The 57671-nt window shown below is 44.1% G+C and carries 44 protein-coding genes and 1 pseudogene (1 of these 45 running past the window's edge); 18 read left to right on the top strand and 27 right to left on the bottom strand.

The window, feature by feature from the left end; translation table 11 throughout:
- From CA600_RS14230 to CA600_RS14215, 4 genes are all read right to left on the bottom strand, one after another.
- A protein-coding gene (locus CA600_RS14230) for a beta-galactosidase (RefSeq protein WP_094870772.1) crosses the window boundary here: on the bottom strand, positions 1–1002 show its 5' portion. It extends 990 nt beyond the left edge of the window; only the first 1002 of its 1992 coding nucleotides appear in the window; its start codon is at positions 1000–1002; the stop codon falls past the left edge of the window.
- Positions 1003–1121: 119 nt separating this feature from the next.
- Positions 1122–2423, bottom strand: a complete 1302-nt coding sequence (locus tag CA600_RS14225) for an ABC transporter substrate-binding protein (protein ID WP_094870771.1) — start codon at positions 2421–2423, stop codon at positions 1122–1124.
- A 61-nt stretch (positions 2424–2484) separates the two neighbouring features.
- Positions 2485–3318: a carbohydrate ABC transporter permease gene (locus tag CA600_RS14220; RefSeq protein ID WP_094870770.1), complete on the bottom strand. Its 834-nt coding sequence runs from the start codon at positions 3316–3318 to the stop codon at positions 2485–2487.
- Positions 3318–4199 carry a carbohydrate ABC transporter permease gene (locus tag CA600_RS14215; RefSeq protein WP_094870769.1) on the bottom strand — a complete coding sequence of 294 codons (882 nt, stop codon included), beginning with the start codon at positions 4197–4199 and terminating at the stop codon, positions 3318–3320. Before CA600_RS14215 ends, CA600_RS14220 begins: the two co-directional genes overlap by 1 nt.
- 136 nt (positions 4200–4335) lie before the next feature.
- On the opposite strand from CA600_RS14215, the gene CA600_RS14210 reads away from it, so the two are divergent.
- Together CA600_RS14210 and CA600_RS14205 are read left to right on the top strand one after the other, a co-directional pair.
- A complete protein-coding gene (locus tag CA600_RS14210) occupies positions 4336–6156 on the top strand; it encodes a cache domain-containing sensor histidine kinase (protein ID WP_094870768.1) in 1821 nt (606 codons plus the stop codon).
- Complete coding sequence (locus tag CA600_RS14205) at positions 6153–7814, top strand: helix-turn-helix domain-containing protein (RefSeq protein ID WP_094870767.1); 1662 nt, start codon at positions 6153–6155, stop codon at positions 7812–7814. The genes CA600_RS14210 and CA600_RS14205 overlap by 4 nt, the downstream gene beginning before the upstream one ends.
- Before the next feature lie 97 nt (positions 7815–7911).
- On the opposite strand, the gene CA600_RS14200 is transcribed toward CA600_RS14205, so the two are convergent.
- Together CA600_RS14200 and yicI are read right to left on the bottom strand one after the other, a co-directional pair.
- Positions 7912–9078, bottom strand: coding sequence for an SGNH/GDSL hydrolase family protein (locus CA600_RS14200; RefSeq protein ID WP_094870766.1), 1167 nt, complete (start codon positions 9076–9078; stop codon positions 7912–7914).
- Positions 9079–9203: 125 nt separating this feature from the next.
- Entirely contained in the window at positions 9204–11525 is a 2322-nt protein-coding gene (yicI, locus tag CA600_RS14195; protein ID WP_094870765.1) for an alpha-xylosidase, read from the bottom strand.
- 127 nt (positions 11526–11652) lie between these two features.
- On the opposite strand from yicI, the gene CA600_RS14190 reads away from it, so the two are divergent.
- Complete coding sequence (locus CA600_RS14190) at positions 11653–12543, top strand: AraC family transcriptional regulator (protein ID WP_094870764.1); 891 nt, start codon at positions 11653–11655, stop codon at positions 12541–12543.
- Positions 12544–12647: 104 nt separating this feature from the next.
- Positions 12648–13406, top strand: coding sequence for a hypothetical protein (locus CA600_RS14185; protein WP_094870763.1), 759 nt, complete (start codon positions 12648–12650; stop codon positions 13404–13406).
- A gap of 101 nt (positions 13407–13507) precedes the next feature.
- Here the strand turns inward: CA600_RS14185 and CA600_RS14180 are convergent, their stop codons facing one another.
- The 9 genes and pseudogenes from CA600_RS14180 to CA600_RS14140 form a co-directional block, all read right to left on the bottom strand.
- Positions 13508–15577 carry a class I SAM-dependent methyltransferase gene (locus CA600_RS14180; protein WP_094870762.1) on the bottom strand — a complete coding sequence of 690 codons (2070 nt, stop codon included), beginning with the start codon at positions 15575–15577 and terminating at the stop codon, positions 13508–13510.
- Between the two features lie 126 nt (positions 15578–15703).
- Positions 15704–16579: a radical SAM/SPASM domain-containing protein gene (locus tag CA600_RS14175; RefSeq protein ID WP_094870761.1), complete on the bottom strand. Its 876-nt coding sequence runs from the start codon at positions 16577–16579 to the stop codon at positions 15704–15706.
- Between the two features lie 19 nt (positions 16580–16598).
- A complete protein-coding gene (locus CA600_RS14170) occupies positions 16599–17585 on the bottom strand; it encodes a Gfo/Idh/MocA family protein (protein WP_094870760.1) in 987 nt (328 codons plus the stop codon).
- Positions 17586–17846: 261 nt separating this feature from the next.
- On the bottom strand, positions 17847–19235 hold the full coding sequence (thrC, locus tag CA600_RS14165; protein ID WP_094870759.1) for a threonine synthase: 1389 nt from the start codon (positions 19233–19235) through the stop codon (positions 17847–17849).
- A gap of 103 nt (positions 19236–19338) precedes the next feature.
- Positions 19339–19842, bottom strand: coding sequence for a CYTH domain-containing protein (locus CA600_RS14160; protein ID WP_094870758.1), 504 nt, complete (start codon positions 19840–19842; stop codon positions 19339–19341).
- Positions 19843–20072: 230 nt separating this feature from the next.
- Entirely contained in the window at positions 20073–21059 is a 987-nt protein-coding gene (locus CA600_RS14155) for a phosphotransferase (RefSeq protein ID WP_094870757.1), read from the bottom strand.
- Between the two features lie 104 nt (positions 21060–21163).
- Positions 21164–21545 (bottom strand): annotated as a pseudogene (locus CA600_RS14150) (GNAT family N-acetyltransferase).
- A gap of 32 nt (positions 21546–21577) precedes the next feature.
- On the bottom strand, positions 21578–22552 hold the full coding sequence (locus CA600_RS14145) for a phosphotransferase enzyme family protein (RefSeq protein ID WP_094870756.1): 975 nt from the start codon (positions 22550–22552) through the stop codon (positions 21578–21580).
- 185 nt (positions 22553–22737) lie between these two features.
- On the bottom strand, positions 22738–24789 hold the full coding sequence (locus CA600_RS14140) for a beta-galactosidase (protein WP_094870755.1): 2052 nt from the start codon (positions 24787–24789) through the stop codon (positions 22738–22740).
- A gap of 170 nt (positions 24790–24959) precedes the next feature.
- Between CA600_RS14140 and CA600_RS14135 the strand changes: the two genes are divergently transcribed.
- On the top strand, positions 24960–25793 hold the full coding sequence (locus CA600_RS14135) for a helix-turn-helix transcriptional regulator (RefSeq protein ID WP_094870754.1): 834 nt from the start codon (positions 24960–24962) through the stop codon (positions 25791–25793).
- A gap of 153 nt (positions 25794–25946) precedes the next feature.
- Here CA600_RS14135 and CA600_RS14130 read toward each other — a convergent pair whose 3' ends face one another.
- The gene (locus CA600_RS14130) at positions 25947–28100 is read right to left on the bottom strand and encodes an alpha-galactosidase (RefSeq protein ID WP_094870753.1); all 2154 of its coding nucleotides are present in this window, start codon (positions 28098–28100) and stop codon (positions 25947–25949) included.
- 25 nt (positions 28101–28125) lie between these two features.
- Complete coding sequence (locus CA600_RS14125; RefSeq protein WP_094870752.1) at positions 28126–30678, bottom strand: beta-mannosidase; 2553 nt, start codon at positions 30676–30678, stop codon at positions 28126–28128.
- A 249-nt stretch (positions 30679–30927) separates the two neighbouring features.
- On the opposite strand from CA600_RS14125, the gene CA600_RS14120 reads away from it, so the two are divergent.
- The 6 genes from CA600_RS14120 to CA600_RS14095 all read left to right on the top strand — a co-directional run bounded on the left by CA600_RS14120 (position 30928) and on the right by CA600_RS14095 (position 38252).
- Complete coding sequence (locus CA600_RS14120) at positions 30928–32280, top strand: ABC transporter substrate-binding protein (protein WP_094870751.1); 1353 nt, start codon at positions 30928–30930, stop codon at positions 32278–32280.
- Between the two features lie 107 nt (positions 32281–32387).
- Positions 32388–33281 carry a carbohydrate ABC transporter permease gene (locus CA600_RS14115; protein ID WP_094870750.1) on the top strand — a complete coding sequence of 298 codons (894 nt, stop codon included), beginning with the start codon at positions 32388–32390 and terminating at the stop codon, positions 33279–33281.
- Between the two features lie 2 nt (positions 33282–33283).
- Positions 33284–34117, top strand: a complete 834-nt coding sequence (locus CA600_RS14110; protein ID WP_094870749.1) for a carbohydrate ABC transporter permease — start codon at positions 33284–33286, stop codon at positions 34115–34117.
- Between the two features lie 30 nt (positions 34118–34147).
- Positions 34148–36001, top strand: a complete 1854-nt coding sequence (locus CA600_RS14105; RefSeq protein WP_094870748.1) for a sensor histidine kinase — start codon at positions 34148–34150, stop codon at positions 35999–36001.
- Complete coding sequence (locus CA600_RS14100; RefSeq protein ID WP_094870747.1) at positions 36002–37501, top strand: response regulator; 1500 nt, start codon at positions 36002–36004, stop codon at positions 37499–37501.
- Positions 37473–38252 carry a spermidine synthase gene (locus CA600_RS14095; RefSeq protein WP_094870746.1) on the top strand — a complete coding sequence of 260 codons (780 nt, stop codon included), beginning with the start codon at positions 37473–37475 and terminating at the stop codon, positions 38250–38252. The genes CA600_RS14100 and CA600_RS14095 overlap by 29 nt, the downstream gene beginning before the upstream one ends.
- A gap of 82 nt (positions 38253–38334) precedes the next feature.
- Here CA600_RS14095 and CA600_RS14090 read toward each other — a convergent pair whose 3' ends face one another.
- From CA600_RS14090 to CA600_RS14070, 5 genes are all read right to left on the bottom strand, one after another.
- Positions 38335–39222 (bottom strand): sugar phosphate isomerase/epimerase family protein, encoded by an 888-nt coding sequence (locus CA600_RS14090; RefSeq protein WP_094870745.1) that lies wholly within the window; start codon positions 39220–39222, stop codon positions 38335–38337.
- Positions 39223–39260: 38 nt separating this feature from the next.
- Entirely contained in the window at positions 39261–40289 is a 1029-nt protein-coding gene (locus tag CA600_RS14085) for a LacI family DNA-binding transcriptional regulator (RefSeq protein ID WP_218832579.1), read from the bottom strand.
- A 68-nt stretch (positions 40290–40357) separates the two neighbouring features.
- Positions 40358–41932 carry a DUF3502 domain-containing protein gene (locus CA600_RS14080; RefSeq protein ID WP_094870743.1) on the bottom strand — a complete coding sequence of 525 codons (1575 nt, stop codon included), beginning with the start codon at positions 41930–41932 and terminating at the stop codon, positions 40358–40360.
- A 75-nt stretch (positions 41933–42007) separates the two neighbouring features.
- A complete protein-coding gene (locus CA600_RS14075) occupies positions 42008–42904 on the bottom strand; it encodes a carbohydrate ABC transporter permease (RefSeq protein ID WP_218832580.1) in 897 nt (298 codons plus the stop codon).
- 28 nt (positions 42905–42932) lie between these two features.
- Positions 42933–43868, bottom strand: coding sequence for an ABC transporter permease (locus CA600_RS14070; protein ID WP_256989849.1), 936 nt, complete (start codon positions 43866–43868; stop codon positions 42933–42935).
- 536 nt (positions 43869–44404) lie between these two features.
- Here CA600_RS14070 and bglX point away from each other — a divergent pair.
- Both bglX and CA600_RS14060 read left to right on the top strand, forming a co-directional pair.
- Positions 44405–46564 (top strand): beta-glucosidase BglX, encoded by a 2160-nt coding sequence (bglX, locus tag CA600_RS14065; protein WP_094870741.1) that lies wholly within the window; start codon positions 44405–44407, stop codon positions 46562–46564.
- A gap of 113 nt (positions 46565–46677) precedes the next feature.
- Positions 46678–47646: a metallophosphoesterase family protein gene (locus tag CA600_RS14060; RefSeq protein WP_094870740.1), complete on the top strand. Its 969-nt coding sequence runs from the start codon at positions 46678–46680 to the stop codon at positions 47644–47646.
- A gap of 259 nt (positions 47647–47905) precedes the next feature.
- On the opposite strand, the gene CA600_RS14055 is transcribed toward CA600_RS14060, so the two are convergent.
- Positions 47906–48505, bottom strand: a complete 600-nt coding sequence (locus CA600_RS14055; RefSeq protein WP_212567896.1) for a maltose acetyltransferase domain-containing protein — start codon at positions 48503–48505, stop codon at positions 47906–47908.
- 214 nt (positions 48506–48719) lie between these two features.
- Between CA600_RS14055 and CA600_RS14050 the strand changes: the two genes are divergently transcribed.
- On the top strand, positions 48720–49472 hold the full coding sequence (locus CA600_RS14050; RefSeq protein WP_094870739.1) for a 3'-5' exonuclease: 753 nt from the start codon (positions 48720–48722) through the stop codon (positions 49470–49472).
- Between the two features lie 127 nt (positions 49473–49599).
- Positions 49600–50376, top strand: coding sequence for a MerR family transcriptional regulator (locus CA600_RS14045; protein ID WP_094870738.1), 777 nt, complete (start codon positions 49600–49602; stop codon positions 50374–50376).
- 69 nt (positions 50377–50445) lie between these two features.
- On the opposite strand, the gene aroD is transcribed toward CA600_RS14045, so the two are convergent.
- Both aroD and rbsK read right to left on the bottom strand, forming a co-directional pair.
- Positions 50446–51210 (bottom strand): type I 3-dehydroquinate dehydratase, encoded by a 765-nt coding sequence (aroD, locus tag CA600_RS14040; RefSeq protein ID WP_094870737.1) that lies wholly within the window; start codon positions 51208–51210, stop codon positions 50446–50448.
- Positions 51211–51254: 44 nt separating this feature from the next.
- On the bottom strand, positions 51255–52169 hold the full coding sequence (rbsK, locus tag CA600_RS14035) for a ribokinase (RefSeq protein WP_256989851.1): 915 nt from the start codon (positions 52167–52169) through the stop codon (positions 51255–51257).
- Positions 52170–52446: 277 nt separating this feature from the next.
- Here rbsK and glgP point away from each other — a divergent pair, with 277 nt between their 5' ends.
- Positions 52447–54063: an alpha-glucan family phosphorylase gene (gene glgP, locus CA600_RS14030; RefSeq protein WP_094870735.1), complete on the top strand. Its 1617-nt coding sequence runs from the start codon at positions 52447–52449 to the stop codon at positions 54061–54063.
- A gap of 250 nt (positions 54064–54313) precedes the next feature.
- Entirely contained in the window at positions 54314–55771 is a 1458-nt protein-coding gene (gene katA, locus CA600_RS14025) for a catalase KatA (protein ID WP_094870734.1), read from the top strand.
- 155 nt (positions 55772–55926) lie between these two features.
- Here katA and CA600_RS14020 read toward each other — a convergent pair whose 3' ends face one another.
- On the bottom strand, positions 55927–56121 hold the full coding sequence (locus CA600_RS14020) for a sporulation protein Cse60 (protein ID WP_042184993.1): 195 nt from the start codon (positions 56119–56121) through the stop codon (positions 55927–55929).
- 394 nt (positions 56122–56515) lie between these two features.
- On the opposite strand from CA600_RS14020, the gene CA600_RS14015 reads away from it, so the two are divergent.
- Positions 56516–56971 carry a GreA/GreB family elongation factor gene (locus CA600_RS14015; RefSeq protein WP_060625163.1) on the top strand — a complete coding sequence of 152 codons (456 nt, stop codon included), beginning with the start codon at positions 56516–56518 and terminating at the stop codon, positions 56969–56971.
- 101 nt (positions 56972–57072) lie between these two features.
- Here CA600_RS14015 and CA600_RS14010 read toward each other — a convergent pair whose 3' ends face one another.
- Positions 57073–57537, bottom strand: coding sequence for a YdeI/OmpD-associated family protein (locus tag CA600_RS14010; RefSeq protein ID WP_179281619.1), 465 nt, complete (start codon positions 57535–57537; stop codon positions 57073–57075).
- Positions 57538–57671: the final 134 nt, after the last annotated feature.

Here is a 57671-nt window from a genome sequence, read left to right as displayed (position 1 = left end):
GGCTATCGTCTGCCACGCATAAGCACGAAGCATCCCAGGATACGGCGTTCTCCACATCGGCATCCAACAACCTGGTGAGCCGCTTAGCTGCTCCATGATCCAGAAGTTTTGACGTTTAATCCCTCGGGTTACGTCTAACGAAAGTGCTCCGCTACATGGTGTTGTCGCTTGCTTGGTTGGTGAAGTATTCGGATAATAGTCAAATGCAGCGATATCCAGATCAGCACCGACTGCGTACATATCCAGACGCTGCGGATAGCTGTGAAAGTTATGAGTGATAAAATGCTGCGGACAAACAGACCTCAAAATATCAATCTGCGTCTTCTGGAATGCTACCACCGAATCCCACTGAAACCGCTGATAATCTAGCAGAAACGATGGATTCTGATGTGGCGATCCGCCCAGTGGAACCGTAAGCTCATTCCAATCGCTGTATTCTCCACTCCACACAACCGTTCCCCACTCTACATTCACCCGATCAAGGCTGACATATTTGGCTTTTACCCAAGTGCGAAACGCTATATTGCAAGCGTCACAATGACAATCTAACATACCGAATTCATTGTCAGTCTGCCAGCCTATAACGGCCGGGTGTTCACTATAGTGCTCAGCAAGACGCTGGGTAATACGGCTTCCGTATTCACGTAAAGATGCACTGTTATAACAGCGATGTCCGCGTACCCCTGGGTGGAATATATCTCCGTTCGCAAACACTGGCAGCACGTCCGGAAATTTCGTAGTTAACCATCTAGGAGGTGTAGCAGTCGGCGTACCGATCACAACTTGCAGTTCATATTTGTGAAAAAGATCCAGCGCGCGATCCAGCCACCCGAACTGGTAATTCCCCTCCGTAGGCTCTAATCGGCTCCATGCAAACTCGGCGACTCGAACTACCTTAACACCTGTTTCCTTCATTAAACTGATATCCGGTTCCCACATGGATTCTTCCCAATGTTCCGGGTAATAGTCCACACCCATCTGAATAGGATCAAATCGTTTCATCGGCGCCCTCTCCCCTAGCTAAGATAAAAGGCGCTCCCCGTCTCATATTGATGAGGTATACGGAGAACGCCTTTGTGAACTACTTGTCCATTTTAATCTTTTTTATGAACGAGCTTTCCTTATTTCTTAAGCTTATCCCAAGCTGCTTGCATGCCAGTCATCCAGCCGTTCACATCCACTTTGCCAGCAATCATCTGTTGAATAACACTAGCAAATTCTTGGGTTACACCATCAGGGAATTTAGAGGATTGCAAACCATACACCTTGTCTTCTTTTACATAATTCCATACGTCAGATCCAAGCTTACCGATATCTTCAGGAGTAGCTTCGATTGTGGATAAAGCAGGAATGAATTTCCATTTTTTAACGATATACTCTTTACCCATATCAGAAGTTACCAACCAGTTCAAGAAGGTTTTAGCTTCTTCTTTAGATCCGGAATCTTTGTTTACAACAAGGTTAGCAGGAATACCTACAGTCATTTTATCGTTTTTCTCAGCATCTTCATTGATTGGCATTGGGAACATCCCGATGTTCATATCAGGTGTGATGTTATCTACAAGTGTCTGTGCCCAGTTCCCTTCTTGCATCATTGCGATTTCACCTTTAGCAAACATAGCCAAGTGAGTGTTAGCATCTGTGGTCAAAGGATTTTTTTGTCCGTATTTCAAAGTCAGGTTGAGCAAGTTGCTCCAATCTTCAAACACTTTGTTACCTACGATTGTACCCGTACCCTCATTCAAGCTCTTAATGAAGCCATTTACATCGTCTTGTTGTGCAAATGCTACGCTAATGCCTTGGTTACCAAGGAGCCACCATTCTTGATATGCATTACCAAAAGGAGTTACGTCAATGGCTTGTAGTTTCTTAGCCGCTTCTTCTAGTTGTGACAATGTTTTTGGAGTTTCAGTGATGCCTGCTTTTTCAAACAGGTCTTTGTTATATACAAATCCAATACCTTCAAGGTTCATTGGCATACCGTATACTTTACCGTCTTTAGTCATTGGCTCTGCAGCCATAGGAATCAGATCTTTCACCCAAGGTTGGTCGGACAGATCCTCCATCTTATCTCCCCAAAGCTCCATTTCAGCATATCCACCATTGGAGAAAATGTCAGGTGCGTCGCCGGAAGCAAACTTCGTCTTCAGTGCTGCTGCGTAATCCGCACCACCACCAACGGTTTGGATATCCAGCTTGATGTTAGGGTATTCTTTTTCAAATTCAACCTTGAGCTCATTCAGACCTTCAACGATTTCAGTTTTGAACTGAAAGATTTTAACCGTTTTTACTTCGCCTTTATCCGTGCCAGCGCTTCCATTTTGTGAGTTACTAGAAGCGTTATTGCCTCCACCACATGCTGTTAATGCTAAACTCATAGCCATTACTGCCGAAAGTGCAACTGCCGAGCGTTTCTTATTCATTATGTTTTCCCCCTTAAGATTGTGGATCAAGTCTACAATATTTGGAACGGAGGGCTCGGTGTTAACCTTTCACCGAGCCAGCCGCTATTCCCTCAACAATGTAACGCTGCATAAACAGATAGAAGATGATAATTGGAGCAATCCCGATTACGAGAGCCGGAAGCGCCATATCCCATTGCTTGGTGTATTGACCAAAGAAGGAGAAGGTCGCCAGCGGAATGGTACGAAGTTCTGGTGCCTGAAGAATCAAGGAAGGCAGCAGATAATCATTCCATATTCCAAGTGCATTCAGCACGATCGTTGTCATTACCATTGGCTTCAGCAAGGGAAGTACTATGCGGAAGAATACGGTAATTGGATTACATCCGTCAACTGTTGCCGCCTCTTCGATTTCAAGCGGAACGGACTTGATAAAACCGTGGAACAGGAAGATTGCCATTGGAACACTGATCCCTAGATTCGTAATGATCAATCCTAGGAAGGAGTTGTTTACTCCAATTACATTTACGACTTTCAAGATTGGAATCATGATCGTTTGAAACGGAACAACCATTGCAGCTACGAACAACAGCAGCAAAAATTGATTGAATTTCGTATTCGCCCGAACCATACGATAAGAAGCCATCGCACTAAACAGAGAGATCAGAATAACACTGATAACCGTTATGATAACCGAATTTCGGAAAGCTTCACCAAACCGTGCCAATTTCCAAGCATTTGTATAGTTCGACCACATAAATGTCTGTGGCCAGCTTGCGGCATCACTCAGAATTTCACCGAAGGATTTCACTGAGTTCGCAAGTAAGAAATAAAATGGAGAGAGGAAGAGAAGGGCAAGAAGAATCATCAACACCTCTACGCCGATATTCCATCTGCCTTTTGACTTAGCGTTCATTAAGCTTCTACCTCCTTGCTCTTCGTAATACGGACCTGAATCAGAGTGATAATCGCTACGATAACAAAGAACAGCAGCGCTTTAGCAGTACCCAGACCGTAACGATTGTTCAGGAAGGCTTCATTGTAAATATTCATGGCAACCGACTCTGTAGATTTGAACGGTCCACCTTTCGTCAAGGAAAGGTTAAGGTCGAACATTTTGAAGGACCAAGAAATCGCTAGGAACAATCCGATAGTTACAGCAGGCATGATCAATGGAACTACAATGCTTCGCAGGACCTGCCAACGGGAGGCACCATCAATATCAGCCGCTTCCAATACTTCTTTCGATACGTTACTTAGAGAAGCGATGTAGATAACCATCAGATAACCAGATGACTGCCAAACAAAAACCATCACAATCGCCCAGAAGCCGGTTGTTGCATCACCCAGCCAAGGAAGATTAAAGAACGACCAGCCGGTGAGTTCTCCCATCGTTGCGAACCCTTTGATGAAGATAAATTGCCAGATGAACCCAAGCAACAATCCCCCAATAACGTTCGGCATAAAGAAAATAGTCCGAAGCATGTTCCGTGTCTTTAAAGGTTTCGTTAACAGATAAGCTAGAAAGAATCCTACCACGTTAGTCAAAACAACACCTAACACAGTAAATCTTACTGTAAACCAAAAGGAAGACCAGAAGTCGGGGTCATTCGTAAATATAGTGGAGAAGTTTTGAAATCCGACCCAACTTACATGACCAGATACACCGTTCCAGTCTGTGAAAGAGTAATACATCCCCATGATGAATGGGATAATCGTTATTAAGGTAAAAAACAAGACTGCAGGACCAACGAAAAATGCTTGTTGACCTAACTGGGACAACTTAGTGCCGCGCATTTATTGTCCCCCCCTTTCTTTTGCTCACTTACTTGTTTATGCTTTATACACATATTATCTGTTTTTTTGAGGCTACCTCACACCTACGGAAGTGATCTTTCAGGTGTAAAATATTGATCGGATGTGACAAATTTCGATGAAATGGAACACGATTCGCACAAAAATGATCGTTTTCATCCTACTCCCAACTTTAATCTGCATTATGGCCACAATGTTTATAAGTTACCACTTTAGTACTCAATCCTTAAGAACAAGAGCAGTAGATGAGAATACGAATCTTCTCTTTCAAGGCACTAAAAATATCCAAAGTCTGATTCAGGAGCTGAATCGACTCTCCCTTATCGTTTATTCAGATTCAGAATTCTACAGGTCACTGGAAGCCGGATACGAGGATATGCTAGCCAATGCAAGAATCTACTCTTCTCTGAATTATATTTCATCCTCTATGCCTGACATCTCTCAGGTCTATTTATACGGTGTCAAAGAAAACACAGCTACTCTGCTTACCCAGAGTACACCGAAACGTTGGCAGGGTATCCCACCTTATCCTGACTCCAAAATCACTACCGAGTCTACGGTATCCATACAGAGCACGCATATAAGTCATAGCTACGGCCTAACGGCACCGATCCCGCAGTTCGTACCAGAACCAGTGTTTACCTTGCATAGAAGAATTGAAAAGGTCCCTACCACAAAGGCACTTGGCTACCTGTCGATTGATGTCAAGCTAACAGCGCTAACCGACATCATCAGTCAGTTATATGACCAGAAGCAAGAGAACATCTGGCTGCTGGATGGCAGCGGAAACATTGTCTATGGGGACAATAGCGAAGAATACGGTAAGAAACTGAAAGGTAATTGGTACAATGCACACATCGCGGGAAATCCTAGCCCACAGGGCTACTTTGAAGAGGATAAAGCCATGTTTATTTACCAGAATATCGAAGGTCCAGGATTGAAATGGACACTGGTAAAGCAGATTCCTGTTTCCTATCTTTTCCGAGAAGCCAATGAAGCGGCAAAGATTAATATAGCACTGATGGTCCTGCTGTTGATTACCATTACTACACTAACAATCCTAATCTCTTTTCGAATCACAGCCCCGATTAAGCAGTTGACCCGCTATATGAATCAGGTCCAGACCGGGAAGCTTGATATCGATATCCGCCCCATGGGCAAAGACGAGATCGGTGTCGTTACAGAGCGGTTCCGCAGTATGATGGATACGATCAACAATCTGATCCTGAGAGAGTATAAGCTGGAATTAACGAATAAAACGAATGAGCTGCGGGCTTTGCAAGCGCAGATCAATCCGCATTTTCTCAACAACACCTTGCAAATCATCGGTACGCTTGCCTTGGAGCTTAAGGTACCCCAAATCTATTCTCTTCTTTCGGCGCTTGCGAAAATGATGCGTTACAGCATGTACAATGAGGAGAAGATTGTCACCGTTAAAGACGAGCTGGATCATGTCAAAGCTTATATTGAATTGCAAAAGGAACGTTTTGAAAATAAATTCAGTTTCCGTTACGATATGGAGGAATCTCTTTTAGAGACATTTATGCCTAAAATGATTCTGCAGCCTATTGTAGAAAATTATTTCAAACATGGGTTTAATCATTCCCGTACGGATGGATTCATTGAGATCACCGCAGCAAGAGCAGGTGACAAGCGGATGGAAATTCGTATCCAAAACAACGGAAATGCCATTCCTTCTGCGAAACTGGATCTTCTACGGCAGAAACTTCAACATTCCACTAGAACAGATATTGATTTATTAAGAAATTCTGAGCAAGACAAGGAAGCTGCTGGATCTGGTATTGGTCTGCCGAACGTTCTGGCACGGCTCAAGCTAGTATGCGGAGACAGTGCCCTCTTGACTGTGGACAACCTCAGAGCGGGTGGAGTGGTTGTAAGACTGGAAATAGACATTATAGCGGAGCGTGAGACGATATGAAGGCGTTAATTGTTGATGACGAAGCGAGAGTTAGAAAAGCAGTTAGACTTCTTGTTGACTGGGACGCGCATCAAATCGATGGGATTCTGGAAGCCGGAAACGGAAATGAGGCCATAGAGATTATTCGGCAAGCAAAACCCGCCTTAGTCATTATGGACATGATGATGGAATCCGGCAATGGCATAGAGTTAATGACATGGGTTAACGAATTTGCCGGCAACACCAAGTTTATTGTGGTCAGCGGACATAATGACTTCGAGTTCGTCCGCCAGACCGTACGCCATGGAGGGATTGATTACATCCTTAAACCCATTGAAGCAGAGGCCATCAATGTTGCAGTCGCTAAGGCAGTGACTGCCTGGCGTTCAGAGGAAGCTGATCGGAGCGAGCGACAGAAGCAGAGTATTCAGCTCAATGAGTTCAAGCCCATCTACGGAGAAAAGCTTCTATCCGCGTTAATCGATGATCCGATCAACTCGGAATTATCCTTCCGAAGATTATGTAACGATGGCATTATCCCGGACAATGTCCTCACTTCGCGCTTAATCCTGGTGCAGACAGACACAGGAAATAATCTCCTGCTCAAACGTTTTGGAGGAGACACTGGACTCATGAATTACGCAATCGTCAATATATGCAATGAATTTCTACAAGGTCAGCATAAGGGTGTGGCCTTTCGTTACTGGGGAGGTCCTTCGGAGATTGCCATTATTCTATGGGATATTCAAACGTCAGTTGTCGAGCTTATAGGTAAAATTAATCATGGTATCTACGCTACCCTACAGGTCCGAATGCATTTCGGAATTAGCTGTATCGGTAGCCTGCCTAAGCAATTACCTTCTCAGCGTGCAGAAGTGGCCGAGGCCCTGCAGCGTCGAAATTTATTAGTTCATGAGGATTACTGCCATTTCTCCAGTTCTTCTGAAGAGTTTAAAGAGCGAAATGAAATCTCAAAGCCAAAAATTCAAGGAAATGCATCTCCGACGATCTTTGCTCGTGTGAAGGAGGATTGGAAAATGGCAGTCATCAGTGGAAGCCCTGAAGTTATATCCTCAGCAGCGCAGCACTGGGTAGATGAGCTTAGCCGAGGTGGTATTGTTACACCAGAGATCCTAAACTCATGGAAGAATGATGCTCTTTTATTCCGTTCCCAGTTAGTACGTGAAATGTTAGGCCCTGATGCCGATAGCGCACTAGCCGAGCTAGAACAGGCCGACCAGCTTCATCCGGCCCCTTATACGAACGGATACTCGTTCTCCTTATTTGCCTGGCGTGACTGGTCATTTGACCTGATGGAGCGACTGTCAGAAGTATTCTCGGCTAAACAAGCTAAAGAACGTAATCCTATGCATGACATCGTGAAATATATTGAACTCAATTACGCCTCCGATCTTTCCCTACAGGAGGTTGCCAGTAAGTTCTATGTTAGCCGCGAATATATATCACGCCGATTTAAACAGGAATACGGCATTAATTTCTCTGATTATATCGTTAACATCCGGATAGATAAAGCTAAGCTGCTTATGCAGAACCCTCGGCTTAGGCTGTCGCAAATTTCTGAAATGGTCGGGTTTCATGATGTGAAATACTTTAGCAAAGTCTTCAAGAAACAGATTGGGGCATCACCTAAGGACTACCGAAACCAGACTAAAATTTAATTCATACCTCGCTACGAGAAAACGATTGTCTCCTTTATGGAAGACAACCGTTTCTCGCACAAATATAAGGATAATGTATAGCGTGAAACTTAAATTCTTATATTTTTAAAAAGGCGTCCGCAACCGTCTTGCCGGCTTCGCCATTCGGATGCGGGTCGTCTGTTCCACTCATATACTCCGGTCTGATAAGATGATCATCTGGTGCAGGTAATGACAATAGGCTTGCTATATCAAACACCCGGCTCACACCTATAGGCGGATTGGACAAAATCTCACGATTCACCTTGCGCCAAGTCTCTTCTCTCTCGCCCTGGAAATTGAATGGCGGTACCGTACCTAGAATAATACTAGCTTCAGCATTTGCCCCCTTGATCTTAGAAATAAGGGTCTGCAAATCACCAAGAAGCTCGTCCGCCGAACGGCAGCCAATATCAATGTCATTTACTCCGAGTACGATCATCACTTCATCACTCTGCTTAGCTTTGTTTAGCCATGGGCCATCCGCGGCCACATCATAAGCTCGAGCCCAGCCAGAGCCGAGATTCCATACCCCAATATCCGTGCTAAGGCCATCCGCAATTCTCGCAACCCAATATTCGTACGCATCCTTTAAGGTCCGCACACCTTGAGTAATCGAATCCCCCAGAAATACTAGTCTCTTGGTAACAGATTTCTTATACCCAATAAAGCTTGGCAGTACCAAAAGATTATCAGACACAGTAAAACCATCCGCTGATTGCTGTGCAGCAAGATTTCCAGGCCCGTCATAAGCTGTAGCCAGCATCCCTTCTACATTGAAAGGAATCGATTTGCCTGCAGTGAGCGTCTTAATCGTCCACGTAAATGCCAAGTAATGACCCTCCGGTAGAACAATGCTTGTCTCATCACTCCAGAAACATTCACCAGCCGCAACGGTTTTTGAGGCTTTGCTCTCAAAGGTAAGCGCATGCTGTGTATTTTCAGTTATCGTTCCGTCTGGTTCTGTTCCTCCGTCAGCGATATAAGCTGTCTCGATAACCCAGTCGCCTCCAGGTTCACTGCCTACAGCTTCTTGCCCTTGATCCCATGTAGAATCCACCGCATTGCTATGCCAGAACTTTAACTTTAACGTACCATTTTCCCTTAAACGAATATAAGTCCGGAACGTATGCGTAAACGGTTCTTGCCTATTCATTATAAAATTCGCTGCAGTTGAAAGAACCGTTGCTGAGGTATAATCCGTCTGGTTCAATACTCCACTTCCCTTGGTTAAATTAGTATCCATAACGTTTCCCCCGTTATTCAGTAAGATTGTAACACTAAAACCTCTCCAATAAACTAAGGGAACAGATCGTCCACCCTGTTTACAAGAGAGGTTATGGCTATATCAATATGCTTTAAGAAACAATCTTATTTCAATGTGATCGTAAACGATACGGTTTTTGCACCTGCGTTTACTTTTACTGTATTTTCATCTACTTGCTCTGCACCTGCTACAGAAGCGATAGCTCCCAGATCTTTAAGGGAAAGCGAGAATTCTTTACCGCTGCCTTCCGCAGTAACTGTTACCATACCGCCTTTACGGTCAGCCTTCACAGTCAATTCAGGAGCACCTTTAAGATCACGAACGGTTGCAGAAGTCGTGGTGCCATCTTCAAGTGAATACAAGCCAAATTTCACGCCATTCGCATAGTCGTAATCCGGTTTGTTATCCACACTGCCAATTGCCAGCAAGGAATTCTGGCGAACGAATAGGGGCAGGCTAAAGAAATCATATTTCTCTTTGCGCCATGATCCGCCCTGTACGGTTTCACCAGTAAGCAGGTGAGTCCAGCGACCAGCCGGCAAGTAGTACTTCGCTTCACCGTTTTCTTGGAAGATAGGGGCTACAAGCAAGGATTCACCTAGCATGTATTGACGATCCAACACCTCGCAGGTAGGATCTTCCGGGAATTCCATAACCATAGCCCGCATAGAAGCCCAGCCATGTTCATGAGCCTGTCCTGCTACATCATACAGATATGGCATCAAGCTACATTTAAGTTTGGTGAAGAAACGCGTAACATCACAAGCTTCATCATCATAAGCCCAAGGCACACGGTACGAAGTGCTACCATGCAGACGGCTGTGACTGGACAATAGTCCAAACGCCAACCAGCGTTTAAATACATGTGCCGGAGCCGTGTTCTCGAATCCGCCGATATCATGACTCCAGAAACCGAAACCTGACAAGCCCAGAGACAATCCACCACGAAGGCTCTCCGCCATGGATTCATAATCTGCGTAGCAGTCACCGCCCCAGTGAACCGGGAACTGTTGGCCACCGGCAGTTGCAGAACGTGCGAACAATGCTGCTTCATTCTTACCAAGCTTCTCTTCTAGCACTTCAAATACAACCTTGTTGTACAGTTGCGTGTAATAGTTGTGCATTTTCATCGGATCAGATCCATCGAAGTAAACTACATCTGTAGGAATACGCTCGCCGAAGTCTGTCTTGAAGCTATCTACACCCATATCTACCAAATCACGCAGGTAGCCGGCATACCATTCACAAGCCGCAGGGTTGGTAAAGTCCACCAGCGCCATTCCCGCTTGCCAAAGATCACATTGATAAACGTCACCGTTAGGTTTTTTGAGCAGATAACCATTTTTCTTGCCTTCTTCAAACAAGCGGGAACGTTGCCCGATATAAGAGTTGATCCATACGCAGATCTTCAGCCCTTTTTCTTTCAGGCGTTTCAGCATGCCTACTGGATCAGGGAATACGCGCTCATCCCACTGGAAATCGGTCCATTGATATTCACGCATCCAGAAACAATCGAAGTGGAATACACTCAGTGGTAAATCGCGCTCTGCCATACCATCTACGAAAGAGTTTACGGTTGCTTCATCGTAGTCGGTAGTGAAAGAAGTCGTCAGCCACAGGCCGAATGTCCAAGCTGGCGGAAGTGCAGGTTTGCCAGTAAGTGAGGTATAGTTACTGATCACTTCCTTAATGGTAGGACCATCAATCACGAAGTATTCCAGGCTTTCTCCAGCTACACTGAATTGCGCTTTTTTCACTTTTTCCGAAGCGATCTCATAAGAAACCAGCTCAGGATGGTTAACAAATACGCCATAGCCTTTGCTGCTTACATAGAAAGGAACGTTCTTATAAGCTTGCTCGGAGCTAGTACCACCGTCTTTATTCCAAAGATCTACGGTCTGTCCATTCTTTACAAAAGCGGTAAAACGCTCGCCCAAACCATATACGAATTCACCTACACCGAGATCCAGCTCTTCACGCATATACGTGTTGCCGTCTTGATCTGTGATATAAGCCATGGACTTGAAACCGCTGCCTGTAATTCTCTCGTCTCCACGATAGAAATCCACAGCCCATTGTTGGCCTTTGCGAATCACTACACGAAGTCCGCCGCTGATCAGTACAGTCTCGGAATCGGTTTCTTCAATCTTAACATGATCTCCAGTACCTTTTGTGAGTTCGAAGACTGGACCGCGTTCTTGTACGCCATCATGATGAATAATCTTAACCCCTACCACACCTGGAAGCGGGGAATGAAATTTTACAGTAAGCAGGGTTGAGTTCAGCGTCGCTGAACGCCCTGTGATTGGAGTGGTTTGAGTAATTGCTGTTAATCCTTCTGGAGTCTTTTCTACAACATAATTTTGAACTGCACCGTTAATCGTGATACCATCACGCACCAGCCAGAGACCATCAGTGAATTTCATTGTGTACTTGCCACCTTTCAATTTGGTGTTTATAGTTGCATTATACCGATAAAAAATAAACAAAACTAATACTATATAGCTCATTTATAACACTATTTTGATGTTTTTTCCGAAAGAGGTGGCATTTATGGACCGTACAACCCAGAGTTTGCTAAAAGAAGACAGAGTGCATGGCGAAAGCATGTTTCCGCTTGCAGCTTATTGGATAGAATTACCGGCTGGAACACATGTCCTCGATACCCATTGGCATGAAGAAGCGGAGTTTTTTATGCTGCTCGAAGGTGAGATTCTGTTTCAGGTGGATACCGAATATTTCCCACTTAAAGCCGGTGAGGCTGTATTTATCGAGTCCGGTGATATTCACGCTGCCTATGTACTTAACGAAGACACACCCTGCAAATTTTGTGCGCTCGTGTTTCTTCCTGATCTTCTGGCTAGTGCCCAATATGATACGATCCAGCAGAACACCATCTTACCCCTTCAGGAGAAAAGACAAAGCTTTCCTCGCCACCTAACACCAGCTGTGAAATGGCAACATGAACTTCTCGGGCACTTAGAACGCATGATGGACGCCTACGCTGCGCAATCTCCCGGGTTTGAAGCTTTTATTAAAGGCACGTTGCTCATCATGCTCTCGCTGATTGCCCCAGAGGATCGTTTTGTAAACCGCAGCCAGCTGGATGACGCTGATACTACTAAAATCAATCGACTTAAGAAGATTATTCTCTATATTCAGGATAACTATCAGGAGCCGATTCGAACTCGTGATCTCTCTGAGCTGATTCCCATGAGCGAAGGACAGTTCTGCCGTTTTTTCAAAGAAATGACCCGAAAGACTCCAGTGGATTACATTAACTCTTACCGGATTCGCCAAGCCGCCGATCTACTGCAACAAAGCGACAGAAAAATATCCGACATCGCATTCGAAGTCGGATTTGATAATGTAAGCTATTTTATTAAAGTATTTCGCAGAGCGATGAAATGCTCGCCTTCGGAGTTTAGGAAGGAGTCCCGTTGACATCTTGCTGTTCGACTTAGCTAACGGCTCTCTTTATTAATTCTTCTTGTTCATCTACCGATATATTATAAATAGATCTTATCGTCGTAGGAGGAGAATGAGCCATGCATATAACGAATATGACCACTGCTATGGGAACGAGACTAAATGTAGCTGGTAGTCATCAAACTAACGATAAAACCATAAATTCAAACAGTAAGACGAGCGGTAGCGGAGACCACTTATCGATAAGCAAATCTGCAAAAGCAGCTTTTCAAAATCAATCTAAAATGAGCGGAATGGTTGATTCTCTACTTAAACAAAAACAGAGTATCATCGATAGCAAGAACAGCCTAATTGAAAGAACCACCAAAAACTCACATAACCTTGATTCTATTCAAGATCAACTTAAGGAATTCGATAAACAGCTCCAAACGATTGACCAACAAATTGCAAAACACGCCTTCGAAGAGCAACAAAAGAGCTTAGAAAATGCTCAGAAAGCAGATCCATCGGATGAACCTAAAACCGAGCAAGAGGTACAAAACGAAAGATTGAATACGATTGTTGCTATAAGCCAAAATGTTTCTCAAATGGAGGTTGTTTCTTCTACCCACACTAAGATGCATGGCGAGGCAAGAGTTCTGACCAAGGAAATCGAATTGGATGAAGCCCGTTCTACTCATTCCGCAACAGCCAAACGTGAGCAGTTATCCAAAATCGAAGATAGAATATCGGAAATGAATGAAACGTTAGGCGATACTATACAAGAAACCGGAGATAAAATTAAAGATCAGGAACGGTCTGAGAAATTAGCCACCTACCAAGAAATTCAGCGTTTTGCCGAAGATTCTGATAAATCGCAGCTAGAAATACTAATCTAACAAAAACAAAATTCTATATATAGAAAAAGCAATCGGACCTCTACCACATCAAAGGGTTTGCCGATTGCTTTTTTATATGCAGATGACTTTATATTGTTCAACTATTCCTTCCGAATCACAATAAAGCAGGTGCTGTCCGGTAGCGCCACTTCCTGTCCGCTCTCATCCATGAACCTTACTCTGTCGCGCAGCGCTTCGGTATAACCTTCTTGCAAGTAATGCCGGAAGACTTCAATCTTTGCTTGCTTTCCTAAAGTCTGATCAATAAATGAGGCAAATTTCGCAGGAGTAAAATAACCAAACTGTTCTTGTACCTCATGAATATAAGCCTCCTCGCCCCAAGTATACGTATATAAAAATTCCATAGCATCATTAACAGGCATGAGTACTTCTTGCTCTCCTAATCTTTGATACTGAATCTGACGTCCGGCAAAATCCTTCGCATAACGCTCCAGCCACGCCATACCGTCCTCCTCCAGAAAGCGAACTCTCCGCAGCAATGCTGTGGGCTCGGTCATTATCCCATCGCGGATAATGATAACCCCGCCCACTGACAATACATCAAAAGCACTTCGCAGAGCGGCCGAAACGGTATCATGATTGAACTTTTTACCGTTAAGCGGCACATAAGAATATAGTTCATGCAAAATCGAAGAAAAAATCACCGTGTCCACCGTTCCAGCCTCCACGAAATCTTTAAGCTTCAACGCATCTCCCTGCTGGACCTCCCAATGCCGCCCTTCCCGTTGCTTGCGCTGCCGCAGAGCTTCCACTACATTGCTCGATATATCAATACCGATAGGAGTAACCTCTGGCATACGCTCTTCCAGTAAATCCAGCAGCACACCGCCGCCCGGACCGATATCCAGCACTTTTTGTCCAGTGACATGCTCCAGAATCACAGCCTTATAATCTCCTGAATGATTCATTTGGCTTAAGTAGGTATCTTCATTATGAAAACGGTCGAAGGCATCCCTCCGCAGCTCGAACAGATCGAATAACAGCAGTACTGCACGTTCATATAACGGTGATTTTTCAGCTTCCATACAGAATTCGATCAGCTTCTCTGCCGCTGCCGAAAATTGGAACTGAAAAAATACCGTGTCTGGCAGATACTCCTTAGCATAAGGACGAAGGATTAGATGAGGGTTCTCATCACGTAAGGTCCCTTTTTCAATATCTTCCCATGTAAGCTCCGCTAAATATTTTTCTATAATCCGCTTCTTATAAACATTGATCTTCTTAACACCCTTGTAGTCATAGTAAATGCTGTTCATAACCTGCTCGAAACTGATATGGCGTAGGGGTTCATGCTGAGCCCTTTGGGCTGCAAGCAACATCACCTTCAGAAATTGCTCCAACGAGAAGGTCTGCATTGCAGATTCCACATACCAGAAGATAGTTTTACTTAAAGACTCTAACCGTTCCGCATGGAAGCCTTCCTGTGTCAGCTTTGCCCATTCCGTAGTGAAATCCTCTCCTCTAGAGATCGGACCTAACCGCATTCTGCGCAGTCTTTCTTTCATCGGCATTGGACTAGCAAGTTCACCGGATGAAATCAGAGCGATAAGCTGCTTCACTTCATGCTCTACATTCAGCCAGAGCTCGGGGGATACAGCGCCGATGATGCAATGATTGAGTACGGTTAGCAAGCGTTCAAGTTCCTCGGCAGTCAGTAACTGTTCTTCCACAAGATCACGGAGCGGCTTATTTACTTCTGGAGGCACCTCCCCACGGATTTGCTGACCTATCAGTCCATGGGTTTCAATAAGCCGATGAACCAGTGCACTTGTTTCAGAGACCGTACCGCTCAAATGTTTCCCGTATAACTGTGCGGAACCCATATTATGTACAAAACAATTAATGCCTTCCTCCTGCCAAAGTAACCTTTCCTTCAATGTGCCACCCTTAGCCGTTTCTGACCAAATTAACGTTTCTTCCACAAGCTCTTTGATCCAAATAGAGCGGGGAAGTTGGTCCAGAATCAGCAGACTGCGTTCCACATAATCCAGTACAGGATTCCTGCGATCCAGCTCCTCCAGAGATTCCACACGCTCCAAATTGACAATTTGCTCCTCCGCTTGAACGATAAGCTTCAGCCAGAGGTTATCCTCCAAATGATCTTGTATTCCTCCACGGTATAAGGTGATGGCTTCCAGCGATTTCAGCATATACTCCTCCTTCGCTCCAAGTGGAGACTATATAGACTTATTATTATATATACACTCCCATTCATTAAAAAACAGAACCAGGACTCATGAAATAGCCATGTCCCAGTTCTGTTTACATTCAAATCTTTAAGTTCCGAACCGTTGCCGGTATCCGCATTTGCGGCACAGCTCTTCCACTGCCTCTCTACGAGAGAATCCATAGAATAGATTATTCGCTCGCTCGCCCTCTACGATTTCTGAGAATGGAGTCTCATGAATGTTGCCGAGGTTGATTACCCCTTCACCATCTAGACAGCACGGCACAACGGTACCATCCACGAGGATTGCCGCTTGGCTGCGCAGTGCATGACAGAATCCTTTTCCGTCGTCCTCCGGTTCGTTCAGTGCAGGCCAACGGAACTCATGGTCCTGATTGAGATACACCCGAGGAGCAATCTTGACGCCGCTGCCAGGTACAACCTTTTCTTCAATTTTAAAATCAAGATTAAAGGCTTCCTCTAGCATAGCAAGAGTCTCACGATTACGATTCTTCTCTAGATTAGTCAGGTTATCCTCCGTCAAATTCCACAACCGGAAGGAAATAATCACGCCTTGCGCAGAGGCTTCCCGTACAAAAGAAATAATCTCCGCCAAATACCCTTCGCGGTTCTCAGATCCCTCATGCCCATCAAAGCTATGCAGAGAGAAGTTCATCTGTCGTAGTGCAGGTTTGCCGAGAATCTTAGGGCCTGCCTTATGAATTAACGTACCGTTGGTAGTAATATTGACCTTAAACCCTTTGGCATGTGCGGCATCCAGCAGTTCACCAATCTTTGGATGCAGCAATGGCTCACCTTTTACGTGAAGGTAAATATGATTACTATGCGGTTTAATTTCATCTAATATCGTATTAAAAGTATCGAGCTTCATAAAGTTCTTCGTTCGGGCGGTTGGTGGACAAAAGCTGCAGGCTAGGTTGCAGACGCTTGTTATCTCAATGTATACCTTTTTAAAAGTCTTCAAGTGCTGCTCCCCATTCTATTTATAGATCTGCGGCATAGCGGAGGCCGATCTGTGCTCTGGCTTCCTCCATAACTTCTGCTACTGCCAAGGAATTCGCATGTGTATTAACCCTGCTTTCCCGTTCACCATTCTTAATTAAGTTGATAAATTCCTCAACCTCATAATACATAGACTCGAACACCTGAGGCTGTGTAAGCTCCTCGACGGTCCCGTCACGATAATGAATCTTCACTTGATAGGGTTGGTTGATCTTATCGATCACCATTGTACCACTTTCCCCTTGAATCTCGGCTGGCAAATAGGAATCAGCGATCTTGGAATGCATCACAACTGCATCCATATCATCATATTGCATGACAAGACTTCCTTCACCATCCACTCCGGAAGACAGCATAAGACCCACGGCCTTTACAGACTTCGGTTTCCCAAACAACACTACCATAGGATATAAGCAGTAAACGCCAAGATCCATCAACGAGCCATTAGAGAATGCCGGATTAAAAGCATTTAACACTGTTCCCTGCCGATAAGCATCATATCTCGATGAGTATTGACAATAGCTCGCAAAATAACGACGTACTTGGCCAATCTTATACAAATTGTCTCTGATCACTCCGAAATTCGGCATAAATGTCGATTTCATTGCTTCTACCAACAGCACATCATTGTTCTGAGCGGCTTCAATCATGGCTCTAAGCTCCGCACTGTTTGAGGCAGCCGGTTTCTCACAGAGCACATGTTTGCCATGGTTTAAGCACATAATCGCCTGCTCAGCATGCATGGAGTTCGGGCTTGCAATGTAAATAGCATCGACATCTTTACTGGAAACCATATCTTCCAAATTCGTATAAATTGTAGCTCCAGCATATTTTGCAGCAAAGGCCTGACCTTTCTCCATTGTGCGGGAGTACACGGCTGTCAGGATAAACTCCTCATTCTCCAAGCCGGCTTGCACGAAGCGGTCTGTAATAAAGTTTGTTCCAATGACCCCGAAACGAATTGTCATGATAATCCCGTCCTTTTTAGTTCTTACTAAAACTCTATATGCTATTTTCTCACTCTCTGGGTAGTCATGTCTACTTTTCAGGACAAATTTCCGACAAATTCCGATAGATCCAACTTGTGAAAAAAAGCACCACTGCATCATCTTTTGTCGATATCAAACTATTCATAGTAAACAGCGACATTATTTGTCGAAGGATGCAGTAAAAAGGCTCCCATTCTTAACTTAAGAACAGGAGCCTGCTGAGCCATACGGATTTACAACTTATTTATAAAAAGCCTGCAATTGACGCACAATTTCATCCTTGTCATGATCCACTACGGTTTGGTGTTGTGGCATCTCGAACAACGCTTTAATTTGTGCCGGGAATTCCTGTTTAATGTCGATCAGAGTAATCGCCTCATCAAACTTAGCTGGATGTGCGGTCGCAAAGGTAATCCCAATCTCATCCGAACCATTAAAAGCTTCGTAAGCTGCGATTCCACATGCAGTATGCGGATCAAGCAGGTAACTATATTCTTTTTGATACTTAGCAATTGTATTCAAGCATTGATCATTCTTCACGCCAAGCGCTGCAAAATCCTGCTGCACCTGCTGAAGCGCCTCGCCTTCAACCGTAATCTTGCCCTCGGTTTGCAGCTTGGACATATACGCAGACAGCTTCTCGGAATCTTCGCCAACCAAATAATACAGATACCGCTCAAAATTGCTCGCCACTTGGATATCCATCGAAGGGCTGTACGTACTTGTGAAGCCGCCTGGTTTGTATTCCCCAGTGTTCACAAAACGCTCCAAGATGTTATTTTCATTCGTAGCAATAATGAGTTTGTTAATCGGTAAGCCCATTTGCTTAGCCAAATATCCGGAGAAAATATTACCGAAGTTGCCGGAAGGCACGCTGATGTTAATCTTCTTCTCGTTGCTGCCATCAACATGCAAATACGCATAGAAATAATAGACGGTCTGCGCCAGAATACGCACAAAATTAATGGAGTTGATCGCACGCAGATGATAGCGACTCTTAAAGTCGAGATCCGCGAACAGATCCTTAATCACCTTTTGGCAATCATCAAAGTTACCATGAACAGACAGGTTCAGTACATTACTGTCATCAACCGTAGTCATCTGCAGCTCCTGCACTTTACTAACCTTACCATGGGGATGAAGAATACAGATCTTGATTCCTTCTTTTCCGCGAACGCCCTGAATGGCTGCCGCCCCAGTATCCCCCGAGGTTGCTCCGAGGATGTGGATGATCTTGTTCTGCTTTTTAGAAATATACGAGTACAGCTCACCCATAAACTGCAGTGCTACATCTTTGAAGGCAAAAGTAGGGCCATGGAACAATTCCAAGACATATAAAGAATCGTTCAATTGTTGAATAGGCGTTACTTCCGGCGTGCGGAAATTACCATAACTAGTATTGACCATTTCCTGCAAATCTTCTAAAGGAATCTCATCATTAGTGTAATAGGCGAAAATCTTCAGGAACAATTCCTGGTAGCTAAGACTTCTCCACTCTTCTAAAGTAGCTGCTGAAACTACAGGAATCTCGGAAGGAACCATCAAACCGCCGTCATCAGCAAGTCCCATCAACACCGTATCGATAAAGCCTTTAGGTTCCACATTGCCTCTTGTGCTTATATACTTCATGCTCATCCTCCTGAACCCCTCTATATACTATATATAAATATAAGTTTCACTTTATAGCTGCTTGTTTTCCCTATATACTACCACGTTTACGCGCTAAAGTCCGTTAATTCTTTGTCTTATTTTGTAGCTCTTTCCAGACGGTTTTGTTGCTGTACTGCCGTTCTGTGCTGACATCCTTGCCGAACCATTCCGGTGCCTTGAAGCTTTCCGCTTCCTCCAAAGATTCAAATTCAACCTCCAGAACGGACAATTTAAGCTGAGAATAGACGTCGATCTCAACCGTTGTGTCATTACACACCGCCGTAATCCGCTCTTTGACCAAGGCTACCGCATTTACTGCCTCAATCATCTGATTATATAAACCCTCCGAGATAAAATATTCGATCTCTTCACGTTTGATCCCTTTGCCGTCCTTAAACGTATGTGTGTATGTTACCTCACCTGAGTCCAGATCCGTAATTTTACGCACACGCAGCTCTTGCCCGCCGTCTATCGCCAGATACGTCTGATCGATATTATGCCGGGTCACAATCTTCAATTCGCCTGCTTGAATAAGCTGCTCCGGAAATTCCGGCAGCAGAAACTTGCGTTCGATCTCCAAAGCCATGATGTTTCGCTCCTCAATGTGCCATTTATTTTATATTAATAATCATCATAGGGGTGAGACAAACCCAAGTCAATGTAGATTATGGGGAAATAGGTCTTGCTCTTATCGAATTACCTCAATAATAGAAACAGCAGCAGTCATGGACGTGGAGACAAAGCCCTAGACTGTCGCTGTTTAGTTGAGCTATAGTTACCCGTTAGCTTAACGAATAGTGGTTAATTTTACGTTGTCTAAAGATTTCCTAACAAAGCGGACATATTTTTTTGATTTTCTGCAAGCCAAATCATTTCCTTCGCAAAGCGAGCTGGCGGTACACTATGTTGATCCATGTTAGCGTTAATCCACCATGTGCTTTCCATATACCACAACAACTGTAATGAATGTGTTAAATAGCCCTCTACCACTTCGCGTTCCTCACTGTACCCTTCCATAAACACCGAAGCCAGGGAGACATCTAAATTATCATCTAAGGCACATGACATCACAGCACGAGCTACATCAAGCTGCGGATAGTCATATTTTAGTCGATCAAAATCTAGAATTGCAGATAATCCGTTATCATTAAATAAAAGATTATCTACCCAAAGGTCACGATGTGCCCAGCCTGATTGAAGTAATTCGAGTAATTCTATATTCATTTCTTCAGTAGCTTTAAATTGAGTTTCTATATCAGCAAGCAGCTGAGGTTTACCAAGTCCCTTAGTCTTTTCCCAAACGGAGTTCCAATGTGCTAAGCGCTCCTCACGACTTGGGGGAATAAATTGCGGACTATTTTTAATGCCAAGTGTCCCGTCATTTAACAATCGATGCATTTTTCCTGTCGCTCGACCTAAATCATATATTTGATGGATATTGATTGTACCTGGTGAAATTAGTTTTCCCTGGCAATACTCCATCACCAGGAAGCGTTCTCCATTATCAGATTCAAGCAAAACACTTTCATTCTGTGATAGCACTTTGGGGCACGCTAGACCTTGGTCATACAATCTAATCTGTTGAGAGAGAGCTAACAATATCTCCTCTGACTTATATAATTTATATCTTTCTTTATTGTATTGTTTAAGTAACAATACCCCTGCATCCGTCGTAACTTTCCACTTTAAGTTTAACCAGCCTCGTTTTATCGAAGTAGTTTCAATTACATTCAAACCGAATAAACGATGAAATGTATTTAGTAGGTCATCCAAGATCATTTCCTCTGTTAATATGGTCTCCATCTGCTCAACTCCTATATTTATAGTGTATAAGTTTTTATTCCTTATGGAGACCTATATAACCTCTGGCATAAATCTAAGTTTTTGAGTTAAACTGCCTTAAATAATCAATCTGATATTAATTTTGAATACATATTGAGATCTATAAACTTTCCGTTTACTCTTTCATACCTTCTTAAGGTTCCCTCAAACATAAAGTTCAGCTTTTGCATAGCCTCTTCCCCAAAATGCTCTAGCAATGTCATATCCAATCTCCGCTTTCTCATTTTCAAAGTCTAAAGAATTAAAACCACATGAACCTATAATTTCATTGGATTTCATTTCAATTATGGAGAAACGAATAGCTTTGTTATCTAGAGAAAATTCATCAAGAAGTTTTATCATATCTTTTGCCTGATTTTCATCTGTAAAACTATCAATATTCATGAACTTGGTAACCTCTGGATCAGACCAAATTTTAAACAAACTTGGCGAATCCGATACCTTCATTTTTCATTCCCCATTAGAATATCACACCATCGTTAAAACGGATAATATACCTCTTTTCCCTCAAGAAAATCGCGGCATAGGGTACTGCATATTTTGGAGGCGTGCTCTTTCATCCAACCGTTCCTCTCAGAGTCATGAATAAAAAATACGTAACTAATAAAAATATCCATAAATATTTGTCCTTCAATGTACCGAATCTCATCAAGCGAAAAGCTTGATTTAGAAGCATAACCCTCCAAAAGCGTTTTGCGGAGCTCACTTTTCAACATGGAAGATGCAGAGCCCAAATCAAACAGGTAGTAACCATAACCAAATAAACAATAATCTATTAAGATAGGATTTTGTTCCGACACAACGATATTCCCCAGTTGAAAATCAGCATGAATGAACCCCCATGAGTTGTCCCTAGCGTCTAGCTCTGCTAATTGTTCTTTTACTACGAGTAGAACGCTACTAATAACTTCGTAATCCTCCTGATTAAGGGCTCCATTGTCTGTTCCCTTTCCAAGTTCTATTAAAGTTTCATCAATCTTTGTGACATTGTATACAGGTCTATGTAACTCCAAGGGCATTAGCGTTCGTGAGAATTCATGTAAAATGGCAAGATTTCTACCTAATCTATGAACAATCTGTTCAATGTTATCTTCATCTTGGGTTAGCGTCGAGCCTTCGATCCATTCTAAAAGAGTGGCCAAACTAGTACCAAATTGCTCCGAACTATATTCAGTAACCAGTTCCCCTTTTTGATTTACAACAGGTCTTTGAACTTTTAGTATGTTCTTCTGATCGATTTCTCGCAGAAAAAACATTTCTGCCTGTAATCCATCTCGTGTATGTTGTAAGCCTGAGAACCCTTCAGATATTGGTTTATGTATACGTAACAAATAATTCTTGTTATCCGTTTTGTCGGTCACTTTAAATGTAATATTCTCATTATGTCTAATGAATTCAATGATGGGATTGATGAACGAATACTGTAGCAATACTTTCTCAGCTTCAATGATCATAAGACTTCCCTCCTTCAAATCTAGGATATTCTTTATATTGTACCTGTTGCCCGTTGTATTTTGTTGGAATTAATAACTATATTTAAAAAGTATCCTATTGATTAGCTCCTATAACAAAATAGAGTTACATATTAGATCTCTAATACGTAACTCCGTTTAGTTCATTACCTTTTTTATTCATAGCATTAATATAATACCCATACCCCAAAGCCTTCCAAAGTAATCTCACCCGATAATGTTGTTCCGCTCAGTAAATCTGTTTTGGTCTCATGCAAATGTATGGAGGCAGGCACTTCACTATAATTAAGTAAAAAAGTGTAACTGGAAGAAGTCCCATTACGAACTTGCAGCTCTACATCTTCAGGGAGCACCAGCCATTCTACTGGCGACTGCAGACCGATTTGTTCTATGATTATGGACGCTGCTTGTTCATTAAAGACTGCTCCGTAATACCAAACCTCGCCTTTGCCGCGACGATTTCTTGTAACCGCCGGCTTTCCCGCATAATAGTCCGAGGCATAGACCGCCATGACTTCGACCGAATCATCCTCAATCCGGAGAATATCATTAAAATCATCTGCCCCGGTAACCCCTTCGGTCGCACCTGACCAGCTAATCGCCGTTGGCTGACGACTACCTTTAACCATGGTGAATTCTTCGACTGTGATCCCGCATAGATCCCTAGCAGCACCTGGGAAAGGACGCATGTAACATTGACCACGTTCATCCTTATAACCGGTTCTACATCCGAAGATCAGTTTTCCACCTTGCTGAGCATATTCATCCAGAAGCGACGCTGTCTCATCTGTCATGATCGCCGGGTGAGGATAGATAAGCACGTCGTATCGTGCGAGTTCTTCCAGCTTCGTCTTTTGGCGTAAATAGAGTACGTCATTCGGGATATGCTTACGTTGGAGTGCCTTGTACCACTCCCTATTGCTCTTCCACATAAATGGACCATGCCATACATCGTACTCTCCATCCCACTCATTAGCATAATCACGAACAATAGCAACGTTAGCCTGATTACGGGTGCCGATAAGTGCTTGCCCTGCCGCTGCCAGCTCTTGACCGATCTGTCCCGCTTCCCGTACTCTTCGGTTCGGCTGGTTATGGTAGTCGTTAATGCCGTGCCAATAAATTTCATTGCCCATCGTGGCTGTCCGCCAGCGGAAATACAGCACCATATCTGCGCCATGAGCGATCGATTGATAGGTCCATAACCGCATCTGTCCCGGCTTCGGAGATGGCATATCCATCCGGTTCACCCAGCCACCCGGTCCCGACTGCTGCTCCATAATACAGAAATTAGGGGAAATAGAACGGACAACAGATAATGAAAGTCCCCAGCCTCTGTCATTCAGCGGATTCCGCTCATTCGGATCATAAAAAATAGTCGAGAACTGCGGATAGGAATCATAGCTGAAGAAATCCAGTAATTCATCCGTCAATTCATGGCTGTCGAGATGCCCGAACAGACCGTTCGTTGTTACCCACTGCTTAGAGGCAAGTTTACGGATGATGTCCGCTTGGTTTTTGGCAAAAGAAATCGTATTGTCCGATATAAACCGCTTTTCATCCAAAGCCTGATGGGGATTGGGCTGCTTAGGTGATGGGGTTGGACGCGGAAGATACACCTGAGACCAATCACTATAACTCTGATTCCAAAAAACGGCCCCCCAAGCCTCGTTTAGCTGCTCAAGCGTGACATATTTCTGCTGCAGCCATTTCCGGAAAGCCTTATGGTCACTCTCTGAATAAAATTCACTGATCTCGCAGTTGAGCTCATTATCAATTTGCCAGCCGACCACACCTGGATGATTGCCATAATGTTCAGCCATCTGTTCCGTAATCCGAGCACATAGCTCACGGTATTTGGGACTACTGTAATTATAATGACGGCGCATGCCATGCTGTAGGGTAACACCTTCATACGTCACGTTTAATACTTCTGGATACTTATGGGTCAGCCAAGCTGGAGGTGTTGCCGTTGGCGTGCCGAGAACAACCTGAAGACCATGTTTATGAGCTAAATCAATCGCCCGATCAAAGAGCCCGAACTGGAATTCCCCTTCAGCAGGTTCAAAAATTGACCAAGCAAACTCCCCGATCCGAATGATTGTAAAGCCTAGTTCTCGCATCCGGCGATAATCGTCCTCCCACATGCTTTCCGGCCAGTGTTCCGGATAATAACAGACACCGAGCTCGAATTTTTCTGTTGCGACAGGTTTCTTCATCATTACCTCCAAAGTATTAAAAATATGCTTTCAGTATTTTATAATTCTATTGTAGTATCAATATTGACAAGTCTTATATAACAAAATATTGCGATCATATAACGATCTTGCGTTAATGAACTTAAACCAACTAGCGCTCTGATGCGCGACAGAAATGAGTGCCATATAACATGAAGAAACAATGGTATTTGCCGACACCAGCTTTTTCAAAATATGTCTGTTATCCTGAATTTTTGGGACATTACAGTCACTTTCCACAGCATACCGAGAGAAGAAGTGAAGGATTCCTGGGAAGCTATAACCTGCATTTAATCTTTGGTGGGGAGGGTTATGTATTCCATGAGGGCGAACGTATTCCAATGAGCAGAGGACGAGGGTTTCTTTACCCTAAAGGCGCCTACCAGCAGTACGGCTCTGATCCCGGAGAGCCTTGGGATGTTCGTTGGGTTCATTTTAGCACTCAAATTGTACTCCCCTTATTAGAAGAAGTGGACCAGTCTAGTGCATACCTGTTCACTTTTGATTTGGACGCTAAGCTGGATGAGTTATTCGAGGAAATGTATTTACTGAGCGCTTCCTATGTAACACGTAATGAGCCAAGACTATCCGCGCTTCTGTACGAGCTTCTAGTGAAATTGCTGCAGAACTCCGAACCGCTTCACGGCTCAGTACCACACGAGGTCAGGCAGTCTATCCGCAGTGCCGCAGATATCATTCATGTCGAATGTGCCCGCCCTTGGTCACTGGAGTCGATGGCAAGACTAACCGGGTACAGCAGCTATTATTTTCTACGGCTGTTCCGAATGGTTATGGGCAAAACACCAAACCGTTATTTAACGGATTGCCGACTGGCCAGAGCCAAGCTTCTACTGGTTTCTACTGGACTCTCCATTGCTCAGGTTGCGACTCAGTCCGGTTTTGCCCAGTCCAGCTATTTCATTAAAGTGTTCAGAACGTTCGAGGGGATGTCCCCCGTAAAGTACCGTCAGGCTTTTGGATCATAATTCCTTAAACGTTAAACGAGAAAAAACCGAACAACAATCAGAGAAAACCCTGAAGTTCGTTCGGCTCAAACAGAGGAAAAATATCATTTATACCAGCACAAAAAACAAGCCAAGAGCCGGGCTCATGGCTTGTTTCCTTTTGAAATAAATTATCTATTCCTGCACCTTCAATTTAAAGCATCCGCTAACATAATCCTGCTGAATATCCGGCAGTGCCAGTCCGACCTGCATTAGACGGTCGCCGCCGTAGACCTCACCGCTTGCCTCCAGAGTATAATTCAGCTCCGGATTCAAGCCATTCAGCTTCAAGCTGCGGCGTGGCGGGTGCGGCACAGCCATTACCCGGAAGTAATAAATGAGTGCTTCATGCTGATCGTCTGAGACGAACATCCATGCCGTCTCGTTACCCTCGAACGGGCTTTGCAGACGATACAGATTGCCCTGCTGAACAAGACTGCGGATCTGTTTATAGTTCGCAACCTGTTCCTTCACAAGCTCCTTCTCTTCGTCTGTAAACTTCGTAAGATCCAGCTCGTAACCAAAATTACCGGACATAGCTACATCTCCACGAAAGGACAGCGGGGTGATCCGTCCTACCTGATGATTCGGCACAGCGGACACATGCGCGCCTATGGAACTAACCGGATACACCAGACTTGTTCCGTACTGAATCTTAAGCCGTTCTACAGCATCAGTATCGTCACTGGTCCATGTCTGCGGCATGTAATGTAGCATGCCTGGGTCGAAACGGCCACCACCACTACAGCAGCTCTCGAACAAAATATGTGGAAACTCTGAAGTTATTCGCTCCAATAGTTCATACAAACCTAGCACATAACGATGCGCAGTTTCCTCTTGGCGTTCAGGGGGTAATTCTGCAGAGCCGATCTCCGTTAAACAACGGTTCATATCCCATTTCACATAGCTAATCGGCACGGTAGTGAAAATTCGGCTTAACGATTCATAGATGTACTGCCGTACATCTTCTCGCGTATAATCTAGCACCAGCTGCCAGCGGGCCTCGCTACGGCGCCGTCCCGGCACATGCAGACACCAGTCGGGATGCTTCCGGTAGAGCTCACTGTCTGGCGAGATCATTTCCGGTTCGAACCAGAGTCCGAACTGCAAGCCAAGATGGTTCACGCGTTGGGCGACATCAGACAACCCGCCTGGAAGCTTGCGCAGATCCTCCACCCAGTCTCCGAGAGAGGAGTTGTCAGCGTCTCTTTTGCCAAACCAGCCATCATCCAGCACGAATAATTCGATCCCAAGCTTCGCGCCTTCGGCCGCAATGGACTCCAGTTTGTCCGCATTGAAGTTGAAATAGGTGGCTTCCCAGTTATTGACCAAGATCGGTCGTTCCTTATCTCTATATATTCCTCTACACAAACGATTCCGGTACAAGCGGTGATAGGTTCTCGACATTTCCCCGATCCCCTCAGATGAATACACCATAACTACCTCTGGGGTCTGGAAGTGTTCCCCAGGCTCCAGCAGCCAAGAGAAATCAAAAGCATTCAGCCCCATCGTAAACCGTGTCATCCCAAAGGAATCGACCTCTGCCTCAGCTTCAAAGCCTCCACTGTATACAAGACTGAAGCCGTAAGCCTCTCCATGATTCTCATCCGTTTCAGGTTTCACCAGCGCGGCAAATGGATTTAACTGGTGGCTGCTCATCCCTCTGCGGCTCCCAATAGTTGTACCACCTTGCACCAGACGTCTGCGAGTCAGATTACCTTCTCTTGACCATGCTCCTGCCAAATAGATCATATCCATTTCGCCAGACGAGAAATCTACACTCGCACTCCATGCACGCTGTAATTGCAGTTGTGTTTCTCCATCATTTGTGAACTCGACCGAGCGGGTAATTACGTTGGAATGCTCATATATGGAATATCGTAAAATAACAGTTAGCTTGGCATAATCATCCCTAAGCGTAAGCTCTAGCGTCTGTGCTTCTTGGCCAGACTCTACATATACTGAAGGCAGCCCGGTAAGTGCTGGTTTCCCCTCCATTACGCGATACCCACTGTATTTCAATTCCGTGATACGAGTGCCGTCTTCAAGCCGAACCTGATAAGCAGGTGTTCTGAAATCTCCCGTGCCGTATTGTGGATATTCCTGCGGCAGTCGGTCAAGTCCCGTATTTCCTCCCAGATTCAATAGGTCGTCCAAATTGCTGTCGCTACGCAGCTTTTTGCCCCAATACACATGTGCCGGATAATCATTAACCAGCTGAAGGATATAACTCATCCCTGCATTCTGTAAATGGAATAATCCCTTATCTTCCTGAATTGAAATCCCCATGCAACAGTCCTTCTCTCCTTAAGATTTACAGTGAATCTTCGCTCACAAAATCAACCATCGATTGAACCTTCAGTCCCTTAGGAGCGCCTGGAATCCAGCCCCTTCCATCGTTCCCGCGTTTCGAGAACGTTATCGTCTTGGGCTGCCCTGGGAGAAGATCAAAGTAATTGTCAGAGAATATTCCTTCATCTTCTGAGGTCAGATATACGCCTCTAGCTAATACATCACTTGTCACAGTGAAGCTTAGACCTCCGCTATCTGGAGTTTCCATTATGTTAATTACTGACCGCTGCAACCGAATTTCTTTTTCCGGGACAAAATAGTGCACCTTTCGATCTATCATCTCGCCATCAGCCTGCAAGCTGATCTCAAGCAACACATCGTTAGATCCATGACTTTCTATTAGTTCCGCTACTGGAGACGAGAATACGATAGCCGCAGAATCAGCTCCTAACTCAACTGAATGTGTCCACTCTTGTACTAGGGAACCGTTAAACTGATACAATTTAAGCACCAAATCAGCGATAACCGCTGTTCTTAAATCAGATACGACATGAACGTCAATCCGCTCACGGTCTGTACCCTCAATAGACAACAGAACATCTTGAAAACTTGAGCGCACGGTATATTGCAATGCCTTCCAGCGTCCGTTGTAATCCATCCCCGCCCAAGAAGCGACCGGCCAGCAATCATTCATCTGCCAGTATAAAGTCCCCATACAATAAGGTTTATTCCTTCTGTGACTTTCAATCGCGATTCGAATCGCTTCAGCCTGCAGGATTTGACTCATATACAGAAATGATTTAAAATCCTTCGGCTGCGGCAGATACATATCCATGTATTCCTTGATCAGCAGATTCCCGCGTCCATTCTTCTGATGAGCCAGCATCACCTCTGAAGTAAGCTCCAAATCCTGCTCTTCAGCATAGCTCATTACGGTCTTCAGTTCCGGGAACGATTGGAATCCGTATTCACTCATAAAGCGGCCAACCTTGGTATTATAATTCTCAAAAGGCTCAATCCCGTGCCACACGCCCCAGTAATGCACATCCCCATCGCCCACAATCCGTGTCGTATGTTGATTCATATCTCCAGTCAAATTCCGCATTGGTGAAGACGGCCAATAGTCCACACCTGGATGGAATGCGGCTACAGCCTCCGGTAGAATCCGGTGGAATATTTCCTCATAATCAGCCCACATGGTAGCTCTTTGCTCAGCACTGAGTTTTTCTTTCCAGCCCCAGCCCATATTTTCCTCGAACTGTGACCAGGCCGAATCAATCTCGTTATTACCACACCATAAGGCGATGCAGGGATGATTGCGCAATCTTTTAATGTTATACTCCGCTTCTTTCTTCACATTCGCAAGGAACGCTTCATCCCCCGGATACATGCTGCAAGCGAACATGAAGTCCTGCCAGACCAACAGCCCGTATTCATCACAGAGCCTGTAAAATATCTCCTCTTCATAAAAACCGCCACCCCACACTCGCAGCATATTCATGTTTGATTCTGCAGCCGTGGCAATTTCATGCCGATACCGCTCTTCGGTTACTTCTGTGATGAAGCTGTCATTCGGAATATGATTGGCACCTTTAGCGAAGACCGACACCCCATTCAGTACAAAAGAAAATGAAGTCCCTTTCGCATCATGCTCCCGAATCAATTGAATGCTACGAAGCCCGGTTCTTACGCTTTTGCTAACTTCAACTTCCGTATCTTGCAGCAACTCCGCTTGGAATGTATATAAATTAGGCTCGCCTAGTCCTCTACACCACCAGAGCTGCGGCTGATCTACCACGATATCCATCTCTATTAGCTGCTTTCCACTTTTTAAGGAAACCGCTTTCATTGACTCTAATCCATCAGCACTCATTCGCAGCATTCCCTGCCATGCCGCAGGAGCATCTACTTCAATCATTGCGGTTAAATGAGCCTCTTCCTTTGTGATCACATTTTGGCGGATATGGAGATCTGTGATTTGAACTGTGTTACGCCCCTCAAGAGAGGCCTCACGCCAAATTCCACTGGTCAAAAAACGCGGACCCCAATCCCAACCGTAATGATAAGGCGCTTTGCGGGCAAAAACGCTAATCCGCTGTTCCTCTAGTCCCCCAAGCTCGGATTGATCATTCGGTGCAGGTAACGCATATCCCAGTTTCGCTAGCTTAGGCAGATCCTCTTTAACTACAGAGCGGAATCTCACTCGTATATGGTTTTCACCAATCTTCAACTGATCTTTAACATCCACTCTCCACGCCAAAAACATATTATCTGCAGCGAGCACATGTACATTATTCACATACACGTCAGCATAGGTATCAAGACCTTCAAAAATCAGTTCTGTGCAAGTAAGCTCCAACCACTCTTCACCCAGCTGCAAAGTGGTTTGATATTCCCAATCCTTCTTATCAATCCACTGTAGGTTATGTTCATTTGTTCCATAGAAGGGATCCTCAATCTTTCCGTTCTTCAATAAATCCGTATGGACCGTGCCTGGCACAGTAGCCGGAAGCCACTCCTCGTCACCACAGCTTCTAAATTCCCACTTCGCAAGCTTCATCTCAAGATGTTTCATGGTACCCTCCTAAAAGTGTTGTAGAGCATATGCATCTTTCAAAATAGCATACCTTTTCTAGTATTTCATTGAATCCAATTGTCATTCTTAGTATTTTGTTATCCATTAGTTAGGAATATATTAATTATAATCGTTCAAACAAAACAAATAAAGACAATAAATAATAATACAATACATTTCTAAACGCTTTATTTAAAGCTATAATGTTCATGTAAACGCTAACAAAATAATGAAAAAGGGGACTATGTTATGAGAAATAAGTTATTTTCGTTATCTTTTGTTATGATTATGGTTTTATCATCAACGCTGACTGGCTGTGGCTCGAACAATGGAAACAGCACCAATAACGGGGCTTCTGCAACCGATAAGCCTGCAGCAACGAATACAGAGAATACAAGCGGAGATTCAACAAACAACGCAACAGCCGAGCCTGCAGCAGGAGCTGATATTAGCGGCAAAATCACCTTCCTGACTAACAGAACAGACATGATTGGCAAAGAATACGATGAATATTTAAAGCGCTTTAATGAAAAATACCCGAATATTAAAGTCGAATTCGAAGCTTCCCAGACCGACTATAATCAACAGGCTAAAGTCAGAATGGCCAGCGGCGAGCTTCCAGATGTTATGTTCATTCCTACCATTCCTAACTCCGACCTGCCGAAATACTTCGCTTCACTGGATGACCTCGGTCTGAACGATCAAATCACCTTTAAAGACTTCAAATCCTTTGATGGCAAGCTGTACGGAATTACCACAGGGAACTCGACATCCGGAATTGTTTATAACAAAAAAGCATTTACAGATGCTGGCATCACAGAAACACCTAAAACTTGGGATGAATTCCTGGCTGCCTGCGAAAAGCTGAAAGCAAAAGGTGTCATTCCATTGTCCTCTAACTTCAAAGATAAATGGCCACTCGGTACTTGGGCTTATGACACTCCACGCCTAATTGCAGGCAACCCTGACTTCCCTAATGAGAAGCTGAACTCTGAGACACCATTCACTTTAGACAATGGTTACGGGAAAGCGTTTAGTCTGCTGAGAGAACTGAACGAAAAAGGCTATCTGGAAAAAGACATCAACTCCACCAACTGGGAGCAATCGAAAAAAGACATCGCTTCTGGTAAGTTCGCCATGTACTATCTCGGCAACTGGGTCATTAACCAAGTTATTGGAGTAGGAGCTCCTTCAGACGATGTTGGCTTCTTCCCATTCCCTTATGACAATTCAGGTAAACCTTCCGCTACTCTTAGCCCAGACTTCTTCTATGCTGTTGCTAAAAACAGTAAAAATTTAGAAGCTGCTAAAGCTTTTGTAAAATGGATGATTGAGGATTCCGGCTATGAGGACTTTGCGGGCTTTATCTCCCCACTAAAAGGAAAAGAATCTAATCTGGCTCAGCTAAAAGAATTCCAAGCTACCGGAGTAGAGCTAGTAGAGGGAACTGTTGACGATGCGAAGGTTACAGAAATCGGCAACAAAGCACAACTGGATCTCCCTGCTGTTGTCCAGGAATTTGTGCTTGCCAAAGATCCACAAACTGTATTAGACAAATGGAATAAAGCCTGGGCTAAAGCTAAGAAAGATCTCGGCTATTAATACAAGCTTTTGACCAGAAGTACACCACGGCGCAAAATGGATTATCGCCCTTACGGATAGTCCATTTTGCCTTTCCATACCAAGCTTTTATGAAAGAAGGGCTAGCGATGTTCGGAACACTTTCCTATAACAAACAAAAAACGATAATCATCGTATCATTCCTTACGATCCCATTGTTGCTCCTTGCGACGTTTACGTATTATCCAGCGCTTAAGCTGATCTATTACAGCTTCACCAACTGGGATGGCTATAGCCCTGAGAAACCATGGGTCGGACTTGCTAATTACCGTGAGGTCTTCTCTAATCCTGATATTTTCAAAGTATTTACACATAACTTTGCATACTTCGCTATGGGAATTGTTCAGAACATAGTCGCCATTTATTTTGCAGTTGTTCTGAATAGTAAGCTCAAAGGGAAAAATGCATTCCGAATCTTACTTTTCCTTCCTTACATTATGAACGGAGTTGCCGTTGCTTTTATGTTTGGTTATGTCTTTGACACTACTAACGGCTCTCTGAACATGTTCTTGAACAGCATCGGTCTAACCGGATTAGGGCAGACCAGCTGGCTTGGAACAGAAGGACTGGTCAACTACTCTCTGGCATCCACAGGGTTTTGGCGTTTCATGGGTTATAACATGGTCATCTACATCGCCTCCTTGCAGGCTATACCAAACGATATCTATGAGGCTTCAAAGATTGATGGTGCCGGGTCCTTCCAAACCCTTTGGAGAATTACTTTACCGAATATGAAGCCAGTCATTCAGCTTAACTTATTTCTTACCGTCACAGGAGCACTGGAAGTATTTGATCTCCCGTTCGTATTGACCAAGGGTGGTCCTGCGGGCGCCAGCGAAACTTACGTACAAAAAGTAGTAGACACTGCATTTGCTTACAACAACTATGGTCTCGCTTCTGCCATGAGTATCATCTTGCTCTTCTTTGTCGTCATCGTACTATTAGTACAGCAACTAGTTCTTAGCCGGGGAGGACACAAATAGACATGACAAACTCCAAATTCCGCTTTACAGATGTTATTAAATACTTCTCGCTAATCATCGGCATATTTGTCGTGCTCTTTCCTCCTTATGTAGTTATCGTAAACGCCTTCAAATCAACTGATGAATTTAACAGTAGTAGCTCCATGGCGTTGCCAACAAGCTTTTTAAACTTTGATAATTTCATTGCAGTCTTCCAGCGTGGAGGTTTACTTAACGGCTTTGGTAACGTGTTAATTATTATTGCTGTTACTTTAATTCTGAACATTCTTTTTGGAACTATGGTAGCATTTGTACTGGGACGCTTCTCTTTTAAATTAAAACCTGTTGTCTTCGGTGCCTATCTAATAGCTACTATCATTCCTAGCATCACGACACAAGTAGCGACTTTTGGTATCATCAAAAGCATGGGGCTTTATAATACACTCGGCGCCCCTATCGTGCTATACATCGGAGCAGATGTGATTCAAATTATTCTTTATTTGCAATTCATCCGTAACATTCCCGTGGATCTCGATGAGAACGCGATGGTAGAAGGTGCATCTCTTTTTAAAATCTATCGCTCGATTATTTTTCCATTATTGACGCCGGCTACGGCTACTTTGATTATTTTGAAGACGATTAGTATCTATAATGACATGTACATCCCTTATCTATATATGCCAAAACAAAGCCTGGGTGTAGTTACGACGATCCTGATGCGTTTTCAAGGGGTCAATTCGGGAGAATGGAATTTGATCTGTGCGGCCATTCTGCTCATCCTGCTCCCAACAATAATTCTATATTTCTTCCTACAACGTTACATCTTTGAAGGCGTAACCAGTGGCGCAGTTAAATAAGGAAGTTGACTTTAAGAAAGGACAACGCAAATGGTATCATTCATCCGGCTAGCCTTACGAAAAATGTGGTTGTTCCTTGCCAATCTTCCGATGGAGCGAAAACTGATCGTCGTATTTGTCTTTCTGATCTCGCTTCCAATCACTTATGTTAGTTATTTGTCCTCCCGCTCCATGTTCAATTCTGTTCTTGTGAATGCAACGGAAAGCGCGAACCAAATGACATCGAATGCCTCTGATACCATTGACCGTTATGTCGCCGATCTAAAAAGATACACAGCGCTACCGCTGTATAACACCGATGTACAATTCTACCTCACTCAGCAAAATACCGACTGGGATAAAAGTACTGGCATGGCGATGTTCCTGAGCTACTTGAAGCATACGAAGGAAGAGATCATCGCCGTGTACATGGTGGATCAGTACGGTTCTGTTTTTTATGATAGAGTCCCCGGAATCCACGAGCTGTACCCTGAAGAACGACTAGCCGAATGGAGAACCTTAAGTGATGAAGCTGGAGCCGCTCCTGTCATTCAAGGCAGACATACGATTCGTATAAACTCCAATGCCCATAGAGAGGTTTTCAGTGTACTTCGCACCATTAATTCTGTAAGCACGCTAGATCATATAGGAATTCTCGTATTTGATGTAAACATCAACTTGTTTAACGGGATTATTGATCCCGTAAACGCAGTTACACAAGGCAACACATTAATTGTAGATAATAACGGAGAACTGATCTATGACAGTGAAGACGCCTCAGACTCGATGCAAACCGGCGGGGAACAAAGACTGAACACGCAGCTTTTGCTGCAGCATGTGAATCAGCAACAGGATCATTTTCAAATAGAAATGAATGGTCAATCTTATCTTGCAGTGTATAGCGTCTCGAAACAGACAGGTTGGACGACTATGGTTACGATTCCTTTGGCCCGTATCCTGTCACCTGTACAGAAGAATCGCAATGCTCTTATATTAACTACACTGATCATTATTGCTTTTGCACTTTGCGTTGCCACGTTCATCTCACATGCGCTGACTAAACCCCTTAAATCTTTGGTCCGTCTAATGAAACGGGTACAGCACGGTAATCTGGATGTCTGGCAGCACTCCAAATATAATGATGAGATTGGAATGCTTGGCAGTCATTTTAATCGAATGATCATAAGGGTCAAGGATCTGCTACAGGAAGTATCCCTCACCGAGAAGCGTAAGCAGAAGGCTGATATGAGGGCACTTCAGAATCAGATCAATCCCCATTTTATTTATAATACGCTGGAGTCTATCCGTATGCTGGCAGAGAGCAATGATGACCCCCGTGTAGCGAAGCTCACCTATTTACTTGGACTTCAGATGCGTTACAGTATTGTCCGAAGCGAAGAAGCCGTTACGATCAGACAAGAGCTGGATCATGTTCGAAATTATTATCATCTGCTACAAATCCGGTTTCCAGATAAGTTCAATCTACACATTGATGTGCCAGAGAAATTTCTACATCTTCCTGTAATCAAACTTGTCTTCCAACCCATTGTGGAGAACGCAGTTTTTCATGGCTTAGATCAAAAAGTAGGTCTCGGTACCTTAACCATCACCGCATGGAGTGAGCAAGGAAATGTCGTATTCTGTGTAGAAGATGATGGCATCGGTATGGATGCTGCCACCCTTCGTTCCTTAAATCATAGTCTGCAAAGTGGGAATGAAAGTGAAATGTTTGGAATTGGCCTACGAAATGTGAATGAGAGAATCCGTCTGCATTACGGCAGCTCATTCGGGCTCCTTGTAGAGAGTAAGCTCGGAGTAGGTACTCGTGTTACACTGCGCATTGAGGACATTCCCTTCACTACTCATAGTGAAGATGATATGAATTACGGAGAGGAGATGCTCTGATTGCTGCGTATTGCAATTGTTGACGATGAAATCCTGATCCGCGAAGGTCTGGCCCGAATGATCAGCAAAGAAAATACTGAATTTCTGGTCATCGGCACCTACTCCGATGGGAAACATCTACTTGACGAGTTACCTTCGCTTCAGCTTGATGTTGTGATTACTGACATTCGTATGCCGCAAATTAACGGCTTGGAATTAATTAAACAATTAAAAGCCAGTCACCCGCAAATCCGCTCCATTCTAATGAGTGGATTTGTTGAATTTAATTATGCCAGAGAAGCCATACGCAGCTCTGCAGTAGACTACTTATTAAAGCCCATCGATAAGGAGCAATTATTCGACCTGCTTTATCAATTGGAGAAAGAGCAGCAGTTCTCTCGTGACAAGGAGGTACGTCACCGTACCGGTCTCCTACTGACCCTTCTTCAAGTCGACGAGCCCCCATCCCCCTTGCTTTTGTCGAGCCTTACTTTGCCCCAGCCTTATTTCTCAGTCTTTGTGTTCAAAGGAAGATCAAGAGAACCCGTCTGTTTCTGTGTAGACAGTCTGCGGCAAGAGAAGGCATTTAGTATCGACAGCTTAGAGATCCAAAATGGACTGCATGTCTGTATCCTGTATTCTACAAAACAACTCTCGGACAGCGATAGGAATGAAATCGGCGACAGGATTCGTATCTCTGCCAATGGTATGATACTGCATGTAGGTACTAGCAGTTCCTATAATGATACCGCCAAGCTCAGACAAGCGTATCAAGAGGCTAGGTTAGCCTGCAGTGTCGGCATCTATAACACTGACCGATTGCACTATGCTAATATTCAGAACATTCAGCAGCCTGAGATAAATATTCTCGAGCCTTTTAATGCGATCAAGGAACCATTAATCCATGATCTGCAGATCCTGAATATGGAGGGTGCTTTAGAGCGCGTGCGTAACTTATTCTCAATGTTGAAATCACAACAAGCTGTGCCCGATCAAATTCTCCGTGTCTGTCGATGGGTTATTGAATCTGCGCAGAAAGAATTGCAAGAATTTGAGACCCTCTACAGAGGTGCACCCTATCTTGGACTGGATGAAAGCATTACTTCCAGTATGAGATTCAGTGAAGTTGAGCGTGTATTCACCGACCATTTTTCAAGCATTTTATTTGAAATCAGAGCCCATCGCCTAGAGATGTCCGGTACAGCTGTAGAAACCATAAAGCGCTGGATATCAGCCAACTATAATCAACATGCGGATCTGAACACCTTAGCGAATATGGTTTTTTTGACACCAAGCTATCTAAGCAAGCTGTTCAAACAAGAAACTGGACTTACATTAACGGACTACATCACGGAAATCCGGCTACGTAAAGCCAAGCATCTGCTCAAGAATGCTCCTGATCTAAAGATTCACGAGATTGGAGCAGAAGTTGGATATGGCGATCCTGCCTATTTCAATAAGCTTTTTAAACGTGTAGTCGGCGTTACACCCAATGAATATAAACGAATTTCTATCGTATAAGGAGCTTGATCACTTGCAATCACAGATTCACACGAGCAGCGATAATCATGAAATCACCGTCTATGACACCACAGAACTATACGGTGAACAAGGTGCGTTCCGCGTCATGCAGTTTTCCAATCAGGCCATTCAAGGTGCGATGGATCTCAATCACCCAGAACGAGTTGTGTTTGAATATCCGCGAGCCATCATTCACTTGATGAAATGCAATGCTCCCTCTTTCGAGGACGCCTTTCTTATTGGTCATGGGATTGGAACGATTGCCGGGTATTTTCTAGACAAGAGATTTAAAGTAGCTGAGCTAGACAGCGAAGTAGTCGAATTAAGCCGCCGCTATTTTGGATACATCCAAGATAACGTAGTGATCGGTGACGGACGTCAGATCCTTGAAGGTGAAGAAACACAGAAATATGATTACATCGTCTTGGATGCTTTCACCGCTGCGGGCACGCCGAGGCACTTAATCTCCAGTGAATTTTTCAGCATCGCGCATTCAAAACTGAATACCGAAGGGTATCTCCTGATGAATCTGATGGGAAAAGGTGAAAATGATCCGCTCATTAATGCTATTTACACCACGCTCACCGAACAATTTACCTATATTAAATCCTTTTCACTGCCTTCAGATGGGACTGCGGATATCAAAAACATCATTATTATAGGTGGATTTAAGCCGATCCGCTTTCAAGCTCGCCACATGGCAGGCTTTAATGAAATCCAGCTTGGGCAAGGCTATCTTATACGGGATTAAGCTAAGCATATAAAAATGACCTCATCCTCCACTTTACTGTGGGTTTTGAGGTCATTTTTGAGTTGTTACTATCTGATATCCTTTACACCGGATTTGGGACAAAACTGCCACCTCGGCAATACTTCAAATAATTTAGCGCATGTACCTGTCCAGTCATTTCTAGTTCACCCTGGTAGACAGGATCATGCCAGCCTTCAATATCAATTGTTCCCTTATAACCAGCTTGGCGCAGAATCGAGATGATATCCACCCAGTTCGTATCCCCGAAGCCAGGCGTCCGGTCCCAGACATAAGGCTTAGGTCCATGAATTCCGTATTCCTTGACGATATCCCAGGCAATAGTGGCATCCTTGCCATGTACATGGAACACCTTATTCACCCATTTGCGTAGCTGCGGAATCGGATCAATGAGACCTATCAGCTGGTGGCACGGTTCCCATTCCAGACCCAGATTGTCTGCTGGCACAGCATTGAACATTTTCTCCCAGGCTGAAGGATTGTGAGCGATATTCCACTCTCCCGCCTGCCAATTTCCACCCATAGCGCAATTTTCAAAAGCAATTCTTAAGCCACGATCGGCTGCCCTTTTGGACAATTCACTAAACACCTCTGCAAATCTCGGAATCGAATCGTCAATCGAAGAACCTGGAAGACGTCCGGTGAATCCTCCGATAATATCTGTGCCGAATAAATGGGCATGATCAATCAATCGCTCCCAACTGGCGAGTGTGTCAGCATTGTCGCCTGTTCCTGAAAGTGGATTGCCATAAATCCCAACAGAAGAGATGACAAAATCATGTTCAGCAGCCAGTTCCCTAAGTCGTGCAGCTGTTTCTACAAGATTGGTTTCACCTGTGGTCTGCCAAAAGTTCAGGTTAAAGGATTCAAAACCATGCTGAACGATTTGCGGAATCACGGTGACGGCCTCCCCGCCACGAACCAGAGTACCTATTCTCAATGTGTCTTGCATTTGGGTTACCACTCCAATGATAGCTTTTATAGTCAGTATTAAACCTTAAGTGTTTTGAGCATCTTGCAAGAGCCTCGCTTGAGCAATACCGCATCGTAGACAATATGCTGATGAACTGACCGTCCAGAAATTAGATCAAACAGAACGCCCACACTGGATAAAGCCATTTCTGTACCCGGTTGGCTGATCGTATCAAGTGAAGGATGAAAATATTCAGCCATTTCGATCCCGTCAAAGCCAATGATTGAAATATCATCCGGAATAGACAACCCCGCGGTAAGCACCGCTTTGGCAGCACCGATAGCAATCGTGTCGGAGGCTGCAAATATTGCGGTTACTCCCTTATTCCGTTTAAGCAATCTCCGCGCTGCATCAAATCCCGAGCTAGGACTATATTCACAATCCTCCACCAACTGTGGATCATAAGGCAGATTATGTTCTTCCAGTGCTTGTTTGTAGCCCAAATATCTCCGGTTTCCTGTTGTTTCATCCAATAAAGGGGACTTGGCTAGAAAACCGATATTCTCATGCCCAAGTGATATCAAGTAATTGGTGGCCTTATAAGCTTCCTTCAATTCATTAATGGTGACACTAGAAAAGATATCAGGGTCCACCTCTTGTGTAGAGGTGATCGTCGTCAGTACAAACGGAACCGTCAGCTGCTTGAACTTCTCTTCGGAATGATTGTAGGTTCCGCCCATGAAGATGATCCCGCATAGATTTTTTTCTTTGGTGAGCTGAATGGCAGCATTGATTTCATCCGTACCATCCTCTACCTGATGAATGAGAAAGGGATAACCACGCAGATTAGCCTGCCGCTCGATTTCTTTAATCATATTGGAGAAAAACGGATTGGTAATCCCCTTAACCATAAGTGCAATGTTCTTTGACTCTGTAGTTTTTAAATTTCTTGCATTGGAATTGGGAATGTAATTGTATTCCTTAACAACATTCAGAACCTTTTCCCGAGTAGCCTTACTCACCAGCCCCTTATTGTTGATGACCCTGGAGACCGTCGAGATGCCCACACCGGAAATCCGCGCGATATCCTTGATATTTACGTCCACTATACTCCCCCACTTATAAGTAAGGGAGCTATATGCTACTATAGCTCCCTCACACCTTTTAACGTTCTTTAGTTCACTGGAACAAACGCAGCCAATTGCTTTTCTACTTCGGCAATAACCTTGTCAATTCCTGCTTTTTTCAGTTGCTCACGGTAATCCGCTACAGCAGCTTTAGGATCTTTGCTTGTTTTACCAAGCATCAATTGAATACCAAGCTGGGAATTCACGTTGGAGATGGAAGCAATTTCTGTAGTTACATTCGATGGATCAAAGCTAAAGCCATTGTATGGATCATCGATAGCGACTTTATCCCACTCTGCAAATAAAGAGTTACGAATTGGGTTTTCTGTATCCGTAGGAACTACGAATTTGTCATTACGAAGTGACCAAGCCGCGAAACCTCCGCCGTCCGTTTTTTCGTTGAAGCCTGGAGGCTGCTTTTTAACACCATTTTCCATAACATATTGTTTGCCTTCAATACCGTTTTGGATGAGGTTGTAGTAGCTTTCGTCAGTCATGAACTTCTCGATCACCATCAGAGAACGCTCTGGATTCTCGGAGCTCGTGCTAATTACAGTCGAGTTATCAACACCCATCTTACGTTTGATCTTCTTGTTGGCTTCCGCAAAAGTAAAGAATGCAGTTTCTGCCTCTGGTTGTGCCTTCAAATCTGCACCGTATTGGCCAATCCAGTCCTGAGCATGAGTCAAATAACCAGCGGAGTTTGCTGCTCTGAAGTTATCTTTGCTGCCAAGAGTTGCAGACAGCACATCCTTGCCCCAGTATCCTTTATCTGCCCATTCACGCATTTTCACAGCCCAATCTTCGAATTCCTGAGTGTATGCTGGATGGAAGACGGTCTTGTAGTCCTCTGGACTTTTAGTCACAAGATTTAGTTCATTCAAAGATATACCAGGTGCGTTAAGCCACATTCCTGTAGTATCTACGAGCATTCTGAACATATTGGCCGCATCTTCTGACTTACCGTTAATTGGTGGGAAGGACTCATTGGCAACAACATTATCCATGTATTTAACCATGTCATCGAGAGTTGTAATTTTTTCCATTCCGTATTTCTTCAACAGGTCTACACGATAGGCATAACCATTTGGTGTATATTCACTATAAAGACTCGGTACGCCATAGATTTTACCTTTGTACTTAGTATTTTCCCATACACTAGCAGGGATTTCTGCCTTCAGCTTAGGAGCAACTTTATCGAGCATATCGGTAAGGTCCACTAGAGCACCTTCACTAGCCAATGTGAAATAGGATACAGGTGCTCCTGGAGATGCATGAGACATATCAAACTGCTCGCCTGAAGCAAATAGCAACGGGTATTTCGTATTGATATCTGGCCAGTCAATATACTTCACTTCAATTGTAGCGTTGAGATCAGCCTTGAGCTTTTTGTTAATCTCAGCTAGAATCGCCTTATTTTGAACACCTTCACTACCCCACAGATAATACACCAACTTAGCTTCTTTGGAAGTGTCTACTCCTCCTGCATTCGTTGAAGCATCTGGTGCCTTCGTAGCTGCCGGATCATTACTCGCCTCGTTGTTCTTCGATGAACAGGCTGTCAATGCCCCAGTAAGCATGAGTACAGCAATTAAAGAAGACGCAATTTTTTTACCTTTCATTAGGTAAGCCTCCCTTTTCTTTTCTATTTATGAATTGCATTTATAATAAACGCGCCTTCGAAAAGGAGACGTCCATTAACCCTTTACAGCCCCAACGGTGAGGCCTGTTACGAAATAACGCTGTACAAATGGATAGAGGAGAATAATTGGCCCGGTGGCCAGCACAGCTGTAGCCATCTTGATGGATTGCGTTGGAAGATCAGCTGTATTGATAACTGCCCCCGAATTGATTAGTGTACCGAGATTCGTCTGATTGACCATTCGCTGCAAGAAGTATTGGAGTGGATATTTCGTCGGGGAGTCCATATATAACATCCCGTTGTACCACTCATTCCAAAAGCCTATCGCCGAGAAAAGCCCGATGGTAGCTAAGGAAGGAACCGCCAGCGGAATAAATATCCGCCAATAGATACGGAAGTCGCCAGCACCGTCAATGGTAGCAGATTCATATAAGGAATCCGGAATGGCCTTCATGAAATTACGCATCAGGAAGATCGACCATGCGCCAACTACAGCCGGTAGAATCATGGCAAATAAGTTGTCTTTCATATGCAGGTGCTTGACCATCAAGATGTACGTTGGAATCAAGCCACCGCTGAAGAGTGTCGTAAAGTAAATTAGAAAGGAAAAGAAGTTGCGATACTTGAAATCCTTGCGGTTAAGCACGAAGCCAGCCATCGACATCATGAACAGTCCAAGGACCGTACCCACTACGGTTATAAAAATAGTTATCTTATAAGCATTTACTAGTTGCGTAGAGTTGTTAAACAACAATTCGTAAGCCTTAAAGGAAAATTCTTTAGGCAGCAGCTTGTAGCCCTCACGGACAATTTCCTGCTCGTTCATAAACGATGAGGAGATCATTAGTGCAAAGGGAAATACACAGAACAGTGCAAAGATACTAATGCAGATATAGCTAATCACTTTTATGATAATACTTCCGGAATCCTGTTTGATTTTTTGAGTTTCCATATTCATCACCCCTGTTTCGTGTCTGGTTTTAGAACAATGCGCTGTCCGGCTCGACCTTACGTACAATAAAGTTAACTACTAGCACCAGAATCAGGCCAAACATGGATTGGTAGAAGCCCACCGCGGCGCCCATAGAGAAGTTGAATTGTCCCACCAGTGAACGGAAGACATAGGTATCGATAATATCCGTCTGCGGATACAGCACCGAGTTCGTACCGATCAGATTATAGAAAAGGTCAAAAGAGCCCTTGAGAATTCCACCCATACCAAACAGTAAAAGCAGAATAAAGGTTGGCTTCAGAATCGGTAAGGTCATATAACGGATCCGCTGCCAGGTAGTAGCTCCGTCCATATAAGCAGCCTCGTACAGATCATGATTAATCCCTGTGATCGTTGCCAGGTAGACAATCATTCCATATCCGGTAGCGGCCCAGATCTTGAAGGCTACAATGATATATTTCCATATGCCCGGATCAGAATAGAACTCGTAACGGTCTAGCCCCATTCCAGTTAGCATCGTATTGATGAACCCGGAATTAAAATTGAATATATTGTAGGCAAACACACCGACGATAACCATAGAGATAAAGTAAGGTAGGAGAATAACGGATTGAGACACTTTCTTGAACCACTTGCCCGAGATCTCCGATAGCATAATCGCAAACACAATTTGAATAATGTTACCCAGTGCTAGGAAGACGATGTTGTAAAGAAGCGTATTCTTGGTAATATTCCACAAATCTCCATTTTGAACCAGAAATTCGAAGTTTTTCAGACCGATAAAATCACTTCCGAAAATACCCTTGTTGAGCTTGTAATCTACAAATGCGACATAAGCGCCAGGCATTACGGCATAGTGAAAAATAATGAAGTATACGATTACAGGCAGCAACATTAGAAAAAGCACTTTGTTCTTAATGACTTCCCGGACAATATTTCCACCCGCAAGCTTAATTCTTGCCAATGAGCCCACCTCCAATTTGAAAGATGCATTTCATCACATGCATAACTTAGCTTCCTTTCTTGTCCCGCAACCAGCATGAAACTGCTTGCTCATCCTTTATAATAAGCGTATCGGATGATATAGAAACGTTTCCATAATTTCTTTGAAACTCCCTGTACGAAAATCATACTCCCTAGTTGTATGCGCTGTCAATTGATTTTATTTTTGATTTTCTAGTAATAAAAATCACATTTTATAACCTAAATATAATGATTCGGCCGATTTCACGAAGATAATTGACTTTTTATGGCCTTCGGACTAAGATCGATATGTATCGTTAATGGAAACGTTTCTATCTGTTCTTTCACAGACATGTCAGTCTCTATTATATGATGTCTGACAATGAACTCCCCGTTCTTATCTATCTCATGTCTCATCCAATTATATTTATCTGCGTGTGCATAGCGGCGAACTCAAATAGCAAGCGCTTTCTTATTGGTATAGCACATCTATTTGTCACAATAACTTTCAATGCGCTCACGAGGAAGGTGTTAACCATGACTAAACTGTTTATCCAAGATCTTGTGAACGATATGACGCTAGAAGAAAAGCTGGCCCAATTGACCCAGCTAGGCCCTCACTATTGGGGTTTGGATGATACCGTAGATTTAACCGGTCCATTCAAGGAGCTGAACATTAATCCGCAGCTAATGGAGAACATCGGAAGCGTTCTGAACGGCATTGGAGCCAGGAATGTGATTGATCTACAGACCCGGCATTTGCAAGCCAGCCGTCAGAAAATCCCCTTGCTCTTCATGGCGGATGTAATTCATGGTTACAGAACGATCCTACCAATCCCGCTTGCGATAGGTTGTAGCTTTGACATGGAGGCCTGCGAAAGGTTCGCTGAAGTTGCAGCCAAAGAGAGCGCAGCTGCCGGCATCCATCTCACTTTCTCACCTATGACAGATCTCGTACGCGATCCGCGCTGGGGACGGGTGATGGAGACATCCGGTGAGGATCCTTATCTGAATGCCCGTGTAACTGAGAGCATGGTACGGGGCTATCAGGGCAAAGACCTAAAAGAAAAAGGTCGTATCGCTGCCTGTGTGAAACACTTCGCCGGTTACGGCGCTCCCGAAGGCGGCCGTGAATACAATACGGTGGATATGTCCCTCGGCGTATTACGTGAGTTCTATCTACCAGCCTATAAAGCTGCTGTTGATGCTGGTGTAGCCATGGTGATGGCCGCATTCAATACGATTGATCGTATACCTGCAAGCGGTAATTCCAAACTTCTCCGCGGGATTCTACGTGAGGAATGGGGCTTCAATGGCGTTACCATCGCCGATTTCAATTCCGTAAATGAACTAATCCCTCATGGCGCTGCCGAAGATGGCCGTGAAGCAGCGGAGAAAAGTCTGGCTGCCGGACTAGATATTGAAATGATGTCCACCCATTATCTAAACCACGGTGCTGCTCTCGTCGAGGAAGGCAAGCTTGATATCTCCTTGATTGATGAAGCCGTTATCCGGGTGCTAGAACTCAAGGACGCTCTCGGCTTGTTTGACAATCCATACAAGGATGCAGATCCAATAGTAGATGAGGCGCCTACGCCGAGCGCGGAGAATTTACAAGCTGCGAGAGAGCTGGGTGCAAGCTCAGTGGTGCTGCTGAAAAATGACAATAACGCTCTGCCCCTTAAACACGGTATGAAGATTGGATTGGCTGGTCCCTTCGCTACCTCTATTCATGTGCTGGGCGGCTGGTCTGGAACGGAAAAAGACCCGGCCGTATCACTCTACAACGGCATTTCTCAAAAAACATCTGCCGCGGATATTATTACGGCCATGACTGGTGAGCTGGGAAGCATGCTAGAGGGTGTCTTTGATGTGGAGGATGAAATCGAAGAAGCCTTTCAGCGCCTAAAAGATTGCGATGTAATTCTCGCTGCTGTCGGTGAGAATCAGCAGGATACCGGGGAAGGCGGAAGCAAAACCAATTTGCGCTTGTCGACCAATCAGGAGAAGCTAATCTGGCGTCTGAAAGATACCGGCAAAAAGATTGTTACCATTGTATTTAGCGGCCGACCGCTGGAACTAAAGCCTGTTCTTGAGGCCAGCGATGCTTTGCTGCAAGCCTGGTTTCTGGGTACAGAATCCGGAAACTCACTAGCTGATGTGCTGTTCGGAGATTATAATCCGTCCGCTCGTTTATCAATGAGCTTTCCTTACTCGGTTGGGCAAATCCCTGTTTATTACAATGCCTATCAGACGGGACGCCCTTATGATCCTCTATATCCCAATGTACGTTATGTAACCCGATATTTGGATTGCCCTAATGATCCGCTGTTCTGCTTTGGCTATGGTCTGAGCTACTCCAGTTTTGATTACAGCAACTTCAATGTTGATGCTACCGATCGGATTGTTGCCTCCATTGAAGTGGAGAATACTTCAGACATCACCGGCAAGGAAACCGTTCAACTCTATATCCATGACGTTAGCGCAAGTGTTGTACGCCCGGTCAAGGAGCTGAAAGCCTTCCGACAAATTACACTCGCAGCGCATGAGAAACAAGTGGTTTCTTTCGAGATTACTAGAGAAATGCTGATGTTCTATGGAAAAGACGATCAAATGGTCTTCGAACCCGGAGAATTTGATATTATGATTGGTAGGAACTCCGGAGATCATTTCACTCAGCGGATCTGGATCGGCTAACGTCTATGGCTACATAGCTGATAGTGTCAGCCCTCACCCGGCTTGATGTCGCATAAGCGGCTCACGCTTCCGGAGCTTAGAATTCAATATCAGACAGTAAGGGAGATACCCCAATGAGACACAGCTTATCATTTCAGCAAGATGGAACTTTGAAAATTGTACAGTTCACTGATCTTCACTGGATGGATGGAAGAGCCGAAGATCAGCGTACCCGGGAACTGATGGAACGCGTTCTGGAAGCGGAACAACCTGATCTTGTAGTTTTCACGGGCGATCTAATTTACACCGGCCCTGTATCACCTGGTGAAAAGGCCTGTGAAGACCCCGCCCAAGCTTTTCGGGATGCTGTTGCTGCTGTGGAGAAAACGGGAACCCCTTGGGCCTTCGTATTTGGCAACCATGATACAGAAACCCTGATTTCCCGCAATGAACTGATGCAGATTGCCTTGGAGCATCCCCACTGCCTGGCCAAAGCCGGCCCAGAGGATCTCGAGGGTTCAGGGAATTACTCACTTGAAATTAAAGATCAGGATGGCCAAGCGGCTGCAGTCCTTTATTTTATTGACTCGGGCAGCTACTCTGAGATGGAGCATATCCCTGGCTACAATTGGGTTAACCGGAGTCAGATCAATTGGCTGACAGCTGAATCAGATCGGCTAAATCCAAAGACTGCGGAAGACAGACTACCTGCATTAGCTTTCTTTCATATCCCAATTCCTGAATACCGGGAAGTATGGTTCACACAAGTTTGTCATGGACATAAGAACGAGCGTGTATGCTCACCACATGTTAACTCGGGATTGTTCACCGCTTTACTTGAAATGGGTGATGTGCTGGGCACTTTTTGCGGGCATGACCATGTTAACGATTTTACGGGTAACCTATACGGCATACGTCTCAGCTACGGCCGGGCTACTGGCTACAACACTTATGGAAAAGAAGGCTTTATGCGGGGCGCACGCGTCATCAAACTGACCCAAGGCACCCAAGACTTCGATACCTGGCTTCGTCTTGAAGACGGATCTGTCCTGCTGGAACAGCCAATTCATCAGCCTGAACCTGCTGCCGGTTCAGAGCATTAACATCATTATAATTGCAGCACCTCTCCTTTCTGCTTTCAGACCCGTCATATGCAGGTTTGAAAGAAATACAGCTTGGACAGGGCTATCCTTTTATGGGATTAAACTTTTGATTATGAAAGGAATTGTCCCTAGCCCTACGAAAAGACGCATCCAACCCACTATGTAAGTGAGGATGGATGCGTCTTTTCGAATGGAAATTCATCTTAAGAGTCCCTTTCAAGTCGCCCTGATCAAGTTGCTCTATGTTGCTACGTGCTTCCTATTCTACTTTCAAATCTTTATAATAGTACTCTTTATCGCGCTCTGATATTTCTCGCAGTACGCGACAGGGATTACCCACTGCTACTACATTTGCAGGTACATCTTTAGTAACCACACTGCCTGCACCAATCACCGAGTTAGCTCCAATGGTTACACCCGGTAAAATAATCACGCCTGCACCAATCCAAACACCATCTTCAATTCGGACGGGGATGGAGAATTGAGCCGCAGTTTTTCGAAGCTCCGGATCTACTGGATGGCCTGTGGCTGATATGGTCACGTTTGGTGCGAACATTACGTTGTTACCAATATGTACATCTATATCGTCTACTACTACTAGATTGAAATTTGCATAGAAATGATCCCCAATATGCGTATTACTCCCATATGCCAGATGAACCGGCGTTTCAATCCATGGTTCTTTGCCAACACTTCCTAATAACTGCTTCAAAATCTCATGACGTTTGGTTTCTTCACTAGGACGAGTAAGGTTATAGTCGTAGACCAACTCCTTGCACCGCATACGTTCCTCTACCAAGCCTTCGCCCATATCAGTGTACAACATACCCTTTTTCATTTTTTCCCGAATTGTAAGCATCATTATCCTCCTAGTGATGTTATCAAAAGTTTCTAGCACTTTTTTCTTCAGCGATTAATAAGCCTTTTATTCCATATTACCTGATCGAGTAGTCTTGCTCAAATATTCATAATGCCTGAAGCCTTATTCCCCATTACATCGCTTTTTTTGTTAAAATAGAGTAGTCGACGTATTAAGCACTACAGCGTCAGTCATGGAACGGAGGCAAGTACCTGTGGATTATATTATTCTGGACATCGAATTCAACGGCCGTAAGTTTGCCAGCGAGCACCCTATGGAGGTCATTGAGATTGGAGCCGTCCGGTTAGACTCTTCATTGCAGTATAAGGATGAATTTTCTTCCTTGATCAAACCCATATATTTCTCCACCCTTAATTCTTTTATTAAGAAAAAAACCGGTATTCCCCAAGAGGAAATCGACATCGCACCCCGATTCCCGAAAGTCATCACTGCTTTTAGAGAGTGGCTTGATCTAAGTACAGATGGAGTGCTGCTGCTTACTTGGGGTGGCGAAGACATGAAACGAATCATTCAGGATGTACGTATGCACAAGATGGACGACTCCTACTGGATGTCCGCAACGTATTTCGATTTACTGAAGGGTGTGCTTCGGGCTCGCGGACTAAGTAATGATGTCAGCGTGGAAAGCGCAATGGCTTTATTTGAACTTGAACCTTCCGGATCTGCTCACCGGGCGCTGGATGATGCAAAGATGACTTCAGAGATTTTCCGCGCTGTGTTTAAGGATCTGGATTTTGAGCGCTCACAGCATTACGTAGATACCTTTTCTAATGCCAAAGAACGTAAGACGGTCAAAGTTGCCATTAAAGCGATGAACTCACAAAAAATAGTACCTACCTGGGACCTTGTTCTCGAACACTACTTCTCAGACAAAACAACCCTAGCTGATCCTCGGAAATTAGAGGAATTACAGAATTATTTTGCGGCGCAGATGGGTCAAAAATAACTTCAAACATCAGCAAATCATAGCAGCGGCAGTCTTCCCAATGATCTTCAGCGGGTAACTGCCGCTGTTTGGGATACCCTAAAAAAACATTTGACCTTCACGCTACGTAAAGGTGTACATTGAATTTGTGGGAGGTGATACTACGGAATACACAGTACAGAAGCTCGCTGAGCTAGCTGGAATCAGTACGCGAACCCTGCGATACTACGACGAGTTTGGCATTCTTAAGCCGGCGAGAATCAACTCCTCGGGGTATCGTATCTATGGCCGCACCGAAGTAGATCTACTGCAGCAAATTTTATTTTATCGAGAGCTTGGCTTGAGTCTGGAACGTATCAAAGCTATTATGACCGAACCGTCTTTCGACGGAGCCAAGGCACTACGGGAGCATCATGACAAGCTGCTTGAAAAGAGACATCAATTAGATCTACTCATTGCTAACGTCGAACAGACGCTAGCTCACCAAGAAGGGAGAATGACTATGAGTGACGCAGAGAAATTTGAAGGCTTTAAACAAAAGCTGGTAGAAGACAACGAGAAGAAATACGGTCAAGAAATTAGAGAGAAATACGGGGACAGCACTGTAGATCAATCCAACAAGAAGCTTAAAGGTATGACAGAAGAACAATATGCGGCTATACAGCAGCTTGAGGAGGAAATGTTTGAGTCCCTAGTTCAAGCGATGGAGCATGGAGATCCTGCCAGTGTATTGGCGCAAAAAAGTGCTGATCTGCACCGCCAGTGGCTCTCCTTCTACTGGGATTCCTATTCCAAAGAGGCACATGCCGGTGTTGCTCAAATGTATGTTGATGATGAGCGTTTTACCAAGTACTACGACAAGCATCGCCCTGGACTTGCAGCGTTCCTAAGAGATGCCGTTCACGTATACACGGGTACAAAATAATAAAAAAGAGCGGCACCGGAAATCCGGTCGCCGCTCTATTTCTTTTATCTGGAACCTTGCTGATCCCTCTTATAGACTGCTATGCAGCAGTGACAGTACCTTTCGCAGCTCAACTACAGCTACCTGCCCAGGTGCAGAGGGCTTATGTGCCGCTCCAAAGGTAAGCGCTGAACCGAATATTTCACCGGCTAGACGGCTAATTACCCCAGCTCCAGCCATAGACATCGTTATAATTGGGCGATCTGCATGTTGTTCTTTCATGAGATGTGTAGCTTCTAGTAAAGTCAGTACATCCCCGGCATCCTTAGGCATCACAGCAATCTTGGGCAGGTCCCCTCCAAGCTCCTGTGCTTTACATAGTCGTGAGATAATTTCCTCTTGAGAAGGGGTTCCATGAAAATCATGATTGGATATAATAACAGACACATTATGGGTATGAGCAGTCTCGACTAGCAGCTTTACATCCTGTTCCTCATTAAATAATTCAACATCTACTATATCTACCAGCCCGCTTTCGGCTGCAGCAGTATTCAATGCAATGTAGTACTCCTTGCTAACCTGCTTTTCGCCACCTTCTTTGGCACTCCGAAAAGTAAAAATCAGCGGTAACTCCGGAATTACAGAATGGATTTCTTTTAGTGCTGAATTGACCGCCTCTACGTCTTCAACTTCATCAAAAAAATCCGTCCGCCACTCTACTAAATCGGGACTAAGCTCTTTTAATGATTCGGCTTCCTGTTTCAGTTCAGACAAGGTAGCTCCAATCAACGGAACACATATTTTAGGGATTCCTTCGCCAATGATCACATTTTTTACGATTACTGTCCTGCTCATTATTTCAGCCCCTATCCAGTCGTCTGTTATAGATTCTGTATTGTTTATTTTACTGCCGATACATGTTTTAGAAACTGTTCGACCTCTGATAATTGCGGAAGCGATGGGATCGCGCCTTCTTTCCCTACAGCCAGTGCTCCAACAGCATTAGCGAAGCTCACTGCCTCCTCCAACGTTTTGCCTAAGACCAATTGCTGGGCTAATGCCCCATTGAATGAGTCTCCGGCAGCAACCGTGTCTATCGCCTTAACCGGGAATCCAGGAACTGACTTAGCGCCTTCCGCATTAACGATCAGTGCGCCTTTAGATCCCAAGGTTACGATCACATTTTTAACACCTTTTTGCAGCAAAATACGGGCTGCCTGCTCAGCAGTCTCTAAACTATCTACAGTCATTCCAGTCAAAATTCCCGCTTCCGTCTCATTAGGTGTCAGATACGATACTTGACCCAGCATCTCGTCTTTAAGTACTCTAGCTGGTGCCGGATTCAGAATGACCGGAATTCCATGACGATGTGCAATGGCAATAGCATGCTCACTCATCGCCAGTTCCATTTCAAGCTGCATCACAATCATCTCAGCCTGGCTAATTACAGCCTCTAACGCCTTTATATCCTCTGCAAATAGATCAATATTCGCTCCGGGTACAACGATAATCCGATTCTCTCCATCTTCTTCAATAACGATTGAAGCTACACCTGTTGCCTCAGTTTCACTCATTGAGATATGTTCTATATGAATACCTTCTTGCTTAATAATCTCCAGCATTTCGCTTCCAAAGGTATCTTTTCCGATGCTGCCGATCATACTAACCTCAGCACCCAGACGTGCTGCGGCAACGGCTTGATTCGCTCCCTTTCCACCGGGAGATAGAGCAAATACTTGTCCCATAAGCGTTTCTCCTGCATTCGGTGCCCGGCTCGTACGTACTACCATATCCATATTTATGCTTCCAATCACAACTATACCCAACTTAAACACCACCAGTAATTATTTCTTCAATCTCTTTATCTTAGGGTCTTCCCTTCACTTTATCAATCACTTCCGTTGATTTTACCCCTAATTGGCTATTTTCACCAAATCGACGTTATGCTTTTATAGATAAAGTGTGCTAGAATGATGGTGCAATCGCTTCCACAACGATTGTTGGCTGTTTTTTGAGCAAACGTTTGCATCGTAGATAATGCCAGCAGCTTTACTGCAATTCAATCTAATCCGCGATTAGGAGGCTTATCAAGTGAACGAACAAAAATTACCAACAGTAGCTTATTTCAGTATGGAGTACGGGTTACATTCCGATTTTAAAATGTATGCCGGAGGGCTTGGAATTCTCGCCGGTGACTACATTAAGGGAGCTAAGGACATCAATGCTCCTATTATCCCTATCGGGCTGAAGTGGAAACAAGGGTATACGGATCAAAAAATTGATGCGAATGGTAATCCGTACGACTCCTATCACAATTATGTTTATGATTTTCTTGAAGATACAGGGGTGAAAGTAACCGTTAAAGTCAGAAAGACCGATGTGGTGTGCAAAGTATGGAAGACTGATTATTTTGGCAACAGCACGTTGTATTTACTGGATACGGATATCCCCGAGAATAATGATGCCTGGATTACTGGACAACTGTACGGCTGGTTCGGCGAGGAACGGATCGCACAAGAGATCGTACTTGGAATCGGTGGAGTAAAAGCTATGCGTGCGCTAGGCATACCGATTGATGTGTATCATTTCAATGAAGGCCATGCAGCCCTTGCAGCTATCGAGCTAATCCGAGAGAAAATGTCCGGAGGCAACACCTTTGAGGAAGCTTGGAAAGCTACTCGGGAAGAGGTTGTGTTCACTACACATACCCCAATCAAAGAAGGCAACGAAACCCATCCCCTCGACCGCTTAGAGTATATGAGTGCATTTAATGGTTTAACCCGTGATCAGATGGAGCGAATCGGTGGTGAGCCTTTCAACATGACAGTTGCCGGTCTGCGCCTCTCCCGAATATCCAATGCCGTGGCTCAGCTTCATGCGGATACAGCCAATAAGATGTGGAAAGAGGTTGCCGGAAGATCGGATATCATCGGCATTACTAATGCGATTCATACGCCTACCTGGGTTGATGAAAGAATGACCCAAGCCTACGAAGAAAATGGCGATTTATGGGCAGTGCATCAGGAAATTAAAGGTGAACTGATTGATTTTATTAAAGAACGCTCTGGCATTAGCCTCAATGCTGATAATCTACTTATTGGCTTCTCACGCAGAGCTGCTCCGTATAAACGCAGTGACCTGATCTTCTCGCAGCCGGACATTATTGAGCCTTATCTGGAGTCCGGCAAAATACAAATCGTCTTCTCTGGCAAAGCTCATCCACTCGATGATAACGGCAAAAAAATCGTCAGCAATTTAGTGGCGATGATGAAAAAATATCCGAAGAGTGTTGTCTTCTTAGAAAACTACGATATGACTATCGGCGCACAGCTGACACGCGGTTCTGATATTTGGCTCAATAATCCTCGTAGACCACTGGAAGCAAGTGGTACCTCCGGGATGAAGGCAGCCATGAACGGGGTATTGAACTGCTCTATTCTAGATGGCTGGTGGCCGGAAGCCTGTATAGATGGCAAGAATGGCTGGCAGATTGGAGATGGCTTCGAGACAACTGACTTCGAGGTTCTGGATAAGCATGATAGTGATGCGCTATACGACACCCTATTGAATCGAGTACTCCCAACCTATTATGAGAATCGTGAACAGTGGGTACAAATGATGAAGAAGAGTATCGAAACCACTCGCACCGAATTTGCCACCAAAAGAATGCTGGATGAATACTATAACAGAATGTACATTAAAAACTAAGTACAGAAAACGGATATTCCTATATCAAAATAGAACAGCGTACCCTCCAGTGATGGTAGAGGTGCGCTGTTTCTTTTTTAACTCTGCTTAGTAATTAATCACTCTATCTATCATATATATCTGAATGGGACGACGATTACCACATACTGTAATGTGTCAATTAATCAAAAAGTGTTGCATTTTCCCCAAAAAACATTAATATAGAACTTATACTAAATCTAAAATCAAATCTTACGAGGTGATTCTATTAATGAGCTCCAATAATAATAATCTTACGACCAGCTGGGGTGCTCCAGTAGGCGACAATCAGAATTCAATGACAGCCGGTGATCGTGGTCCTACTTTGCTGCAAGATGTCCATCTGCTTGAAAAATTAGCCCACTTTAACAGAGAACGTGTTCCTGAACGTGTCGTTCATGCTAAGGGTGCTGGCGCTCATGGGTATTTTGAGGTCACTCAGGATTTAACTCAATATACAAAAGCTAATTTTTTATCTGAGGTAGGCAAACGCACACCCATGTTCATCCGTTTCTCTACGGTTGCTGGGGAGCTAGGTTCTGCTGATACTGTACGGGACCCTCGTGGTTTTGCTGTGAAATTTTATACGGAAGAAGGAAACTATGATCTCGTAGGTAACAATACACCTGTATTCTTCGTTCGTGATGCAATCAAGTTCCCTGATTTTATTCATACACAGAAACGTGATCCACAGACTCACTTAAAGAACCCTAATGCGGTTTGGGACTTCTGGTCTTTATCTCCGGAATCTCTACATCAGGTGACTATTTTGATGTCAGATCGCGGGATTCCAGCTACGCTGAGACATATGCATGGGTTCGGAAGCCACACCTTCAAGTGGGTAAATGACGAAGGAAATGCAGTCTGGGTGAAATATCATTTCAAAACAGAACAAGGCATTAAGAACCTTGCTCCAGATCTTGCCGCAAAAATAGCTGGGGAGAACCCAGATTATCATACAGAAGACTTGTTCAATGCTATTGATAAAGGAGATTTCCCTGCGTGGAAACTCTACGTGCAAATAATGCCGATCGAAGATGCGAAGACGTACCGCTTTGATCCATTCGATGTAACAAAAGTATGGTCGCAAAAAGATTATCCATTAATTGAGGTTGGCCGCATGGTACTGGATCGCAATCCAGAGAACTACTTCGCGGAAGTAGAGCAAGTTACGTTCTCGCCTGGCTCTTTCGTCCCTGGTATTGAAGCTTCTCCTGATAAATTACTACAGGGTCGACTGTTTGCTTACGGCGATGCTCATCGTCACCGTGTAGGTCCTAACCATAACAGCCTGCCTATCAACCGTCCAAAAGTAGAAGTGAAGAACTATCAACGTGACGGTGGCATGGCACTCGGCAACAATGGCGGATCCGGTGCTTATTACGAGCCTAACAGCCTAGGTGGACCTAAAGAAGCACCACAATACAAAACCTCACCCTTCGAAGTATCTGGAAATGCCGACAGTGTCTCCTATAATAGTGACGATCACTATACACAACCTGGTGACTTGTATCGCCTGTTGAGTGAAGAAGAGCGTATCCGTCTTGTTCAAAATATCGTAGGTGCTATGACCCCCGTTGAAAGTAACGATATTAAACTTCGCCAAATTGTTCATTTCTATAAAGCTGATCCGGAATTGGGACAGCGTATCGCTTCCGGTTTAGGATTATCCGTTCCAGACGGTATATAAGACTGTAAATGCACTTATATAATCAAAGAGGACCTTTACCCGTAGATGGGAAAGGTCCTCTTTTTAATAAGAAAAGCTAAAACATATAATATATTAGAACAATCACGATGCATAGTGTGGAGACAACAGATAAGCACGAAAAAAAAGTATTCCAGTTATTGCCCTTCATTTGTCTTATACACGACCAGTATACTGCTTCTTTGATGCTCTGCCCCATCACGTGAAGATTTAACTACCGAACCGTAACAAATATTCACAACCTGTTCCTCACGCAGCCCTGCCAAGAACTCATTAGCTTTATTCTCAGCATACGAATTATCAGCATCTACAAACTCTTTTACTTGAATCATCCTGATCTCTCCTTTAATAAATTTTAGTTACTTTTTATGTCTAGATTCTATAGGTAAACTCAACGAAATGTACATGGCGTATCACTCCCCTGGTAACATTTAATGTAAATTTATCTTCGAAATATAGTATAGGCATTCCGCAGTTTTCTACGAAATGCCCATAACATCAGCCTATCATAGCACCCAACTATACAATAGTCAAACGTTTTAAATACAATATTTAGTAAGAATTAATTGCCTTTGCAAAATGGATTGGATTTACATATAGAAGCTGTTATACTGATCAGAAGGTTCCCTCTGGGGGACCTCTATTTGTATAGGAGGGATTGTACTATGGCAACGCGTCATAACAAATTTGCAAAGAATGTGCTACTTAGAGGGGGTGAAATCTACTATGAACCATAGTCTAATTTATGAAGGCTCAAGGACACAATTGGTCCAGCAGCTTATTTATTTTGATGAGGAAAAAATCGCATTTCTAAATCAGTATTTCCCGGAACGAAGCAAACAAAGAAGTAATGCTGAAACGCTGTTGTCCCGTTATTGCTCCGAGCTGGAACAATTACTTTCCCGTTTTAATGGTGAAGAATTGAATTCACTCGTATTGATTGGAAGTCAGCTTCAGCTACGCTACTTAGACGACAATACTACAGATACCTACACCATCGTATTTCCAAACCAGGCAGAACCCAATGATAACAAGATTTCAATGTTCTCGCCTATTGGCATGCAGTTGCTGTTAGCCCAGATCGGCAGTACATGTCAGCTTGCTATACCTTCAGGTGAGTTATCAGTAAAAATCGAAAGTATTAAGTTTGTGAATTGTGGTGAGGTAGCCGTTCTTATTTAAGCCAACTCGCACATATCACCAACATTAACAGCGTCCCTTTCCAATCTTATGGAAGAGGACGCTGTTCATCTATTCAGCCTGCTAAGCACTTCTTCATACTCTTATTTAAGCCTTAAGCCTTCACCCAGTTTACTGACTGATTTATTGATACGAGATGCTCTGGTTTCAGGTTTTTTCGCTGCTTCGATCCAAGACACATATTCCTTCTGATAAGAATAAGCTAGACCGTTAAAATAAGCTTCTGCCTGCTCATGGCTACTCAGCGCATCAAGGAAATCCTCTGGGGCTTCTACCTCCCGTAATTGATGATCTTGCTCCATCGTCATACGCACAATATCACCAGGTTGAGCTTTGGCTAGATCCCTTAGTTCTTTCTTTACCACCATAAAATGCTTTCCGTTTCCATGGGGCATAAGCGTTCCTCTATAGGGGATTCCATTTACACTTCCTTTTACCTGTATTCTGGACTTTGTTTCAAATATTTGTTCGGCATCAAAAGGGACGTTAAGATAAGTCCAGCTCCCGCTTGCATCAGGCCGCACTAATTTAGCTTCGAATTCAAACATAGCTACATCCCCCTCAACTAAAGTCCTATGTTCTATTGTATCCATTCGAATGTAACGATACAAAAAAACACCTATCTATAATAGACAGGTGTTTCTTAATTATAAGCGGGTGATGGGAATCGAACCCACGCTAT

It is taken from the genome of Paenibacillus sp. VTT E-133280 (assembly GCF_002264385.1).
Classification (GTDB): Bacteria; Bacillota; Bacilli; order Paenibacillales; family Paenibacillaceae; genus Paenibacillus_AQ; species Paenibacillus_AQ nitricinens.
Note: the sequence above shows the minus strand (reverse complement) of the source record. Positions and strands in the feature narration are given on the sequence as shown.

Excerpts from the sequence above, each read along its gene's own strand:
- CA600_RS14225 (WP_094870771.1), bottom strand. The coding sequence starts at position 2,423 with ATGAATAAGAAACGCTCGGCAGTTGCACTTTCGGCAGTAATGGCTATG.
- CA600_RS14220 (WP_094870770.1), bottom strand. The coding sequence starts at position 3,318 with ATGAACGCTAAGTCAAAAGGCAGATGGAATATCGGCGTAGAGGTGTTG.
- CA600_RS14215 (WP_094870769.1), bottom strand. The coding sequence starts at position 4,199 with ATGCGCGGCACTAAGTTGTCCCAGTTAGGTCAACAAGCATTTTTCGTT.
- CA600_RS14210 (WP_094870768.1), top strand. The coding sequence starts at position 4,336 with ATGAAATGGAACACGATTCGCACAAAAATGATCGTTTTCATCCTACTC.
- CA600_RS14205 (WP_094870767.1), top strand. The coding sequence starts at position 6,153 with ATGAAGGCGTTAATTGTTGATGACGAAGCGAGAGTTAGAAAAGCAGTT.
- CA600_RS14200 (WP_094870766.1), bottom strand. The coding sequence starts at position 9,078 with ATGGATACTAATTTAACCAAGGGAAGTGGAGTATTGAACCAGACGGAT.
- yicI (WP_094870765.1), bottom strand. The coding sequence starts at position 11,525 with ATGAAATTCACTGATGGTCTCTGGCTGGTGCGTGATGGTATCACGATT.
- CA600_RS14190 (WP_094870764.1), top strand. The coding sequence starts at position 11,653 with ATGGACCGTACAACCCAGAGTTTGCTAAAAGAAGACAGAGTGCATGGC.
- CA600_RS14185 (WP_094870763.1), top strand. The coding sequence starts at position 12,648 with ATGCATATAACGAATATGACCACTGCTATGGGAACGAGACTAAATGTA.
- CA600_RS14180 (WP_094870762.1), bottom strand. The coding sequence starts at position 15,577 with ATGCTGAAATCGCTGGAAGCCATCACCTTATACCGTGGAGGAATACAA.
- CA600_RS14170 (WP_094870760.1), bottom strand. The coding sequence starts at position 17,585 with ATGACAATTCGTTTCGGGGTCATTGGAACAAACTTTATTACAGACCGC.
- thrC (WP_094870759.1), bottom strand. The coding sequence starts at position 19,235 with ATGAAGTATATAAGCACAAGAGGCAATGTGGAACCTAAAGGCTTTATC.
- CA600_RS14160 (WP_094870758.1), bottom strand. The coding sequence starts at position 19,842 with ATGGCTTTGGAGATCGAACGCAAGTTTCTGCTGCCGGAATTTCCGGAG.
- CA600_RS14155 (WP_094870757.1), bottom strand. The coding sequence starts at position 21,059 with ATGGAGACCATATTAACAGAGGAAATGATCTTGGATGACCTACTAAAT.
- CA600_RS14145 (WP_094870756.1), bottom strand. The coding sequence starts at position 22,552 with ATGATCATTGAAGCTGAGAAAGTATTGCTACAGTATTCGTTCATCAAT.
- CA600_RS14140 (WP_094870755.1), bottom strand. The coding sequence starts at position 24,789 with ATGAAGAAACCTGTCGCAACAGAAAAATTCGAGCTCGGTGTCTGTTAT.
- CA600_RS14135 (WP_094870754.1), top strand. The coding sequence starts at position 24,960 with ATGAAGAAACAATGGTATTTGCCGACACCAGCTTTTTCAAAATATGTC.
- CA600_RS14130 (WP_094870753.1), bottom strand. The coding sequence starts at position 28,100 with ATGGGGATTTCAATTCAGGAAGATAAGGGATTATTCCATTTACAGAAT.
- CA600_RS14125 (WP_094870752.1), bottom strand. The coding sequence starts at position 30,678 with ATGAAACATCTTGAGATGAAGCTTGCGAAGTGGGAATTTAGAAGCTGT.
- CA600_RS14120 (WP_094870751.1), top strand. The coding sequence starts at position 30,928 with ATGAGAAATAAGTTATTTTCGTTATCTTTTGTTATGATTATGGTTTTA.
- CA600_RS14115 (WP_094870750.1), top strand. The coding sequence starts at position 32,388 with ATGTTCGGAACACTTTCCTATAACAAACAAAAAACGATAATCATCGTA.
- CA600_RS14110 (WP_094870749.1), top strand. The coding sequence starts at position 33,284 with ATGACAAACTCCAAATTCCGCTTTACAGATGTTATTAAATACTTCTCG.
- CA600_RS14105 (WP_094870748.1), top strand. The coding sequence starts at position 34,148 with ATGGTATCATTCATCCGGCTAGCCTTACGAAAAATGTGGTTGTTCCTT.
- CA600_RS14095 (WP_094870746.1), top strand. The coding sequence starts at position 37,473 with ATGAATATAAACGAATTTCTATCGTATAAGGAGCTTGATCACTTGCAA.
- CA600_RS14090 (WP_094870745.1), bottom strand. The coding sequence starts at position 39,222 with ATGCAAGACACATTGAGAATAGGTACTCTGGTTCGTGGCGGGGAGGCC.
- CA600_RS14080 (WP_094870743.1), bottom strand. The coding sequence starts at position 41,932 with ATGAAAGGTAAAAAAATTGCGTCTTCTTTAATTGCTGTACTCATGCTT.
- CA600_RS14075 (WP_218832580.1), bottom strand. The coding sequence starts at position 42,904 with ATGGAAACTCAAAAAATCAAACAGGATTCCGGAAGTATTATCATAAAA.
- bglX (WP_094870741.1), top strand. The coding sequence starts at position 44,405 with ATGACTAAACTGTTTATCCAAGATCTTGTGAACGATATGACGCTAGAA.
- CA600_RS14060 (WP_094870740.1), top strand. The coding sequence starts at position 46,678 with ATGAGACACAGCTTATCATTTCAGCAAGATGGAACTTTGAAAATTGTA.
- CA600_RS14055 (WP_212567896.1), bottom strand. The coding sequence starts at position 48,505 with ATGCTTACAATTCGGGAAAAAATGAAAAAGGGTATGTTGTACACTGAT.
- aroD (WP_094870737.1), bottom strand. The coding sequence starts at position 51,210 with ATGAGCAGGACAGTAATCGTAAAAAATGTGATCATTGGCGAAGGAATC.
- katA (WP_094870734.1), top strand. The coding sequence starts at position 54,314 with ATGAGCTCCAATAATAATAATCTTACGACCAGCTGGGGTGCTCCAGTA.
- CA600_RS14020 (WP_042184993.1), bottom strand. The coding sequence starts at position 56,121 with ATGATTCAAGTAAAAGAGTTTGTAGATGCTGATAATTCGTATGCTGAG.
- CA600_RS14015 (WP_060625163.1), top strand. The coding sequence starts at position 56,516 with ATGAACCATAGTCTAATTTATGAAGGCTCAAGGACACAATTGGTCCAG.
- CA600_RS14010 (WP_179281619.1), bottom strand. The coding sequence starts at position 57,537 with ATGTTTGAATTCGAAGCTAAATTAGTGCGGCCTGATGCAAGCGGGAGC.